Raw genomic sequence first — 57671 nt, 5'->3', positions numbered from 1 at the left:
TTCGTGTGGCGAGCGTTAATCGTAGCAAGCAAAAGGTGGTACCGTGCTATTTGAGCGCCCTTGGATTTATTTCCAGGCGCTCTTTTTATTTATCAAATTTAATTATAAAAAGGGTGTAGTTAATGAAGGTACAAAAGCCAAAAGGTACAGTTGATATTTTGCCTGATGTTTCAGGTAATTGGGAAAAAGTTGAACAAATTGCACGTGACTTTTTCAAACAAGCAAACTATCGTGAAATCAGAACTCCTAGCTTTGAAAGCTACGAAGTCTTCTCACGCTCATCTGGTGAGACTAGTGACGTGGTTGAAAAAGAAATGTACGACTTTAACGACAAAGGTGGTCGTCACATTGCCTTGCGTCCTGAAGGAACTGCTGGTGTAGTTCGTTCATACGTTGAAAACAAAATGTATGGTCCTGATGTAGTTAAGCCATTTAATGTTTACTACATTGAATCAATGTTTAGATATGAACGTCCACAAGCTGGTCGTCAACGTGAATTCCACCAAATTGGTTGCGAAAGCTTTGGTTCAAACAATCCATTAGCTGATATTGAAACCATCATGATGGGAAATGACTTATTAAATAAGCTTGGTGTAAAGAATTTTGAACTTCACATTAACTCATTAGGTAATGAAGTAGTTCGTAAGGCCTACCACGATGCCTTGATTAATTACTTTACCCCAGTTAAAGATCAATTATCTGAAGATTCACAAAGAAGATTGATGAAGAATCCATTGAGAATTCTTGATTCAAAAGAAGAACAAGATAAGCAATTCTTGCCAGATGCACCAAGAATTGTCGATTACTTAGATGATGAATCAAAAGCGAACTTTAAGTTCATCACCGATGCATTAGATAAGCTTGGAATTAAGTATGTTTTAGATGATGATTTAGTTCGTGGGCTTGACTATTACACTGGCGTTATTTTTGAATTTATGGTAGCTGATACAGATTTATGGGCTTCACCAACAACTGTTTTAGGTGGTGGTAGATACAACCACTTAGTTGAAGAATTCGGTGGCCCAGAAACACCAGCTGTTGGTTTTGGGATTGGTGAAGAACGCTTGATGCTTGTTCTTGAAAAGCAAAATCCAGAATTATTTGCGGATAGTGGAATTGACTTCTTTATCACTAATATTGGTGAAGGTACAGCTTTAAAAAGTGTTGAACTTGCTCGTAAGTTGCGTGCTCAAGGTCAAAGAGTTCAATATGACGTTGACCAAAAGAAGCTTAAGAACCAATTCAAGAAGGCTGATCGTGTTCATGCTGAATTTGTTATCACTTTAGGTGAAAAAGAACTTGCCGAAGGAAATGTTTCAATCAAGCGTTTAGCCGACGGCAAGCAAATCAAGCTTAGCTGGGATGAAATGAATAATATTAGCGAAGCTATGAAAAATTTTTAGGGAGATAAATACTAACGATGGACAAGAGAACTGATTATTGTGGTAATATTACCAGCCAATATTTAGATCAAGAAGTAACTTTGTACGGCTGGGTACAAAGAGTTCGTAACTTGGGTAACCTAATCTTTATCGATTTACGTGACCGTGAAGGTATCGTTCAAGTTGTGGTTAACCATGAATCTGGTAAAGATTTAATGGATAAAGCTGACAGCTTAGGTAATGAATACGTTATCGAAGTTAAGGGTAAGGTTGTTAAGAGAAGCAGTGTTAACCCTGAAATGAAGACTGGTGAAGTTGAAGTTGATGCAACTACTATTACTGTTTTAAATGAAGCAAAGAACCCTCCATTTGAAATCAAGGATGACTTAAACGCTAACGAACAAACTAAGCTTAAGTACCGTTATCTTGACTTACGTCGTTCAACTTTACAAAGAGCTTTAATTACTCGTTCAAAGATTACTACTGCTGTGCACGAATTCTTTGATAGTGAAGGTTTCATTGATATTGAAACTCCTGACTTAGGTAAGTCAACTCCAGAAGGTGCACGTGACTACTTAGTTCCATCACGTGTTTACCCAGGTAGTTTTTATGCATTACCACAATCACCTCAATTGTTTAAGCAATTATTAATGGGTGCTGGCTTTGACAAATACTACCAAATTGCTCGTTGTTTCCGTGACGAAGACTTACGTGGAGACCGTCAACCAGAATTTACTCAAATCGATATGGAAACTTCATTCCTTGATGAAAAGGGTGTTCAAGACATTACTGAACGTCTTTTACAAAAGGTTATGCACGATGTTAAAGGCGTAGATATCAAGTTGCCACTTCCAAGAATTACTTGGAACGATGCTATGAACTACTATGGTAGCGACAAACCTGATATGCGTTTTGATATGAAGATTCAAGACTTAAATGAAGTCTTCAAAGATTCTGACTTTAAGGTCTTCTCAGGGGCTATTGCTGATGGAGGCTTTGTTAAGGCAATCGCTGTTGAAGGCGGAGCAAAGGCATACAGCCGTAAGAAGATTGAAGAAAAGCAAGAATACATCAAGCGTTTCCACGCTAAGGGCTTGGCTTGGGCTAAGTTTGAAGATGGTGAATTCTCAGGTCCAGTTAGCCGCTTTATTACTGACAGTGAAGCTGAACAACTTAAGAAGATTTATAACTTGAAGGGTGGAGAATTATTACTCTTCGTTGCTGACAAGTGGAAGGTATGTTGTGATGCTTTAGGTTACTTAAGACGTTCAATTGCAATTGAACTTAACATGGTATCTAAGGATGATTACCACTTTGAATGGGTAGTTGATTGGCCATTATTTGAATATGATGAAGGTGACGACCAATGGATTGCAGCTCACCACCCATTCACTATGCCAGATGATGAAGGTATTAAGCTTCTTGAAACTGAACCTCACAAGGCTCACGCAAGAAGTTACGACATTATCTTAAACGGTTACGAACTTGGTGGTGGTTCAATCCGTATCCACAAGAAGGATATTCAACTTAAGATGCTTAAGGCTCTTGGCTTTACTAAGGAAAAGGCCTATGAACAATTTGGCTTCTTACTTGATGCTTTAGACATGGGGTTCCCACCACATGCAGGTTTAGCAATTGGTCTTGATAGATTTGCAATGCTCTTAACTGGTAAGGATAACATTCGTGACGTTATTGCCTTCCCTAAGACTGCAAGTGCAAGTGAACCAATGATGAAGGCTCCATCTCCAGTTTCAGATGAACAAATGGCTGAACTTGGTATTGAAGTTACTGCTTCTGCAAGAAGTGTTCGTGACGATAACCAAAAGGAACTTGAAAAAGAAGCTGAAGCTGACATCAAGGATCATGAATAATTAAGAAAATAGTCTAGTTCGAAATAGAACTAGGCTATTTTTTATATCTTTTTGAAAATGTTTAGAATTGAGTTCAAACTTTTAGAAAAAATGCCTAAAGTTTAAAGTTGAGTTCAAACTTTCGGTGAAATATCGAAAAATTTGAAATTGAGTTAAAACTTTTTTAGAATCAAGCTATTTTCTTTGTATGAATAGGATTTGAGATAGTAAAATTTAAGTAGGGATGCATGTAAAAAAAGGGGGTAGTATGAATACTTCATTGAAATATGCACCAAAGTGGAAGTTGTTTCTATATACATTCTTAGCAATTATTAGTTCTCTTGGTAATGTTGTTATAGCTTACGTAACAAAAGTTATGTTAAATTCAGCTCAAAATCATCAAGGATCAGTGCAATTACTTGTTGTGACAGCTACAATTGGTTCACTTACATTAATTGCAATTATGTTTATCAACTTCGGATTTCGGTATTTAAAAAACGATATTGTTCAAGATATCAATCTGAATTTAAAGAAGCATATTGTGACTTATTTGATTTATAATCAAAAAGATTCTCAAAAAGATGGCATGAGTTTGCTGACGAATAACATGAAGCAAGTGGAAACTGCGAAAATTCAAAATGAATTATTAGTTATTTATCAAGGGATAACTTTCATCATTGCTGTTTCTGTTGGCTTAATAAATTCTTGGCTTTTGACTTTAATTTTCATGGTTACCACCTTAATTCCAGGTTTCATTCAGAAGTTCTTTACTAAGAATATTCAAGAAAAATCAAAAATCTGGGAAGATAATAATGCTATTTACACACAAAAGGTAAGCGATGGTTTAAACGGTGCTAAAACTGTTGCTCTTTATGATGTACAACCAGTTTTGATTAAGAAAATTATTAATAGTGCGTCCAATATGGAAGTTGCTCTCAAAAAATTTAATTATACGCAAGGAGCAGTAGGTGAACTAATTTTAGCTATTGCTAATGTTTTCAGCTTTATTATTCCATTTTTGATTGGGGCTATTTTGATGTTCAATAATCAAATTGGTGCTGGCACATTGGTAATGATAATTCAACTTTCAAATGACTTTATCAATCCTGTAGTTGATATTTTTCAAAGGTATAACGCTATTAAATCAACTGATTCTATTTGGAGTAAAGTCAGTGAAGCACTTAACTTTAAGATCGATGACAGTGTAAATGAAGCAATATCAGATTTCAATTCATTGAAAGTATCAAACCTTTCTTATGAAGTGCCAAATAAACAATTGTTTGACAATGTTAATTTTGACGTTAAACCTAAAGATAAAGTTTTGTTAATGGCTCCAAGTGGTTGGGGAAAGACAACATTACTGAGTATCCTGTTAGGCAGAATTGCACCAAGTTCAGGTAAAGTTGAAATTAATCAAGTAGATGAGACTGGAAACTGGAAAAAGTTACATTCGTACTTTTCATATATTAACCAAAAACCATTTATTTTTGATGATAGCTTAGAATACAACATTACATTGGGGAGAAAGGTTAGCTCAGAAAAATTAAACTATGTGATTAATCAAGCTGGCTTAAAAGACCTGATTGAAGAAAAAGGCTTAAATTATCAAGTGGGGGAAAAGGGTAATAAGTTATCAGGTGGACAAATTCAGAGAATTGAAATTGCGAGAGCTTTATTAGCTGAAAGACCAATCATTTTAGCTGACGAAGCTACCAGTTCACTTGACCCAGAATTATCTTTAGCAATTCACAAGACAATTTTAGAGCAAAATCAATCTGCTGTAATTGAAGTTGCGCATAAGGTTACTGACGAAGAACGAGCAATGTTTACGAAGATTGTTAAATTCAGCAAATAAAATACCAAAGATCAAGATGAGCAAAATCTTGGTCTTTTTTGTTCCTTTTGAGTATCCTACTATATAAAAGGAAGTGTTCTTATGGATTTAAATGAAAAACAAGCTGCATTGAAAAAGCTAAGTAAAGAGCAATATGAAGTTACGCAACATGCTGCTACAGAATATCCATTCTCTGGTAAATATGATGATTTCTTTGAAGAAGGAATCTATGTAGATGTTGTTAGCGGTGAGCCACTTTTTTCTAGTTTAGATAAGTATAATTCTGGTTGTGGCTGGCCCGCATTCACTAAGCCAATTGAAAAGGTAGTGTACAAACGCGACAGTAGCCACAACATGGAGCGAACTGAGGTAAGAAGTAAAGATGCTGATTCTCACTTAGGGCATGTGTTTAATGATGGTCCAATTGATCAAGGTGGAATGCGTTACTGCATTAATTCGGCTGCTTTGCGTTTTATCCCTAAGGCTGACTTAGAAAAAGAAGGTTACGGCAAGTATTTAGCTTTATTTGAAGGAGCAAAATAATGGCAGAATATAAGAAAGCAATTTTTGCAGGTGGTTGTTTTTGGTGCATGGTTCAACCATTTGACACTTTACCTGGAGTTAAGAGTGTAATTTCTGGTTATACTGGTGGCCATAAAGAAAATCCAACTTATGAAGAAGTATGTAGCCACACAACTGGTCACTTAGAGACAGTTGAGATTACTTATGACCCAGATAAGATGTCCTATGAAAAGCTCTTATCATATTATTGGCAGGTAGTTGACCCTACTGATGAAATGGGCCAATTCCAAGATCGTGGTGAAACTTATCGTCCAGTAATTTACTATAATGATGAAACTGAAAAAGCTTTAGCTGAAAAGTCTAAACAAGAATTAGCTGATTCTGGAAAATTTGATAAGCCAATTGTTGTCGCAATTGAACCAGTGCAAAAGTTCTGGCCAGCAGAAGATTATCACCAATACTTCTACCAAAAGAATCCACTTCGATACATGATGGAAGAAGCTGGTGGTAGAGCAGACTTCATTGAAAAGCACTGGTCAAAAAATAATTAATAAAATATATAAATAACAAACAAAATCCTTCTAAATTTGGTAAACTAGTTGTGTTACTAATTTAAGAAGGATTTTTTATGGAATCACTAGAAGGACTCTCACGACGTTATAATTTACTATCAAAAATTTCTGCGGCATTTTTATATGCAATAGCTGTTGCAGTGGCTTTGAATTTTTTTTGGCAGCCAGGTCATATGTATTCTTCAGGAGTAACAGGATTTGCTCAGCTAATTAATACCTTATCAGAGAGGTATTTACCATTTACTTTGACTACTTCAACTCTGTATTTTGCTTTGAATGTACCATTATTTATTTTGGGCTGGTTTAAGATTGGTAAGAAGTTTACCATTTTTACGATTATTGCAGTATTTCTAGCTTCGATTATGATGCATAATTTACCTGCTCCAGAATGGAAGTTAGATCCGCTTGTTTGTGCTATTTTTGGTGGCGTAATCAATGGTGTTGGTACTGGACTAGCATTGAAGAGTGGTATCTCAACTGGTGGATTAGATATCGTAGGGATTATCTTGCGTAAGAAGACAGGTCAAAGTTTTGGTTCAATTAATATCGCTATCAATCTTTTAATTGTGATTGCAGCTGGTTTTGTCTTTGGCTGGACTCGGTCACTTTATACAGCTTTGAACATTTTTATCAACGGCCGGGTAATTGATGCTGTTTATACCCAGCATCAAAAGATGCAAGTCATGATTGTAACTGAACATCCTAAGAAAATTATTGATGGTATTCAAGAAAAGATGCATCGTGGGATTACGATTATTCATGATGTTGAAGGAGCTTATGGTCATACGGAAAAGACCATCTTGTTTACGATTATTGACCGTTATGATATGTATGATATACATAATATTATTGTTGCTTGCGATCCGTATGCCTTTGTTAGTGTAAGTGAAGTGGCTAAGGTTTATGGCCGATTTAAGGAACAGGAACTAGTTTAGATGAATAAAATAAAATCGCACCTCAAAGGAGATGCGATTTTTAATTTTTACATTTCATCTTCAATTCCCAAATGACGTAAAATCAATGCTGCAGTTTCTTCAATTGAACGGTGAGCAACATTAACAACATAGCAACCTAACTTAGTAAAGAGCGCTTGTGCGGAAGCTAATTCTTTATTAATTGCGTCCATATTTGAATAAGAAGTTTCAGGATCTAGTCCATAACTCTTAAGCCGAGCTACTCTAATTTCATTTAGGACCTGAGGATCATTTGTTAAACCGATAATCTTTTTAGGATCAATTTGATAAATTTCATCAGGGATATGTGTTTGTGGTACTAGAGGAAGATTGGCGACTTTCAAATTCTTGTTAGCCAAAAATAGTGAAAGAGGAGTCTTACTTGTTCTAGAGACGCCAAGTAAAACAACATCAGCTTCCAAAAAGCCCTTAGGATCTTTACCATCATCATACATGACTGCAAATTCCATAGCTGAAATTCGGTCAAAATAGTTCTTGGTTAACTGGTGGCTAGCCCCAATTTGACCTGAAGGTTCAAGTCCTGTCATTGCATGAATATCATCAACTACACTTGAAAAAATATCGACTGGCTTTGCACCATGTTCACGGGCAAATTTAATAGTCGCTAATTGTAAATCACTATTTACAAGGGTATAGCCAATTAACATATGCTCGCAACTATCAAGTTCATCAAAAACTTTCTCTAATTTTTCCATTGTTGTGATGAATGGATAGCGACGATAGTTCACTTCTGCGTCAGGGTATTGTGCTGCCGCAGCTTTCATTAAGTTGAAGGCAGTATCACCAACACTGTCGGAAATGATTATGATATTAACAATTTTGCTTTTTTCCATAACTTTTTACCTCATTTATACTTTCAGTTCTATTATACTCTGAAATTTTTTCTAAAAGAACTATTGACGTATAAGGACCTTTTTGGCTATAATTTAACTATATTGTTATGGCAGTACTGCCAAGAAATGGAAGGAGGGATCTCACATGGCCAAGACTATTGTTCACGAAAACGAGTCAATTGATGATGCTCTTCGTCGTTTTAAGCGTTCCGTTTCTAGAAGTGGTACTTTGCAAGAATACCGCAAGCGTGAATTCTACGAAAAACCAAGCGTCCGCAGAAAGTTGAAATCTGAAGCTGCTCGCAAGCGTAGACATTATTAATTAATAGAAAGCTCTCGACGAATAGTTTTTGTCGGGAGCTTTTTTGCACCAAGAAAGAAGGATTTTTTCAAATGTCATTAATGGATCAACTCATGGCTGATATGAAGGAAGCTATGAAGGCAAAGGATAAGGAAAGATTAGCTACAATCAGAATGCTTAAGTCCGCTTTAATGTATGCCACTATTAAGGATGAAGGTAAGCTTTCTGATAATCAATTATCACGTGAACAAGAACTTGCCGTTTTAGGTAAGGAGAAGAAGCAACGTGAAGAGTCAATTGCTGACTTTAAAAAAGCTGGTCGAGATGACTTAGTAGCTGCAACTGAAAAAGAACTTGAAATTGTTGAAAGTTACATGCCAAAGCCATTTACTGAAGAAGAATTAAGTAAGTTAGTAGATGAAACAATTGCTGAAGTTGGTGCAAGTAGCAAGGCTGATTTTGGTAAAGTAATGAAAGCAATTGTACCTAAGATTACTGGCCGTGCAGATGGTAAGGAAGTTTCTAAATTAGTTGGCGCAGCACTTTCTAAATAATTTACTAAAAGGATGATTAAATGCCTCAATTTACATTTACGCCTAAAAATCCTGCTAACCTTATGAGTTTAGTGGGTATTAATGATGCTAATTTAAAATTATTGGCTGATGGATACGACATCAAGGTTAGTGATACTGGAAATGGTATTTTGATTGATTCACCAGATGAAAAGAAAGTCAAACTTGTCATTAAAGTATTAGCTGCCTTAGAAAAAGTTGTCAATTCCGGAGTAAGTATTGCAGCTCCAGATGTAGTTAGTGCTATGAAGATGGCTGAAAAAGGAACAGTTGAGTTTTTTGGCGATTTATACAATAAAGTCTTAATTAGAGATGCCAAGGGACGTCCAATTCGACCTAAGAATGCTGGTCAACAAGCCTATATTGAAGCTATCCAAAAAACTGATATTGTCTTTGGGATTGGCCCAGCTGGTACTGGTAAAACCTTCTTAGCCGTTGTAATGGCAGTTAGTGCTTTTAAAAACGGCGAAGTTTCTCGAATTATTTTGACTAGACCAGCTGTTGAAGCAGGCGAAAGTTTGGGATTTTTACCAGGTGACTTAAAAGAAAAAGTTGATCCATACTTAAGACCAATTTATGATTCTCTTTATGCAGTGCTAGGTACTGAAACGACTAATCGGTTGATGGAACGAGGAGTAATTGAAGTAGCTCCTCTTGCATATATGAGAGGTCGTACTTTAGATGAAGCATATGTAATTTTGGACGAAGCTCAAAACACCACTGATGCTCAAATGAAGATGTTTTTAACTCGGTTAGGATTTAATTCCAAAATGATTGTTAACGGGGATGTTACTCAAGTTGACTTACCTGGCAAGCAACATAGTGGTTTGCTTGATGCAATGCATATCTTAAAAGACGTTGACCAAGTTAAATTTGTTAACTTTACCTTTAATGATGTTGTTCGTCACCCAGTTGTGGCCAAGATTATTAGAGCTTATGAAGAAGAAGGACACTAATGGACGCTATTGATATTACCTATAATGATGAGACTAACTTTTTAGCTGATACCAGTCGCGATTGGCGTAAATGGATTATGGATTTACTCCTCATGGCTAAAAAAGAAATTGGCAAAGAAAATAACTTAGAAATGAGTATTAACTTTGTTGATGAAGATAAGAGCCACCAAATTAATCGTGATTATCGTGATAAGGATCGCCCAACTGACGTAATTTCTTTTGCAATTGAAGATGGCGAAGAAGGTGTTGATCTGGCAAGCTTTATTTCTGATCCAGATTTTACGGAAGACATCGGTGATTTATTCATGTGCATCAGCGTAATTAAACGTCACGCCGAAGAATATGAAACCGGATTTGATCGCGAATTTGGTTATACTTTAGTTCATGGATTTTTACACTTAAATGGCTATGACCATATTGAACCAGCTGAAGCTAAAGAAATGTTTGGTATTCAAGGCAAGGTCCTAGAAGAATATGGCTTGCCACTTTATCCAGATCAATTAGATGAAGGACGTGGAAAGTAATGAATTCAGAAGAAAAGAAACTATATGATCTTGCCGTTGAACATTTAGATACTGCGTACGCTCCATATTCTAAATTTCATGTTTCAGCTGCATTGTTAACTGAATCTGGCAAAATTACTACTGGAGTTAATATCGAAAATGCTGCTTATGGTTCAACTATTTGTGCTGAACGGGTGGCAATCTTTAACTATGTTAATCAAGGCTTAACCAATGATCCAATTAAGTGTTTATTAATCACTGGAAATACTAGCCGACCTATTTCACCTTGTGGTTCTTGTCGCCAAGTAATGGCTGAATTTATGCAAGCTGATACTAAAATCGTATTAACAAATGCAAAAGGCGATTATAAAGAAGCAACACTTGCTGATATTTTACCTTATTACTTTACAGATGGAGATTTAGTCGATGGTAGAAACAAATAAGTTTAAATCTGGCTTTGTTGCCTTAATTGGTCGTCCAAATGTTGGTAAGTCAACTTTGATGAATCATTTAATTGGTCAAAAGGTGGTTATTACCTCTAATAAACCTCAAACAACTAGAAATAAAATTTCTGGTATTTTTACAACTGATAACTTACAAGCTGTATTTGTAGATACACCTGGGATTCATAAACCTAAGAACAAGTTAGATGACTATATGGATAAGGCTAGTCTTTCATCATTAAATGATGTTGACCTAGTATTTTTTATGGTTGAACCTGAAAAAGTTGGCAAAGGTGATGAATATATTGCTGATTTACTTAGTAAAGTAAAAGCTCCCGTTTTTTTAATTATCAATAAAATTGATCAAGTGCACCCAGACGCCTTACTTCCAGTAATTGAGTCATACCAAAAATTGGGCAAGTTTGCGGAAATTGTACCGATTTCTGCAACTAATGGTAACAACATGGAAGATTTAATTTCTACTTTATACAAGTACTTACCAGAAGGGCCACAATTTTATGGTAGTGATGAAGTGACTGACCGTCCAGAATATTTCGTTGTTGCTGAATTAATCCGTGAGCAGATTTTGCGCTTAACTCAACAAGAAATTCCGCACGCAACTGCGGTTGTCGTTGACAGAATGAACGAGCGAATTAATGGTAAGTTACAAGTAGAAGCTACTATTTACGTTGAACGCGATGGTCAAAAGAAGATTATCATCGGTAGAGGTGGTAGTATGCTGAAAAAGATTGGTATTCAATCACGTAAGCAAATTGAATCTTTATTAGGTGAGAAAATTAATCTTCACTTATGGGTAAAAGTTCAAAAGAATTGGCGAACTGACCCAAGCTTTTTGAAGCAAATTGGATATGACAGCAAGGACTTGTTTTAATGGTTAAAGAAGTCGTTGAAGTAACAGGGATTGTTTTTAAACGTCAAAGGTATAAAGAAGCCGATGTCTTAGCTAAAATTATTAGTAAAGACATGGGCATTTTTACTATGCTGGTTAGAGGGGCTTTGCGGCCAAAGTCAAAACTAAGTGCGAGTGTTTTAGCTTTTTCTTTTGGAAAATATCAAGTCTTAACTAGTCAAAAGGGACTTAGTACTTTAAAAACGTATAAAGATGTTAAGCAATTTACTAACTTATACAGTGATTTAACTCTAAACAGTTACGCATGCTATTTGTGTGATTTGCTTGATCATGCCTTTATTGAATATCAATCTTTAGGTAATTTTTATAAGTTGATATTAGTAGCTTTGGACAAATTAAATGCAGGAGTAGATCCGGAAATTATTTGTCAGTTAGTTGAATTACAAATGTTAGCAGTCTATGGAGTTAGACCACAATTGAAGCAGTGTGCTATTTGTGGGGAAACACATGGCCCATTTGATTATTCAATTAGTGCCGGTGGAATCATTTGCCAAAAGCATTTCAATCAAATAGCGCGAATGCATTTAAATGATAAACAAGTTGCAATGATTAGAACATTGGGTTTAATTAAAATAGAACGTTTGGGACAAATCAATGTTAAATCTGATACTAAGAAAGTAATTAGAAAAGCAATTGACCGAATTTATTTTCAAACAGTTGATATAAATTTGAAGACTAAAAAATTTTTAGATGAGATGCGGAGACTTAATATTTAGTTGCACAATTTTGACAAAAATATGGTAAAATGTCATAGTATATTGACAAAGATGAGGATAAGAAAAGTACTAGTTAAGCGAGTGCTGTTTGATGAGAGAGCACCTAGGAAAAGGCACCTCTAGTCGACTTAATTAAGCGCAGGAAACGATAGCTTCCTGAATTAGGGTGGAACCGCGATTAATTCGTCCCTATGCAAAATTTTGCATAGGCTTTTTTTATGCCTTTGCACAGGAGGAAATTAGATGACAAATAAGAAATTAAATGTCCAAGATATGATTTTTAAATTAGAACAATTTTGGGCTTCTAAAGGTTGCATGATTATGCCTTCTTACGATGTTGAAAAAGGGGCAGGGACTATGAGCCCTTATACTTTTTTACGTGCAGTAGGTCCAGAACCTTGGGCAGCATGTTATGTTGAACCATCAAGAAGACCTGCTGATGGTAGATACGGTGACAACCCTAATCGGTTATTCCAACACCACCAATTCCAAGCAGTTATTAAGCCTGCTCCAATTGACATTCAACAATACTATTTAGATAGTCTTCGTGTTTTGGGGATTGAACCACTTGAACATGATATTCGTTTCGTTGAAGATAACTGGGAAAACCCATCAATGGGTTGTGCCGGTGTTGGTTGGGAAGTTTGGCTTGATGGAATGGAAGTTTCACAATTTACTTACTTCCAAGTTGTTGGTGAATTAGATGTTAAGCCAACTATGAGTGAAATTACATACGGTGTTGAAAGATTAGCTTCATATATTCAAGATGTTAACAGTGTGTTTGACCTTGAATGGGGTAATGGAATTTTATATCGTGATATCTTTAAAGAACCAGAATATGAACATTCTAAGTATGCCTTTGAAGAAAGTAATCAAGAAGAATTATTACAATTCTTTGATACATATGAAGCAACTGCAAAAGAATTACTTGGCAAGAACTTAGTTCACCCAGCATATGACTACATTTTGAAGTGTAGTCACACATTCAACTTGCTTGATGCGCGTGGTGCTGTTTCTGTTACTGAAAGAGCTGGTTACTTAGCAAGAATTAGAAATATGGCCCATGAAGTTGCTCAATGCTTTGTTGAAGAACGTGAAAAGAGAGGATTCCCTTTACTTAAGAGCGCAGAAGTAGAAAAGGCGGAGAGTGAAAATGACTAAAGATTATTTATTTGAAATTGGCACTGAAGAAATGCCAGCTCATGTTGTTTCTAGAAGTGTAAAGCAATTAGCAGATCGTACTAGCAAGTTCTTGAAGGATAATGGCTTGGAATTTAAGGCAATTAAGACTTTTTCAACTCCTCGTCGTTTGACAATTTTGGTTCAAGACTTAGCTGAAAAGCAAGCAGATATTGATGAAGTTAAAAAAGGTCCTGCAAAGAAGATTGCCTTAGATAGTGAAGGTAATTTTACTAAAGCAGCACAAGGCTTCGTCCGTGGCCAAGGTATGACTACTGATGATATCTACTTTGAAGACTTAAAGGGCACTGAATATGCTTATGTTCATGTTCAAAAAGCTGGTAAGCTTGCAACAGATATCTTATTAGGGATGAGCGATATTATTAAGGCCATGACTTTCCCTACAAAGATGCGTTGGGGCAGCAATGACTTTGAATTTGTTCGTCCAATTCACTGGTTAGTGTCATTATTTGGCAGTGAAGTTGTTCCTGTTAAAATTTTAGATATTACTGCTGGTCGTAAGACTATGGGCCACCGCTTCTTAGGTGACAGCGTTATTTTGGCAAACAGTGATGATTATGAAGAAGCTTTGAAGAGCCAATTTGTTATTGCTGATGCAGCAGAACGTAAGACAATGATAGTCAACCAAATCGACCAATTAGTTGCTGAAAATAATTGGAAGGTTAAGTTAGATGCTAGCTTACTAGAGGAAGTTACTAACTTGGTTGAATATCCAACTGTATTTGCTGGTAGTTTTGATGAAAGTTATCTAAATATTCCAGATGAAGTTTTGATTACATCAATGAAAGATAATCAAAGATACTTCGAAGTTTATGATCAAGATGGCAAGTTGATTAACCACTTTATCTCAGTTCGTAATGGTAATAAGGAATTTCTTGAAAATGTTATCAGTGGAAATGAAAAGGTATTAGTTGCACGTTTAGATGATGCAAAATTCTTCTATGACGAAGATAAGAAATATCCTCTTAGTCACTTCGTTTCAAGACTTGATAAAGTTTCATTCCACGATAAAATTGGCTCAATGGCTGAAAAACTTATTCGTGTTCGCATTATTGGTGAATACCTTGCAAAGAAATTTGGCCTAAGTGATGAAGTAATTAAAAACTTTGATCGTGCTAGTGAACTTTACAAGTTTGACTTAGTTACTCAAATGGTTGGTGAATTTGCTGAACTTCAAGGTGTAATGGGAATGCATTATGCTGAACTTGCTGGTGAAAATAAAGATGTTGCTCTTGCAATTAAAGAGCATTACATGCCACTCACAGCTGAAGGAGAATTACCAACTAGTGAAGTAGGAGCATTATTGTCAGTTGCAGATAAATTTGATAATATTATTACTTTCTTTGCTGCTGGTATGATTCCAACTTCTTCAAATGACCCATATGCACTTAGAAGATACGCATATGGAATTGTAAGAATTTTACTTAACGAAAATTGGTCACTAGCAATTGATAAGGCTTTACCAAAAATGGTTGAACTTCTTGATGGTAAAACAAAGGCTAAAATGCCTAAGACTAGTCAAGAAGATGAAGAAATTTCACTCTTTATTCGTGATCGAATTAAGCAATTCTTACAAACTAATAATTACAAGTATGATGTAATTGATGCTGTTCTTCACTCAAGTCAAAAAGATCCTAGTCGAATTTTAGCTGCAGCTAAAGTTTTGCAAGCTCATCATGATTCACCTGAATTTAAGCCAGTTGTCGAAAGTTTAATTAGAATTGAAAATATTTTGAAGAAGGCAAAATATAAGGGTGATAGTGTAGTTAAGAGTGACTTATTTGAAGATAATTCTGAAAATGAATTATATTTAGCTAGTCAAAACTTACAAGCAATTGATAACTTAACTGAATTATATGAAGCATTTGTTTCAATGCAAAAAGTAATTGATCGCTACTTTGAAGTTAATATGATTATGGCCAAAGATGAAGCAGTTAAGAATAACCGCTTGGCTCAATTGAGTCAAATCAATGAATTAGCTACTCGCTTAGGTGCATTGAGTAAGTTGGTTATTAAGTAAATTGATTTTGTTATAAAATAAAGACAAGTCTAGTGAAAGAGGTGATACAATTGGCTGGACGAATCCCAGAAGATTTTATCAATGAGGTACGAAATGGCATCAATATAGTTGATGTAATAAGTCAATATGTGTCACTAGAAAAAAGGGGCAAAGACTATGTAGGCCTTTGTCCTTTTCACCAAGAAAAGACTCCTTCATTTACTGTTAGTGAAGATAAGCAATTTTTCAAGTGTTTTGGTTGTGGTAAAGGTGGTAATGTCTTTAGTTTTATGCAATATAAGGAAAGCTTAAGCTTTCCGGAGGCTGTTGCTGAAGTAGCAAAAATGGCTAACTTAGCAATGCCAAGTAGCTACCAATCAGAGGCGAAACCTTTAAGCCCTTTAAAGAAAGTTCACCAAGATGCTTGCGAGTTTTTCCATCAAGTTTTGTTAACTAGTAAGGCTGGTGAACGGGCTCTCAATTATGCAAAAGAGCGCGAGTTATCTGAAGACTTACTTGAACATTTCCAAATTGGGTATGCACCAAATAGTGATCATTTATTGTTAACTTTCTTACGTGGTAAAGGATACGATGATACAGTGCTCGCTAAAAGTGGGCTCTTTTCTCAAAATGAAAGCGGACAGCTTTTTGACCGTTTTCGTGATCGTTTAATGTTTCCTTTAGCAGATGAAGTAGGATATATTGTTGGCTTTTCAGGTCGAAGAATTTCCAATAATAAAGAATTAGCCAAATATTTAAATAGTCCAGAAACAGAGATTTTTAATAAATCTAAAGTCCTATTTCATTTAAAAGAAGCGAAAAAAGCCGTTCGGACCGAAAAGCACCTTGTCTTATATGAAGGATACATGGATGTAATTGCAGCCTATAAGGCTGGAATTAAGACAGGGATTGCATCGATGGGAACTAGTTTAACAGATGATCAGGTGTATTTACTTAAGCGAATCAGTCGCAATATTATAATTAATTACGATGGTGATGAACCTGGACAACACGCAATTGAGAGAGCAAGTCATATGTTTGAAACAATTGGTGGCTTTCAAGTTGGTGTAGTTTCATTACCAGAAGGGCTTGACCCTGATGAGTATGTAAAGAAATATGGCCCTGAGCGTTATCAAGATGAAGTTAAAGGGGCAATTACTCCAACTGACTTTTTCTTAAAACGATTGGAATTAAAGTATAATTTTTCAAATGACCGTGAAAAATTAGCTTATTTGGATGAGGCGATTAAGCTAATAGCTCCACTAACTAATCCCGTTGAACGAGACCTTTATGTGACGAAACTTGCCAAAAAAGTAGGAGTTTCTGAAGACTCGTTGAAGGTTAGCTTGCTGCGAGAAGGGCGAAGACTTCGTGTAGCTGAAAGAAGAAAAAAACAATATAATTTTGAACCAGAAGAACAAAGTAAGACCCAAGTGGCAACTCTGCATAATACTAATCCAGCACTTGTACGTTTGTTGTATTTATTTGTTCATTCTGAAAAAGTTAGAAATTATTTATTAGGCTTACACTTCCTTTTTCCAGACGAAAATTATGCTAAGTTAGCAGAATCTTGGCTTGATTTTGAAGAAACACATGATAATGCTACAATTAACAGTTTCTATGATTTTATTCCTGATGATTTAAAGGGTATAATAGATAACATGGAAATGATGACAATGCCAGAAGACTTTTCTAAAGAAGAAGTTGATGGTTTATTGGCATCACTTAAGAGACTTGATAATCAGCGGAAAATTAGCAACTTACAAATGCAGTTGCAAGATGCACAACGCAGACAAGATGAAGATCAGGTTCTTAAGACTTTAGAGATGATCATTAATGCAAAACGCAATAACAATTAGGGAGGCTAATTAATGGCAGACATGACTTTAGACAAAAAAGTTAAAGAACTTGTCAAAGAAGTCAAAAAGAGTAAAGAGATTACTGAAACCGACTTTACTGAAAAGTTAATCAAGCCATACAAGCTTGAAGGCAAGGCTGTTGACCAACTGGTTCAAGAATTTGAAGATAATGGAATCAGTATCGTTGATGCAAACGGTGACCCATCAAACTTAGCCTTAAAGAAACAAAAAGATGTTGAAAAAGAAGAACTCAAAGATTTATCTGCACCTGCAAGTGTTCGGATGAATGACCCAGTTAGAATGTACTTAAAAGAAATTGGTCGAGTTCCTCTTTTGAATGCTGATGAAGAAATTACTCTTGCTAAGCGAATTCAAGATGGTGATGAAGAAGCCAAGCAAGAACTTGCTGAAGCCAACTTGAGATTGGTTGTTTCAATTGCAAAACGTTATGTAGGACGTGGAATGCAATTCCTTGACTTGATTCAAGAAGGAAATATGGGGTTGATGAAGGCCGTTGATAAGTTTAACTATAAACTTGGTTTTAAGTTTTCTACTTATGCAACTTGGTGGATTCGTCAAGCAATTACTCGTGCAATTGCTGACCAAGCAAGAACAATCAGAATTCCAGTTCACATGGTTGAAACTATCAACAAGTTAATTAGAATTCAACGTCAACTTTTACAAGATTTAGGACGTGAACCAACGCCAGAAGAAATTGGTGCTGAAATGGATATGGGAACTGATAAGGTTCGTGACATCTTGAAGATTGCTCAAGAACCTGTCTCACTTGAAACACCAATTGGTGAAGAAGATGATTCACACTTAGGTGACTTTATCGAAGATAAAGACGCTACTAGTCCTGAACAACATGCATCATATGAAATGCTTAAGGAACAACTTGAAGAAGTTTTAGATACTTTGACTGATCGTGAAGAAAATGTGCTTCGTTTACGTTTTGGACTTGATGATGGTCGAACTAGAACTTTGGAAGAAGTTGGTAAAGTATTTGGTGTTACTCGTGAACGTATTCGTCAGATTGAAGCAAAAGCTTTACGTAAACTACGTCACCCAAGTAGATCAAACCAATTAAAAGATTTCTTAGACTAAGCGAAATAAAAAGCCCCTTATCGGGGCTTTTTTGATACAATCAATAAATAGGAGGGAATGCCATGCTTGAAACAAGACTTGCCCATTTAGCGGCAATGGTAGACGAAAATACACGTTTAGCTGATATTGGTACAGATCATGCATATTTGCCAATTGATTTAGTTAAATCAGGAAAGATCCAATTTGCGATTGCTTCAGATGTTGCCAAAGGGCCTTTAGACAATGCCAAAACAGACATTCTTGAAGCAGGATTAAGCAACCAAATTCAAACTCGTCTTGGTAGTGGCTTAGAAACAATTAAGCCTGAAGATAAAATTGAAACAGTTGTAATTGCAGGTATGGGTGGTAAGTTAATGACCGACTTACTTGAAGCTGCTAAAGAAAAAGATGAACTTTATCCTACTTTAATCCTCGAACCTAATATCGGCGAGCCAGGCGTTAGAAAGTGGTTAATGGAGCATAATTATCAGATTATTCAAGAAGAAATTATTGATACTGCTGGTCATATTTATGAACTAATTAAGGCTATTTTGACTGACAAGATGCATCAGTTATCTGATAAAGAAATTTTATTTGGACCATTTTTATTAAAAGAGAAGAATTCAGTCTTTATCAAAAAGTGGACTAACCAACTTGCCTACCAAAAGCAGCTTTTGGTTAATCTTAATAAGGCTAAAAATAAAGATATGACTCGTATTTCTGAAGTAGAGCAAAGAATTAAGTTTATTGAAGGAGAGCTAACAAATGACTAAAGTTAAAGACATTATTGCAAAATTGAATGAACGTTTTCCTGAAAATATTGCAAGTAGTGGTGACCCAGTTGGGCTTCAAATTGGCTCAGTTTATGCAGAAGTTACTAAAATTATGACTACACTTGATGTGCGTCCAAATGTAGTAGATGAGGCAGTTGAAAAGGGTGTTGACTTAATCATTTCTCACCACCCAGTAATGTTCAGACCTGCTAGAAATTTAGACTTCAGTGACCCCCAAAATGCGATGTATGGCAAAATTATTGCAAATGGAATTACTGTTTATTCAATTCATACCAATTCTGATAAAGCTGAAAATGGTTCTAGTGACTGGCAAGCTGAAGAATTAGGCTTGACTGATGTTGAACCATTTGCAATTGATGATGACGGAATTGCTGTTGGACGTAAGGGTAAGTTACCCAAGCCTTTGAAGGCAATTGATTTTGCTTATTACGTCAAAAAGCAAATGAATGTTGATTTTGTTCGCTTAATCACAGCAAGTAATGATAAAATGATATCAACAGTTGGTTTTGTGTGTGGTGATGGTGGTAAGTTCTGGCGTGATGCACTCAAGGATAACTTGGATGCATATATTACTGGAGATGTTTACTACCATGTTGGCCATGATATGATTTCAAGTGGCTTAACTGTTGTAGATCCAGGCCATTACACAGAGAGTCTGTTTAAGACCAAATGTGCTGAAATTTTAAATGATTTTAAGGCTGATGAAAAGTGGCCAGTTGAAATTATTGTCTCACAAGAATCAACTGATCCATTCCAAGATTTAATGTAAGAAAGAAGAAATAATTATGGAATATCCAACTTTACTACCTCGTTTTTTGAAATACGTTAAAATTAACTCACGCTCTGATGAGCATGCTGATCGTTTCCCATCTACTCAACGTGAAGTTGATTTCCAAATGATTATTAAGAAGGACTTAGAAGAATTAGGGCTTTCGGACATTCACTACAATGAAAAAGCTGGCGTTTTAATTGCTGAAATCCCATCAAATGTCGACTATGACATGCCAGTAATGGGCTTTTTGGCACACTGCGATACTGCGGACTTTAATAGTGAAAATATTAAGCCACAAATTGTAGAAAACTATGATGGTGAAAGTAAAATTCAACTAGGTGACAGTGAATTTTACTTAGATCCTGCTGTTTTCCCTAATATGAAGAAATATAAGGGTCAAACCATTATTTCTGCTTCAGGTGATACGTTACTTGGTGGGGATGACAAGTGTGGTGTCAGCGAATTAGTAACCTTTGCAGAATACTTACTAGCCCATCCTGAAATTAAGCATGGCCGTATTCGTTTAGGCTTTACTCCGGATGAAGAAATTGGTACTGGTGCTGGACATTTCGACGTTGAAGACTTTGGAGCTGATTTTGCTTATACTGTTGATGGTGAAGCTCCTGGTAAGCTTGACTGGGGAACTTTCTCTGCAGCTCAATTTGGCCTTGATATTCAAGGTGTTAATGTTCACCCAGCTGTTGCCAAGGGTCAAATGATTAACGCAATTCAAGTGGGTATCAATTTCCAAAATGCGCTTCCAAAAAATGAAGTTCCTGAACAAACTGAGGGTAGAGAAGGCTTCTACCACTTAATGAACTTCCAAGGAACAGTTGATCATGCTCATCTTGACTACATTATTCGTGACTTTGAACGTGATGGTCTAGAAGCTCGTAAGAACTTGGTAAAATCAATCGTTAAAAAGATGAATGATGAATTCGGGGAAGAAAGACTTAAACTTAAGATGTGGGACCAATACTACAACATGGCCGACGAACTTAAAAAGCACATGGAAGTTGTAGATTTAGCTCGTGACGCATATAAGGCTGAAGGTTTGACAATTAACGAAGATCCAGTTCGTGGTGGTACAGATGGTTCACAATTAACTTACATGGGCCTTCCATGTCCAAACTTGTTTGCTGGTGAAGAAAACATGCACGGTCGTTTTGAATACACAGTGCTTGAATCAATGTGGAAAGCTGTTGATGTTATGATTAAAATGGCGCAACTTCATGCAGAAAGAAGCAAGTAGTGAAACAAAAATAATATAAATTATTTTACTTCGTTTTAATAATTGATTTGTTAGTATTGGTATATAGGGCTTTTTTGATAATGAAAAATTAAAGAAAAGTTATTCACTAATACTAATTTACAAAAAATATAGCTGATAAATACTGATATATAGGTATTTATTAGCTTATTTTTTTAGAAAAAGTTGATTAATAACAATTCGTGAAACAAATAAACTATCTACTTGCAAAAAAATATAAGTTAAGATAATATAACAGTGTATTACATAGCTAGCACAATAAATGAGGTGAGAATATGGAATTTAAAGATAATGTGCCAATTTATATTCAAATTGAGCAGCATTTATATCGGCTAATAGTACAAGGAGAATTACCAGCTGGTCAAAGAATTCCATCCGTTAGACAGTTAGCTGTTGACTTAACTGTTAACGTCAATACTGTTCAACGAGCATTGCAAGAAATGAATAATCAAGGGATTTTATTTACAAAGCGTGGAGAAGGTAATTTCGTTACTGAAGATACTGCGCTTTTGGAAAAGACCAAAAAAGAGCTTCTGACACGTGAATTAGATGATTTTGTGGAAAATATGCATCGTTTAGGTGTAAAAAATGATGAACTTATTCCAACGTTATCAAACTATTTAGAGAATTTAGGAGAAAAATAATGAATAAGGCTTTAGAAATTCACAATTTGACTTATAAAAAGAACCAAAAAACAATTTTAGATAATATCAACTTGGATCTTGCCCAGGGAAAAATTGTTGCTTTATTAGGTGAAAATGGTGCCGGTAAGACTACTTTGATGCGGTGTATTGCTGGTGTTGCAAAAAACTGGTCTGGTAGCATCAAAGTTGCTGGTGAAACTGGTGAAGCAGAAAAAAAGGCTAAATTAGCTTTTACTGATAAATTAACAGGCTTTTCTGATTCAACCAAAATTAAATACGTAATCAAGTTTTATGAAATTATTTATTCTGATTTTGATTTAGAGGAATTTACTAAATTACGTGAATTTATGAAATTATCTCCCGATATGCGTTTAGGACAACTTTCACGTGGGATGCGGGAAAAGTTGGTAATTGCCTTAACATTTGCCAGAAAAGCAGACTTATATCTTTTAGATGAACCATTTTCTGGAATTGATCCAATGGCAAGAAAGAAGATTATCAATTCTATTATCTTATGGAAAGATGATAAGGCCACTATTTTGATTTCGGATCATTTTGTTAATGAAATTGCTACTCTATTAGATGAAGTAATTATCTTGAAGGATAATAGAATTTTAACTCATCAAAGCGCCGATCAAATTAGAAGTGAAAATACTAGTATTGAAGATTTCTATCAAGGCTTTTATGAGGGGGAAGAATAATGACCTCATTCAAGAACTTATTTAAAGTGATGCAGGTGCCTAAACTAAAAAATGCTAGTTTAGTGTATCTATTGCAGGTAATTGGAATGATTGCTATTGGTAGCTTTTTGTTCTTTAACGACCATCTTAGTTCTTTGGCTGAAGGATTCTTTTTAGCCGAATTTATTACGCTTTTTTTTACAGGCCTATTTTTATACTTTTATCTTCTTTATAAAGAAATTAAAAGCTATGAGAGTCAAACATGGCAATTAATGCCAATTTCTTCAGCTAAGTTTTATTTGACAAATCAATTAACTACTTATTTAGCAATTGCTTTATTTTTAGCATTGCAAGCTATCAACGGAATAATTATTTTAGGTACATATTTACTTTCTTATTCAGTAACGACATCTGAATTATCCGAAATTATTAATAGCTCAAAGTTTACATCTTTAGTCAGTGAAATTTCAGCTTATATGATTTCAATAGGAATCTTTTTAGTATTAGCTGCAATCAGTTTTGTAGTAATGATTATTCTTCTGGTTATGATATCTCAGGTAATTATTAATTTATTGCCGGGCTTTAAGAGTAAGGGATTAGTTAATATAGTCAGAATTATTATTGGAATAATTTGCTATTTAATTATAGGCAATACCTTTAGTTTTATTTTTAATTCTCTCTTGAAAATAAAAGACAATCCTTTTACAGCGACATCAAATTTTGATTTAAGTTCCTTATGGATGAGTAATGGAGTTTCCGTGTTAGTTATTTTGGTGATTACTGCAATTAACTTGTATCTTTTAAAAAGATTTTTTGAAGCAAAGGCCAATTAGAAATGGAGGATAAAATGACGAATTTTAGTACAGTATTTAAGCTGCTTCAAGCAAAAAAAGCTAAAAAGATTTTGGTGATTTACGTAATTCAATTGGCAGCGATTATGGCAATTGGAACATATTTGTATTTGGTAAATCCAAAAGAATTTGAATCAATCTTTGTTAGCTATGAAGTTATTGCTTTAACCACAAGTTTCTTTGCATTGGTAATTAGTTGGTGCATTTTATTCATTGATGAAATAAAGATGTATGAGTCACAAACCTGGCAACTTTTGCCAATTAGTTCTAAAAAATTCTTTTTGGCTAATATTTTGACAACTTATGTGACACTGTTTTATATGGCATTATTTGATTTAGGAACTTGCGTAGTCTTAATAACAGTAGCATTTGCGGCAAGTAAGCCAGAATTAAAAGATATTTCGGTAGGTAAAACCCTAGGACAGGTACCTGTTGGTGAAATTGCTCTTTATGGGTTGGGAATAGCTTTATTAATAGCTTTAGGGTTAATTAGTTTTTCTTTGATGATTAATTTTTTGAGCTTTTCTTCAAAAACAATTGTTAATTTGTTGCCAGGCTTTAAGAGTAAGAAATTAATTGGAATATTGCGTGTTATTTTTGCTGTAATTTGTTATGCAATTATTACTTACTTTATTCATATTTTCTCAAATGTATTTGGAGTTGGAATAATTGAAAAGCAAGTTGATTTATTAGCAGTATGGCTTAGTGTTGCTGAAACAGCTACTTTTGTTTTGGTTGGAATTTTTGCTGATACTTGGATTTACCAGAAGTTCTTTGAGGCTAAAGCTGTGTAAGAGGTGAGATAGTGTTAAAATTAACCAATTTCCTTTTTCAGATAAAAAAGAAACAGGCCCAAATTACCTTATTAATGTATTTTTTAATAAGTTTAATTTTAGCTGGATTTTTAATTACAGGTAGAGCTTGGAGCTCCGTAGATTTTTCACTTGTTCCTGAAGATAAAGGTCTACCATTAGTTATGAGTTTTTCATCAACACTTTATAAATTTGATTTACTCTTTTTTGTATGGTGTATATATTACTTTGCTAAAGATTTAAGAAAACAAACTTGGCACTTGGTTCCTTTATCAAGCACCAAAATATTTACTGCACAGTGGTTAAGTACATTGCTAGCTTGTGCCTATCTATTTATTGGACAATTATTGCTAACTTTTATTTCTTATGTTGTGTCTTATTTATGGGCAAGTAACCAGGTCTTAAATGGATTAAGATTACTTTTCGATGCAAAATATGAATTTCTTAATGATTTAGTGTTTTTGACCTTCTTTTGCTTTGCTTGGCTATTATTCACTGCATTAGTTGAAATCTGTAAATATGGAATTATTTCTCTATTGCCTTTTTCTGGAAACAAAATTTTTGAAAATATTATTGAAATAATTCTTGTTATAATTGGATTAATAATTGCTATTAATGGATTTGAATTTATGTTTTTACATGTTGGTACAACTGAAGCAACAGGAAATGCATTTATGGTAATTTTGTCCTTACTTCTTTGGATAGTTGTTCAGCCTCTCTTTAATCTAATTGGTGAAAGTAAAACAGAATAAAAGTATAGTCGAGAGAAATGTATTATACTAAGAACATTCACATGAAAAGGAGGAAATTTAGTGAAGATTATTTCATATTTGAAAAGAATCGCACTTTTTGTAGTTTCATTCATATTATATGAATTACTAATGACATCATATATTATTCCCAAATCATTAAATAGCCACAAAGAAGTGCTGGGAAAATATCATTTTGTACTTTATGTGGCAACAATCGCCTTGGTGATGCTGGTTTATCATATTTATAAAAAGCAATTGGAACAGGAAAATGAGTGGCATTTTAACGAAAAGCCCCATTTTAAATGGTCCAAACTAGGATATAGTGGTTTGGCGTTTGTAGTGATGATTGCTGCGCAAGTTTTGATAAATATACTTTTATCAACTTCGTCAAATTCAGCTAATCAAAAGGCAATTGATCAATTGGCGAAGGGAACTGATTGGCACTTTATTGTCTTTATTATTTTCTTGGCACCAATGTTTGAAGAAATAATTCTAAGAGGACAGTTTTTCAATATTGCTTTTACAAAAGAAACCAAGTTAAATTATTGGCTAGGGATTATCGTTAACGGCTTATTTTTTGCTTGGTTACATGATCCAACTTTCTCAATTCACATCTTTACTTATTGGGTAATGGGGGCAATTTTAGCTGCAACTTACATGAATACAAAGGATTTGCGGTATTCATTTGTAACTCATATGCTTAATAATACAATTGCTGCATTACCATTAATTCTGGGAATGCATTAAAAAAGTAGCACTTCAAACGAAGTGCTACTTTTTTCTTTGTTAATCTTGACTTTGAATGTATTCCAAGATTTGATTAATTTCTTCACTAGTAAATGAGCCATCACCAGTTTTCATAGCGTGAATCTTTTCAACTGAAAGATGGCTTGCAAAAGCTAGTTCAGTATCATTAACGTGATGTTTTACTTGATAAGTTATAATTACATCTGAAAGTTCTTCTTGGTTCATAGTTAATTAGGCTCCTTTAAAATAAATCCACTATTTATCTCAATTTCTATTGTAGTTGAAATAATGTCTTATTAAAAGGTAGACCACTTGGTTAATGGCCAATAACGGAAAATAACTTTGCCGACAATTGCCTTTCGCTTTACAAAGCCAAAGTAACGTGAATCCTTAGATACATTGCGGTGATCACCCATTACGAAATATTCACCACTAGGAACCTTATTAACACCGAATTTGCTCTTTAAACTAAAGTTTTCTGTATAAAGCTGGCCGTTTGCATAAAGCTTTTTACCTTCAGTTAAGTAAGGCTCAGAGTATTTTTTACCATTTAAATATAATTGATCATTTTTGTAAGTGATACTGTCACCAGGCATTCCCACAATACGCTTGATATATAATGCACCTGGTTCGTCAGGAGCATTTAAAATGACAATATCACCACGTTTTAAGCTAGTATGACGAACAGCTATAATTCGGTCACCATTTTCAAACGTTGGCTGCATTGAAGGGCCAGACACTGTTTCATTTGATAAAACAAAACTAAAGATTAAGTAATAAATCCCTAACAAAATTGCGGCCATGACGAAAACTTGCAGTAACCATTTGCCGAAGCTTTCATTTTCAGCTGCTTTATTCGATATATTTTTTCCCATTAAAACGTCTCCTTTATTAATCTATTTTCAATTATAACTGATTTTAAGTTGATTGAATGGTAAAATCCTATTAAGGATATAGAAAGATGACTGATTTTTTAACAAAATTAATTAAAATAGATAGTGAATTGAATATTCCCAAACTACATCAACAGGTTAGTGAGATTAGACAAGTCTGTTCAAAATTAGATAAAAAAGAATTGCCAGAATCTCAAATTAAGAAATTAGGTTTGGTTACAGAGCAGGAGAATAAAACTAAGAAAGTTCAAGTAGCCAATAATTTACTTAATAGTTTTCGACAGTATTTGTCTTTACATTATGGCTTGTGGTCTTTGCCTAATATTCAGACAGCACAAATAATCAAGGAAAAATATAATGTAACTAGTGCAGTTGAAGTTATGGCTGGCAATGCAGCTTGGTCTAAAGCTTTAAGTTTGGCAGGAATTAAAGTTAAGGCTAGTGATAATTTAGTTTGGTCAAAAACTTCAAAGACTGGTAAAAATTGCTTTTATCCGGTTGAAAATTTAGATGCTAAAACTGCAATAACTAAATATCAAGATTGTGATTTGATTATTTGCTCCTGGGCACCAAATTTTGGACATGCTGATATTGATTTAATTAATACTTGGAAAAAGTTAGAACACAAGCCTAAGTTGCTGTTTGTTGGTGAGGAGTTTGGAGTAACTAATTCTGAAGATTTTTGGCAAACAACACCATTCAGTGAAAATTCAGCATTAGTGGCAGTTAATGCTAGTTTTTCAAGTTTTGACTTTATTGAGGAAAGATTTTTTGAGATAGATGAAGATTAAAAAGACATTTTTGGGGATTTTTTTGCTTGCTTGTTTTTTAATAGCAGGAGTATTAGTTTCAAATATTCAAAGTATAAGTGCCGATCAAGTGTTAACTGCTAGCGGATTATCAAGTTATTCTAGAAATTTAAAAACTAAAAGCAAGATTGAGATTAGAACACTGTTAAAGTACATCACTGAAAAATACCCTAATGAAAAAATAACTTTAGAATTAACTAATAAGTATGATCAAGACCAAGTGTTAATTTGGTCAAATTATCAAAATGAGTTATTACCAGTTGCAAGGGGACGTTATTTTAACCCTGAAGAATTTGATGGTGTGGTGACATTTGGGATTGTATCACCGACCTCAAATATTCAGATGTTAACTACCCAAGATAATAAATACATTGTGCTGGATAATCGTTATATTTCTGTAGTCGGGACATTAAAAGAAGTTAGTGATAATATTCAAACAAAGTATTATTTGACAACAGGGCTTAACCAAGCCAATTCCAAAAATCGTCTTAATAATTTTGATATTATTATTGATTCGCCATCTAATCGAGTTATTCAAGGTATAAGTAAATATCTCAATGGTCAAGTGACTTTTTCAGAATTAGTTTCAACACATCGTAGAACGCACTTTATTCGGGCGATAGCATTCTCAATTTTGCTGGGAATTATAGTATTGTTTGCTGGACTAATAGCAGGGGCCTGTGCAATTATTAATCATACTTATAAACAAATGGATGGAATTGACCGGCCGTTAAAGAAATACTTTATTGCTACCAAATTAGGTAGATTCGCCTTCATTAATCTTATTATGGGATTCGTATCTTATATTCTTTTAACTTGGAGATTGTATTTTACTAGTTTAGATTATTTAATAATTTTGATGACATTGATGATTGTCTTAAATATTGTGATTTATATGTTGGTTGTAGTCTTTTTGAACAAAAGAAAGGAAAAAATTGGATAAATTAGTTTTACCTAAAGAATTTATAGATAAATATCAAAAACTATTAGCTACTAAGGCTAGTAGCTTTTTTACTGCTCTTGAAGCAGAGCCTAAAAAGGCGTTTCGTTTGAACCCATTAAAGGCTAATTATCAAAAAGTAAGCTATGACTTATCTGAACCGGTTAATGGAGTAGAAGATGCTTATTATGGAGAAATAAGTGGACGAGATATTGAGTGGGTTAGTGGTTATGTTTATTCACAAGACCCTTCCGCCATGTATCCAGCTGAAGCACTAGGAGTTAAACCTGGACAGAAGGTTTTGGATCTTTGTGCAGCTCCAGGCGGAAAATCAACTGCTTTATTATCCGCTTTAAAAAATGAAGGCTTATTAGTTGCCAATGAAATTTCAGCTAGTAGGGCTAAGAACCTGCGAGAAAATATTGAACGCTGGGGAGCTAGCAATTGCTTAGTTACTAATGAAGATACAAGCCAACTAGCTAAGAAGTTCCCCCACTTTTTTGATGCGATTTTAGTTGATGCACCATGTAGTGGTGAGGGGATGTTCAGGAAAAACCATGATGCAGTAACTTATTGGAGTCAAGAATATGTTCTTGAATGTAGTAGTCGCCAAAAAGAGATTTTAAATGAAGCAGTTAAGATGTTAAAAACGGGTGGCAGTCTATTATATTCAACTTGTACTTATGCTCCAGAAGAAGATGAAAAAATTTGTGCTTATTTGGTTAATAAATTAGGCTTTAAGCTAGTTAAAACTAAAGTTAATGTGGCAAGTGCTGGAGTACCCGCTTGGGGAGAAAATCTTGCTGGAATCGAATATGCAAGGAGATTTTGGCCACAAGATGAGATAGGTGAAGGGCAATTTTTAGCTAAATTTATTTTATCTAAAGCTAGTGATACTGAAGAAAATATTGATGACTTCAAGCAAAAAAATAAGAAAAGAAGAAAAAAAGCTGGCAAAAAAGTAGAAATTTTTACCAAGGCAGAGAAAGAGCTAGTAAAGGAATTATTGGCTAGCTTTAATTTACCAGTAAGCTTTGACTTTAGTAAGGCAGCTAAGAGTAATGATCATGTTTATATTCCGGCTGTAGAAGATACTTCTCAAATAAAAGTATTGAACAATGGATTAGAACTGGGAATTTTGAAAAAGGGACGTTTTCAGCCTAGTCAGCAGTTAGCGCAATATTTAGGTCAAATGCAGCAAGAAAGAGTTGTTGAATTACAAAATCAAGCTGAATTTGAAAAATACTTGCATGGCGAAACTGTTAAAACGGAAAAGAAGTTAAAGGGGTTTGTACTAGTTAGTTATCAAGGTAAAATCTTTAGTTTTGGTAAAGTAGCAGGGCAAGTAGTAAAAAACTTTTATCCTAAGGGATTGAGAGTCTGAATGTAAATAATTTAAATTATGTAAAATAATAATTTGAAAATAAAAAAGCAGGTAAATACCTGCTTTTTTTAATCATCAACTGCAATTTGAATAAATTCTTTCCATAAGCCCTTAGTTAAGGCATATTTAACCTTAGTCGCTTCATTCACTTTATTAATTCCAAAGAGGGCAAATAACCCAGCTAATTCGTCTTCGAAACGTAATACCGTTTCAACTAACCCATCTTCGCCGCCATTTTCGTAGACTTGTAAGAATAAATTGGCAATTCCAACAGATTTAGCACCTAAGACAAGACACTTCAAAATATCTAAAGCGTTCCTGATGCCTCCTGAGGCAAAGAAGTCTATACCACTATCTTGAGCGATTAGAGCAGATTTAACAGTTGAAAGTCCTAATTCATCTAGATAGGGTAAAGGATGGCTAGAGCGTCCATTTTCAATCTGGGCAAAGTTAGTACCACCAGCTCCACCAAGGTCAATAAGATGAAAATCATTTTTTTGTAATAAATCAATGCTCGACTTATCAAAGCCAAAGCCAACTTCTTTAATAATTACGGGGATATCTACTTCATCTCGGATAGCTTTTAATTTATCAAGCCAAACAAAATCGCGGTCACCTTCTGGCATTGCCAATTCTTGAACAGTATTAATATGGATTTGTAAGGCATCAGCGTTTAATTCCTTAACTATATTTTTAGCAATGCTAGCTGGGGTATTAGGGTTAACATTGGCAAAGAATAAGCCATCTGGGTTTTCTTCTCTGGCAGCATAAAAGCTAGCTAGTTGATCTTTTTCTTTAGCTAAGATACTACTTGATCCAGTAGCAAAGGGAATTTGACCAATTCGACTAGCTTTTCCAATCGCGCGATTAATTTCTTTTGATTTTTCAGAGCCACCAGTCATTGCATTAATATAAAAAGGCGCCTTGACCTTTTTACCTAAAATTTCACAAGCAATTGTGGCTGGTGAAACGCAGCTTTCCGGAAGGGCAGGGCGTACTAATTCAATACGATCAAAATCATTTTCTTTTATAGCGAAATATTTTTTAGCTAAAGCTAAATGTTCTTCTTTTCTTTTTGAGTGATTTGACATTATTTTTCCTTGGTTTGATTTAATATATGAACATGAAAATCAAGTGGTAAAATACCCGCTTTAAGCCATTCAGCTTTTAAATCAGCAATTTTACCATTGTGATTGGTAATAACAATTCCACAGTCACCATTTCCAGCACCAGAAGTTTTAGCAGCAAAGCCGAACTTCTCAGCAATTTCAATTAATTCAGTCAATCGAGGAATTTCAATCGCTATATGATTTAACTTTGCAAAGTGAGCCAATAATTTTCTGTTTACTCGAATTTGTTCCTGAATAAGACTAATATTATGCTGCTTAAAACCGGCAATCATTTTTAAAACACATTGTCGTGAATTAGTTAAGAATGCTTCATATTCTTGTTGGAAATTTTCTTTTTGGGCATTAGTTTCATCAACTAAGCGAGAAGTTGATGCAGGCTTTTGACTCCAGCCAATGACTAATTCCATTCCTTCAGGAGGAGTTAACAATTGAACTTGTAAGCCTGGCCAAGCTTCAGTGAGGACATCGCTGAGTTTTTTAGTTGCTAATTCATGTTTAAGCCAGTCTTTATCAAATGTTTGGTAAGCTAGCCAACCGCCATATACACTTGCAGCAATATCACCAGCTGAACCATTTCCTTGAACGGAATAGTGACTGATTGCGGCTAACTTGTAGACTAGGTCATGTTTTCGCTCAATTCCATAAAAGGCTAAGATTGCCTTAACAGTTGCTACAGTAACAGCAGCAGAAGACCCAAGTCCATATTTGCGTCCATCTTTACTATCTAAGTCTGAATTAACATGTAAATCATATACTTTTAGTGAAGTTCCATTCTCAAGTAAGTATTGTTCAGTAAAGCGAATTGCAGCCAAGATATATTCAAAAGGATTATCACGATTGTCAATTACCATCTTATTGCCTTGACGGCGCCAATGAATTGAATCTTGTGAGTATTGCTTTGAATGAATAATTCCAGTATTACCGACTGCAGCTGAAATAGATACACGTACAAATTGATTGAGTGCGACAATAATCGCTGGACAATTTTGTTCTAAAACAGCATATTCACCAGCAATATAAAGCTTGCCAGGTGCTTTTTCTGTAATCAAATTATCTTCCTCGAATCTTTATAAATTAATTTTTGAATTTAATATAAATAGGTGATTCCCGGTCCGAAACCAGCTTCGACTATTTTAACATTAGGTAAGATATTTTTAACATATTTTTTTATATCAGAGCAAGAATTTTTCTGACAAAGAATCTTAACATTAGGTCCAGCATCAATTGTATAGTAGCATTCAAGCCCATTATTACGAAGCTCTTGAATTAGTTTAATAATTTCTAAAGTTTCATTTGCAAAATATGTAAAACCCGGTTGAGCGGCTAAGTTTATCGCATGCATTTCACTGGCACTAAGTTCGGCTAGTTGGCCTAATTTAGTGAAATCATTATTTTTAATTGCAGTTTCCATTTGCTCTATTTCTTCGTCATTGCGGGCAATCCAAGGCTTGAAGAAAGGAGAGGTCTGCGCTAATTTCATCCCTTCAGTTGATGAAAGTTTTTTTTCAGCTACATTCACTTCAACAGCCAGTAAGCGTAAATCCATTTGTGGTTTTTCTTCGATCACCTCAGCAAATGAGTTGGAACTATTAGTGCCTTTGTTCCACTTAACAAAGCCTCCATACACTGATCTAGTAGCACTCCCTGATCCTAATCGAGCTAAAATTGAAAGTCCTTTTGTAGAAATAGATAAATTATATGCTTTTACAAAGCTAGCTGCTAATGCCGCAAAGGCTGAACTTGAAGAAGCAAGGCCAGCTGCAGTAGGTACATGGTTATCACTGATAACGTGAAAATTACCAGAAACATTAAAGAGCTTTTGCAAGCGTTCAACATAAGCAAAAACTCTGTTAGCAGCTTGGCCTGTAACTTCTTGCCCATTTAAAATAAATTTTTTATCTTCTGTATCAATTATTAAACTAGTGTCAGTGTAAAAAGCGTCTAAAGTCATTGAGATGCTTGACATTAAAGGTAGACGTAAGTCCGCATCTTTTTTTCCCCAATATTTAATTAAAGCGATATTTGTATGCGCACGTGCAGTATTTTTCATTAAATTTCCTCAATCCAGTAATTACTAATTAACTTATGACTTTTGTTGGCGATAGCTTGAGCTAATTCTTGATTAGAGCATAGAGCAATAACAATACCACCTAAACCACCACCAGATAATTTAGTACCATAAGCCCCAGTATCAAGAGCTATTTGACACAAATGGTCAATTTTAGGAGTTGAAACTTTTAGCTTTGCAAGATATTTCTGAGCTTGTGTAAATGCATTGCCAACACATTCTGCATCCTGATTTAGCCAGGCTTTTTTAACTTGAACAGTTAAGTTACCTAAATTTGTTAGATTTTCGGCTTGCTTTGGCGAGTTAGTAACTTCATTTTTAACCAATTCAACTGCTTCTTTAGTATTGCCTAAATCACCAGTGTCCATTATTAATAATGTCGCATTTAATTTTTGCTTTAGTATTTCAACGCCTGTTTTTTTGTTGAAAAAGACTAAATAATCTGAATTAACAGTAGCGCTATCAAGACCTGAAGCTTTACCATGATTAATAGTTTCGGCATGATTAGTAATTGCCATAATTTCTTGTTCACTTAAGTTTAACTGGAAGAAGTCATTTAAGGCCTTAGTTGTTCCTAACGATACAGTAGCGCTTGAACCTAATCCTCTTTCAATTGGAATTAAACCACGATAACTAATTTTTAAGTAGGGGCTATTAGGCTTAAGTGTCAAAAAATGTTGCAAAATATATTTAAGACCGGCATATTCAGATGGCGCTTTAAAAAAATCTCCATGATAGCGATCTGTATCCATATAATGACAGGGATTGTTGTTTTCACTTACAGTAGTTTTAATATTTAAACTTTGTATAGGCATGCTTAGAGCATCATAACCGTAAACAACAGAATGTTCACCAATCAAAATTACTTTACCATGGGCTAAATAACTTGTTTGCAAAAAAATTCCTCCAATAATGCTTATGGTAAAATTAAGACCATAAGGAGTTTGAACAATGCTAAAAATTTTAACTGGGCGTCAAAGTGACCCATTACATGAAAAAATTCTGGCTGAAGCTGTAGAAAATTACGAGCAAAATCCAGAACTGGAAACTTTTATTATCGTTCCTAATCATATTAAGTTTACCACAGAAATTGAAGCAATAACTAAATTAGCCGGATTACGGCGTAAATCTGAAGCTTCAGTTAAGAATTTGCACATTCTATCATTTTCTCGTCTGGCCTGGTTCTTTTTACAAGATCGTCCAGAAGTATTGAAGCCAGTTATTGATGAAGCAGCAAGTAGCATGCTTTTAGAAAAAATAGTAACAGAGAAAAAGAATGAATTAATTTTATTTAATCAATTTTCTCAAAATTCAGGTTTGATTAAACAAATCTACCAGTCTATTAATGAAGTAAGTAATAGCGATTTTGATTTAATTGAAGCACAAAATCAAGTTACTGATGAAGAAACTAAAAACAAATTACATGATTTAGCTATTATCAAAACAGCTTTTGATGATGCTATTGCTGAACGATTTATCACTAAGCAAGATTTTTTGAATGAGATGAATATTTTTCTTGCCGGTAATAATCGACTTAAGAACTGTAGCTTTTATTTTGTTGATTTTTCTCAATTTAATGGAACTGAACAAGTAGCTGTTGAACTCTTTAGCAAACAAGCCCAAAAAGTTGTACTTGCTTTTGCTACTGAAGATGGAAAAATCAAAACTGCACCTGAAGCTGGCGATTATGATTATGTTGTTCAAAAGACTATAAAGAAATTACAAAGGCGGATAATTTTTTCTCATGAACAATATGAAAGTCCAGTCAAGGATTTAACGGCTAAGCAGCTATTAGACCATTATTGGACAGGTGATTTAGAGAGTAATGAGCAGACAAAGCCAAATGTACAATTAATTAAGGCTGATTCTCGCTATGATGAAGCATATTTTGTAGCTCGGACAATATATCAACAAGTAAGCTTGAATAAGTTTAGATATCAAGACTTTTTAGTTTTGGCACCTAATTTACATGAATATGAAACTTATTTAACTCCTATCTTGCGTCAAAATGGAATTCCATTCTTTAATGATTTACAAAAAGAAATGAAATACCACCCACTGGTTATTTTTATTGAAAGTTTACAAACTATTCTGGAAACTGGTTTTGAGTCAGCAAGTTTATTTGCTTTGCTCAAGACAAGATTATTTATTCCGGCTTTTTATCATGATGAAGCAGCATTTTTGCGTGATGTAGATGAATTAGAGAATTTTGTTTTGGCACATGGAATCAACTATTATTTATGGAATCGTCCATTAACTAGCTTTGTAAAGATCAAACGACCAGTTATTACTCTTGATAAAAGAGCTACTGAAATTGAACGCTTAGAAAAGCTACGTCAAGTTATCATTAAAGAGTTGAGTCATTTTATTGAACAATTTAAAAAGACAAGTGAAGTTAAGGCTGGAGTTAAGTTCTTTTTTGATTTTTTAGTAAAAATAGGGCTTACTAAGCGGTTGGAAACATGGAGAAAGCAGGCAATTGACAAAAATGATTTACAAGCAAGTCAAGAACCTAAGCAAATTTGGGATTTGCTACTTAATTTATTAAATGACTTTTTATTAATAAATAAACCTGAAGAAGAATTTTCAGCTAGTGATTTTTTGAGAATTTTAATTTCTGGATTTAAAGAAGCTAATTTTGCCCAAATTCCAGCCAGTCTTGATGCAGTGTCATTATCTGAAATGGGAATGGTGCAAGCCAAGAATTATAAAAATGTTTTCATAATTGGAGCAAGTAGCAGCAATTTACCCCAAATTAGTAATACTCCCGGCTTTTTGACGAGCGAGAACTTAGCCCAGATTAGTAGCGCAGATACTGATAATGCATTAGAGGATCGGCAAGAACTAGCCAATCTTGATCAAGATTATCAATTTGGCGCTTGTTTAACTTTGGCAAGTAATTGGGTATATGTTTCATATCCATTTTTAAATACAGCTAATGAATCGATTCAGCCTTCTACTTATTACACTAAATTGCAAGAATTAGGGGCTAGAGAGTTAGAACAGGCTGATTTACCTAAAGAAGATGCTAGTGATATTTTAAGCTTTACAACTAATGCAAAGGCTAGCTTAGGATATTTAACTAATCTTTCACCAGCTTATCAAAATACGCTCCTAGATTTAGCTAAAAACTATGCGCCACAAAAATATTCTCAACTAGTTAAAGGACGCAATTATAATAATCAACCCGTTAATTTGGGTGAACAACTAGCTAGGGAATTATATGGGGTGAAGTTGACTTCATCAGTATCACAACTTGAAACTTACTATCAAAATTCATTGGAATATTTCTTTAATTATGGTTTGCGTTTAAGACCTAGAGCAGAAAACGAACTTGACGTAATTCAAGCAGGTAATTATTTCCACCAAACTTTTGATTATTTGGTTAAATATGCGCATGCTCAGCAAATAGATTTAGCTACTTTATCTAATGATCAGATTTTAGCTGCATTAACTGAAGTTAGAAAGCAGATTCATCAAGAAGGTAGCTATGAACAATTATTATCTGAGCCATTTAATCAATATTTATTTACTAGTTTAGATAAAACAGTCAATGCAGTGGCCTTTAATTGGAAAAAACGCATGGCCCAAACTCCATTTAGACCAGCGTATTCTGAATTAGCTTTTGGTAGTGGAAACAAGCTAGCAGGATTGAAATTTAAACTTGATCAGTTAAGAGAAATAGATTTACGAGGAAAAATTGACCGTGTTGATTTAGCCCCTTATAAAAATGAACTACTAGGTCAAGTTATTGACTATAAGTCTTCCAGCAAAAACTTTGATTTAGCATTATTCGCAAGTGGAATTAGCCTACAAATGGTTTCATATCTTGATGTTTTAGCAAAAAATGCGAGTTTCTTCGGAAATGAATCACTTGATTTATTGGGGGCCTTTTACCAAACAATTACTAAACAAGTTGAACGATTAAATAAGGCTGATCAACTTGATAGCAATTTCTTACCTAAAAAGGCTTTAGAGCAAGCTAAGCAACGTTTAGTTTATTCAGGTTTACTTGTAAATAATGAAGATTATATTTTGACAGCTGATCCAGAACTAAAAGAGCCTAAGGTTAGCTCCAAGCTGTATAAATCTGTACGTTCAAAAGCTCGTGGTGGGTTAACTTTACCAAGAGATCGTCATTTTACGGAAGATGAGTTGAAGTTAGTTTTACGCTATAACGAATATTTAATTAGGAAAGCTGGAAGGGCAATTTTAACAGGTGATTTAGCTCTTAATCCATATCAATATGGACAAGAAAATGGCCTGAAATATTCTAGCTACCAAGATATTTTCTTTTTTGATGCCAAACTTGCTGAAAATAGCTATCGAAAGATTAATAGCTTAGATAAGGCCAGTTTTATGCAATACATTAAGGAAATTCTAGAAAAGGAAGAAGATAATGGTTAATTATACAAAAGAGCAAGAAGCGGCCATTAATACACGAGAAAAAGACATTCTAGTTTCAGCATCAGCTGGTTCAGGAAAAACAATGGTATTAGCTGAACGAGTAATTAAGTTAATTAAAGATGGTACTAGTTTAGACAATCTATTGGTTATTACTTTTACCAAAGCGGCTGCAAACGAAATGAAGGAACGGATTAAGCGTGTTTTAAATGAGGAAATTGCTCAAAATAATAGTCGTGAGCTAAAGAGAGAACTTTTGCGAGCTGAAGTTGCAAATATTTCGACAATTGATTCATTTTGTTTAGATGTTGTTCACCGCTTTTATTATGTAATTGGACTTGACCCCAGTTTTTCAGTTTTAACAGACGAAACGCAAGCCGCATTATTAAAAGAAAAAGCCTTGCGTGAACTTGAAAAAAAGGCCTTTTCTAATCAGGATAATCCATACCGAATCTTCTATGATAATTTTGCTGGAGATCGGGATGCTAATGGGGCTAGAGAATTACTACTTGATTTGTATAATTATGCGATGGCACGTCCAGATTATGACTTATGGCTTGATAGTTTAGCTAAAGATTATGAACTAGCCGATGATTTGAGTCAGGCACCTTTCTTTGTAAAGGTTATAAAGCCGTATCTATCTAAAATCTTAATTGAAATGACAGACAAAGTTGATAAGATTTTGGCTGATCCGTTTAATGAAGCGACTGAACTTGAAAAAATCATGAAAGACTTTTTGAGCTTTAGTAAGAGATTGGCTCAAGCTGAAACTAGTTTGGAAAATGGAAGTTTTGATCAGATAAGGGCTAGTTTACAAGATTGTCAATTTACTGAAAATCCTCGTAAAAGTCCCAAATGGGATGAAGATATTCTTGATAGATATGCTAGTTTAAGTCAAGTTAGAACAGAATTACGAGAACAAGTTAAGTCATTGTTTGCGGCCTTTTTTGTAGTTGATAATGAAGAACAAACTGCAGTAATGAAGCAGTCCAGTATGATTATTAAGGCAGTATGTCTAGCAGAAAAAGAGCTGATTGCTACTTTTAATTCATTAAAGCGTAAACAAAATTTACTTGACTATAGCGATATGGAACAGTTGGCATATCAAATTTTGACAAGTGATACAACAGCTGGTCACTTAGCAAGACAGTTTTATCAGAATAAATTTACTGAAATTTTAGTTGATGAATATCAAGATATTAATAAGTTACAAGAGCGTATCATTCAATTAATGAAGTGTGAGCATAACAACTTATTTATGGTGGGGGATGTTAAGCAGTCAATTTATGGCTTTCGACAAGCAGATCCTAGTTTGTTTCTTAATAAATATCAGAAGTTTGCGGAAGATTCATCCTCAAAGCGGATAGTCTTAGCTGATAATTTTCGTTCAACTAAACCGGTTACCAAAATAGTTAACAAGCTATTTAATCCACTTTTAACGCCCGATTTTGGTGGGATTGATTATCAAAATGAAGGTCAGCTAAAGTTTGGAGCAAGTTATTATCCAGATAATTTGCCAGCAGCAAGTGAATTGCTCTTCTATGATAAAAGTGAAGCTAGTGATGAAAGTAATCAAATACAGCTTGTCATTAACCGAATTAAGCAGTTGATAGATGAAGGGTTTGAAGTATTTGATGTAAAAACTGGTCTTAAGCGGCCAATCGAATTTTCTGATATTGCAATTTTAACTCGAAGTCGCAGCCAAAATCTTGATTTGCTTAAGCAGTTTGCCCAAAATAATATTCCATTATTTGTTTCAGATGTAGCTAACTATTTTCAAACTTTTGAATTAACCATCATTATGAGCTATTTGAAGATAGTTGATAATCCTGATCAAGATATTCCACTAGTTGCAGTTCTTCGTTCACCAATTTTCAACTTTAAGGAACCTGATCTTGCTAAGATTAGAATTAAGTCACCAAATATGAGTTTTTATTCAGCACTCACTAACTATGTTTCTGAAAATGATGAACTAAGTAAAAGAATTAAGGACTTTTTGAATCAGCTTGCTGATTTACGTGATTTTGCACTTAATCATCGAATTAGTGAAACTATTTGGAGTATTTATGCTCGAACAAGTTTATTGGAAATTGTGACAAGTTTACCAAATGGTAAGCAGAGAAGAATTAACCTTGAAAACCTTTATGAAAGAGCTAATTCTTATGAAAGTGCGGGATTTAAAGGATTGTATCAATTCATTAATTTTATAAATCGTATGCGCAAAAATCAAAAAGATTTAGCACAACCGTTACTTAGTAAAGAAGCAGAGAATAGCGTCCAATTAATGACTATTCATGCTTCAAAGGGGTTGGAATTTCCAGTTGTCTTTTATTTGGGATTAGAGCACCAGTTCCAAAAGAGCGACTTGTCTGGCAATTATATAATTAGTGGTGATAGTTGTGGGATTACTGTTGTTCGTTCAGATTGGCGAATTGATTCTTTAGTTAAAGCAATGGGCAATGTTACAAAGCAAAAGCAATTGCTTGAAGAAGAAGCTAGAATTATGTACGTGGCAGTAACTAGAGCCAGACAAAAATTAATTTTGGTAACTAATTTCAAAGACTTTGCAAAAGATACAGACAATCTAAAAGCTAGCCTGGCTAATAACGGTTCATTAACATTAACTAGTGAATTAGCAGCGCAAAAACCGGCAGATTTGCTTTTACCGCAGCTTGACTTAGCGCATCACTTTATTAATCAAATTACTGATTTACAACCAGAAGTAGAAAGTAAACAAGACTTCTTAGTGGTAACAGGGGATGCGACAGTTGTTGAATTAGCTAAAGAGACAAATATGGACGAAAAAGGTGAGGTAAGTGAATTTATTGTCAAAAATGTAAAAAAACTGTACGAAGCTACTTATCCATTTAAAGATGCAACAACAACAACTGCTTACCAATCTGTTAGTGAACTGAAGAAAGCTTTTAATGATCCAATTGATGATGAATTAGCAAATTCACGATTTATCAAATCAGCTAATCGCTATTTGCAAGACATTGATACTAGACCAGGCTTTTTATTTGAAGATGGTTTTACTGGTGCAGAGATTGGAACGGCTATGCACTTAATTTTGCAGTTCTTTGATTATCAAGGAAATACTAGTGTTGAAGCTGAAATAGAAAGATTAGTTCAGTCTGGAAAATTAAATTCCAAAATTGTCCCTCATTTGCCAATAGCTGAAATCACTTGGTTTGTAAATAGTGATTTTGCCAAGAAGTTTTGGAATGAGCCAGGTAAGTTAAAGAGGGAAGTTTCATTTTCGAGTTTATTGCCAGCTGCAGATATTTTTACGCCTTTTTCAGATCCTAATGCAAAAATTTTAGTCCATGGAACAGTTGATGGATATTATCTTGATGATGATGGAATTATTTTATTTGACTATAAAACAGATTATGTAAATAAAAATCAATTAGCACAATCAATAAATAAAATAAAAGATAAATATACTGGTCAATTGCGACTTTATGAACGGGCCTTAAATCAACTAGGTCAGGAAAAAGTTAAAAGTAAATATTTGATTTTGCTTGATGCTCAGAAGATTGTAGAAGTTAAGTAGATTTAATGGTGTATTAAAAGCGATAAATGGTAAGATAAGTAAGTAGATTTTTGATCAAATTTAATGAAAGGAGTCGATGTGGGTGAATCAGGCACTTTCTGATCAGGTCTTTGCTGTTGTGGATTTAGAAACAACTGGAACAAGACGTGGTCAAGATCGTATTATTCAATTTGGCTGTGCGATTATTAAAAATCGGCAAATAATTAAGACTTATTCATTCTTGATTAACCCTGAAGCTGATATTCCACAAGCTGTCCAAAATCTGACTGGTATTAAACCTACTGATGTTATCAATCAACCAGTTTTCAAAAAATATGCAGCTCAGATTGAAGACATTTTGCAAGATACAGTTTTTGTCGCACACAATATCAATTTTGATTTACCGTTTTTGAATGCGGAATTAGCCGCAAATAGCTTTCCTAAGCTCCATAACCGGGCGATTGATACAGTTGAGTTATCAAAAATAGCTTTTCCAACATTGCCTTCATATCGGCTAAGTGATTTAACTCATTCTCTTAATTTAAAGCATACTAATCCTCATCAAGCTGATTCTGATGCCTATGCGACTGCGAGTTTATTATTGAAGATTTTTGATAAACTTGAAACTTTACCACAGTCGACTTTGAATACTTTAACTAGTTTAAGTAAGGGTTTGCTGCGAGATACACAGTTTATTTTTAAAGAAATTAGTGAATTTACTAGACAAGAGAAAAGACCCTTGCCTAAAAAGTACCGGCAAGTTCATTCCTTAGTATTAAAAAAGCAAGACCAAGTACTACATTCAGATAATGCCAAAAAAGCGATTTTTCCTAAATCTGATGAAGATAAGAAGCAACTATTCAAGGGAAAGTTAGAATTTAGACCAGCTCAAGTTAATCTAATTAACAAATTACATGCCTTCTTCAATAATGAGCGTAAAGCAATTTTAGTTGAAGCGCCAAGTGGGACTGGAAAGTCTTTTAGTTATTTATTTAGTTGTCTTTATAATCTTTATCGTGGCCAAAAGTTAGTAATTGCTACACCAACTATGATTTTACAGAATCAACTAATTGAAAAAGACTTGCCACTTGCTTTACAAGTTTCGGGGTTAGATTTAAGTAGTCAAGTTGTTAAGGCATCTAGACACTATCTTGATTTAGACGGCTTTGAACAGAGCTTAAAGAAGAAAACTGAAAATCAAGAAACTTTAATTTTAAAAATGAAAATCTTAATCTGGCTAACTGAAACTAGTACAGGTGATTTGGATGAGTTGCATACAACGAACTTTGCTGCACCATATTTTGCACAAGTTCAACATCCGGGAGATGCTCGGGTAGGGACTGTTTTTTCACCATACGATTTTTGGAATTTAGCACGTTATCGACAAGAACAAGCTGATATCTTAATTACCAATCAAGCTTATTTAGCAAATCACTATCAAGATTCAATTTGGGGGCAAAATCCTTATTTAATCGTCGATGAAGCCCATCGTTTTAGTGATATTGTTATGAATTCTAGAAATAACAGCTTACAATTTGAGTCTTTTTGGGGGATGCTTAGTCATTTAAGAAATATTATTTTATTTGGTGAAGATAATATTGCCCAAGATTATAAAAATAGCCCGGTTATTGCTAATCTTGCTGATAAAGCAGATAGTACGATTGGGGATGTAATTCATGCAATAAATGACTTACAAACTTACTTGTACAATAAAAAAGATACAGCCATTGCTCGAAAAATTCTTCCTAACGGTCATCTCCAAGTGGCAGTTGAGTCGGAAGCATTTACCGATTTAGATAAATTTCTCCAATTATTAGCTAGCTTGCAGAATAAAATAGAAGAAATCCGGACAATTGTTAATCAGTTACTCGGAATTTTATATCAAATTAGTGACAGCTTCTTACCAAGAGAAGAAGCTAGATTAAATGAATTATCTGAGCAGGTTGATTTACTGGATTATTATTCTGAGCAGGCTTATTTATTGAGTGATTTACTAAATGATCATGAGCAGTTTAGCAATTGTGGCTTGGTACTTGATGTAACAAATCCAGCTGATCCACTAGCTACTAATTTGAATTGGATGTTACTTGATCCACGCTTTGAGCTTGAAAAAATCTATGCTTGCTTTAAAAAGATTGTCTTTATTTCTGCAACTTTATCGAATAATGGCGACTTTTCATTTAGTAAGAAAAATCTAAGTTTGACTAAGCTTGATTGCGCCGAATTTTATAGTAACTATAATTTTAAGTTGGAGCAGCAAGTATTAGCGTTATCATTAGTGGATTCAAAAGCTCCCCTATATCCATCAGATGATTTGTATAGAGATTTTGTGGCACCACTTTTACTAAATTCAATTAAAAAACAAGATAAGGTCTTAGTCTTATTTACTAACTTAGAAGCAATTGCAGACGTGTATTCAGCTATTGTTACGCGTCCTGAGTTTAAAGATTTTGAGTTATTGGCTCAAGGTGTGACTGGTTCAAATGAAAAGATTGTTAAGCGATTTAATGTGGCTAAAAGAGCAATCATTTTAGGGGCTAACAGTTTTTGGGAAGGTGTTGACTTTGGTCAGACTAAGGTTAACTTGGTAATTGCGACGAAGTTGCCATTTGAATCTCCAGATCAAGTTGAAGTTAAATTGAGACAAACTAACTTAAGCAGACAAGGAATCGATGTTTTTAGTGAAGATAGTTTACCACGAGCAATTTTACGTTTGAAGCAGGGGATGGGACGGTTAATTCGTAGTCCAAAGGATAGCGGGATTTTTGCTTTGCTAGATCAGAGAATTTGGACAAGTAATTATGGTCCTGAATTTTTAGATAGTTTGCCGGGTCGCCCCGTGCAAGTCAACTTAGATGAATTAGAAAAAAATATCAGAAAAGGATACGATAAGGATAATGTATCTGGGAAATAGAATTTGGAAATATGTTTTTGCAGTCGTAGCAGCAATAGTAGTTTTGATAATTGGTTTTTATACAGTTTTTGGATTAGCAGCACATGGCCAAGCAGCTGGAAAAATTCAAGCAGCTAATCGTGCAGTTAGATATACTGCGATAAAAAAAGTGACAGCTTACTACCATTTAAATCGTGGTGTGAATTCTTACGCTGTCAAAGGTCAAACCTCTAAAGGGAAGACTGCTTATTATATTTATTTAACCAAACAAAATAAAGGTCATTATCTTTTAGCTAAAAAAGGCTATAGCGCAAACCAAGTAACTAAAAGATTTAGTATGTTACATTCAGATACGAAAGCAAATGGCCTAAATTTAGGTTGGTATAATAATGAAGCTGTTTGGGAAATTGCATATCGTAAGTATAATGGTAAATATGGCTATGCAATTTATTCATTTAGGACAGGAAAAGAGTTATCTTTTATCGATAACGTATAATATTGTTAATAATATAGATAAATCATTAAAGCTTTGGTATGATTTACTTAGTACAATTCTAAGGTGGGGTTAATTTTATGACAGATTTAATTTCAATTAAACAAGCGCCTGAATATGTTGGTAAAGAAGTCAAAATGCATGTTTGGCTTACTGACAAGCGTTCAAGCGGTAAAATTATGTTCTTGCAATTACGTGATGGTACTGCATTTTTCCAAGGCGTACTTTTAAAGAAAGACGTTAGCGAAGAAAAATTTGATTTAGCTAAGTCATTACGTCAAGAAGCAAGCTTTTACATTACCGGTGTGATTAATGAAGATGAACGTTCACACTTTGGTTATGAAATCAAGATTAGTGATCTTGAATTAGTATCAAATACTGAAGATTACCCAATTGGTAACAAGGAACACGGAATTGATTTCTTACTTGATCACCGTCACTTATGGTTAAGAAGTCGTCGCCCATTTGCAATTATGCAAATCCGTAACGAAATGATTAACGCTACCTATGACTTCTTCAAAAAGGAAGGTTTCATCAAGTTTGATGCACCTATTTTAATGAATTCAGCTCCAGAAGGAACTACTGAATTATTCCATATTGAATACTTCGACAATGATGCATACCTTTCACAATCAGGTCAATTATATGCTGAAGTTGGTGCTGAAGCATTCGGTAAGGTATTTACTTTTGGTCCAACATTTAGAGCAGAAAAATCAAAGACGCGTCGTCACTTAACTGAATTTTGGATGATTGAACCAGAAATGGCTTGGACTCACCAAGATGAATCTTTAGATGTTCAAGAAAGATACATCTCATACCTTGTTAAGCGTGTAATTGACAATTGCGAATACGAACTTAACATTTTAGGCCGTGACGTTGAAAAATTACGTCCAGCTGCAGAAGGTAACTATACTCGTCTTAAATATGATGATGCAGTTAAGATGTTGCAAGATGCTGGTCGTGACTTCAAGTGGGGCGATGACTTTGGCGCACCTGATGAAGCTTACATTTCAGAACAATTTGATCGTCCGGTCTTTATCATGAATTACCCAACTTCAATTAAGCCATTCTACATGAAGAAAGATCCTGAAAATCCTAAGGAATACTTATGTGCAGATATGCTTGCACCTGAAGGTTATGGTGAAATTGTTGGTGGTAGTGAACGTGAAGAAAACTTTGATGTTCTTAAAGCTCAAATCGAAGAAGCTGGTTTGAACCTTGAAAACTACGAATGGTACTTAGACTTACGTAGATATGGTAGTGTTCCTCACTCAGGATTTGGTTTAGGTTTTGAAAGAGCTATCACTTGGATTTGTCACTTAGACCACTTACGTGAAGCAATTCCATTCCCAAGAATGATTAACAGAATGGAACCTTAATATTACATAAAAAAGTTGAACTAAATAGTTCAACTTTTTTTAGCTAGTTATGAAAGTAGGATGTAATGAAGTCATTTTTTAATTATCGATCTTTTGGCTTTACAACTTTAACTAATGCGTTGCTGGCATCATATTCAAAATTAGGTTTATCAGATAGTGCATTTTTAGTCATAATTCAGCTAGAAAGCTTTGCTCAAGATAAAAATCTATTGCCAAGTGAAAATGAAATTGCTGCCCGAACCAATATGACCCCAGGAGCAGTTTCAACTCTTTTGCAGAATTTGCTTGAAAATGATTATCTTGAGTTAGTCCAAAATCGTGATGAACAAGGCCTAATAAATAATGAGTACAGCCTTGAGCCACTTTATATAAAATTAGATCAGTATTTACAAGACCACTATATTGAGACAAAAACGAATAGCGGTAAGCAAGAAATTGATACTTCTACTAATCCAGTTAATGAATTGGCACGGCAATTCGAGATTGAATTTGGAAGATTGTTAAGTCCAATTGAGCGTGAAGAGATTTCTGCATGGCTAACTGTTGATCATTATGATCCAGAAGTTATTAAATTAGCTCTTAGAGAAGCAATTTTAAGCCAAGTATATAATTTTAAGTATGTTGATCGAATATTATTAAACTGGCAGAAGATGGGCCTAAAAACCCCTAATGATGTAACTACATATTTGGGAGATAGATGATGACGACTGTGAAAAATAACAATGAACAACTTTTAAATGATGAAGAAGCATTAAAAGTGCTAAATCAAATTTTAGCAATGTATCCTGACGCAAAGGGTGAGTTAAATTGGGATACTGTTTTTCATTTAGTTTGCGCAGTAGCAATTAGCGCGCAAACAACAGATAAGATGGTAAATCGAGTTACTCCCAAACTATTTAGCGATTATCCTACGCCAGCGGCTATGGCCAAGGCTGACATTAAAGATTTAGAAGCTGATATCAGTAAAATCGGCCTATTTCGTTCAAAGGCTAAACACCTAAAAGAAATGGCTCAAATGCTGGTTGAGAATTTTGGTGGGGAAGTTCCTAAAGATAAAAAGCTTTTAATGACTTTACCTGGAGTAGGTGAAAAAACGGCTAACGTCGTTTTAGCTGAAGCATATGGGGTGCCAGCAATTGCAGTAGATACTCATGTTGCACGGATATCTAAAAAATTCAAGATTGTCCCTGAAAATGCTAAGCCACATGAAATTGAAAAAAGGTTAGAAGAAATTTTGCCTAAAGAGCAATGGATAAAAACTCATCATGCAATGATTTTCTTTGGTAGATATACAATGCCGGCACGGGCAAAAGATCCTAATCCTTATAATTATTTGAAATAGTAAAAGGCAAAATATGACTGAAAAAATTATTGATACTGTTACCAGTATGAAGGATATAAAAAATATGCTTATACCACACGTAGCAAAAACTGATAGTTGCATTGTGCATACATCTTTAAGTGCTTTTGGATATATTCCAGGTGGTGAACGAACAATCGTTAAGGCACTGAAGGATATATTTTCTGAAGGAAATATTGTGATGGCTGCCCAAACTGCAGATTTGAGTGATCCTGCTGAATGGGGAGAACCACCAGCTACAGAACAAGCACAAATGATAATTAAGGAAAATATGGTGCCATTTGATAAGAATGAAACGCCAATTCATTATATTGGCAAAACACCGGAGTACTTTAGAACTAGTGATGGTGTTAAGAGAACTAATCATCCTTTATATTCGATGTGTGCTTGGGGCAGGGATGCAGACCATATTTGTCGCAATCGCAAATATGACATGCCTTTTGATTGGGATAGTCCACTCGGTGATTTGTACAAGTTAGATGCCAAAGTAATCATGCTGGGTACAGATTATGAAAGTTGTACTGCTTTGCATTTGGCAGATTCTACGATTGATCGTCCACTGTTAGAAGAAACTGCCCCTGTTAAGAACGAAAAAGGCGAGAGAGAATGGATAACTTTTAAAAATGTAGATGAGCTTGATAAATATGATGACTTCAATGAATTTGGAACTTATTTTGAAGAACATTATCCAGAAGCAATCGTTAAAATCCCAATTTATAAAGGTTTTGTGCGAATTATTCAAATGCGTCAATTAGTTGACAGCGCACAAATTTATTATCGAAAAAAAGATTTACAAAATAAATAATAATATGAACCTCGAAATTCTAACACGAACTTCGGGTTTTTTTATGTCTAAATTATCAAAACAGGATAAAATTAATATCTATATATAACGTTGAAAGAATGAAGACAAAACAAAAAGGATTAACTCCGATTCAATATCGGAATTAATCCTTAGTGTCTTTTATTATGATGAATAATATCAAGACTTAATTATTACCGCCGCCATTGTTTTGGCCAGTATTATTGTTGTTATTCGTTTGATTATTAGTAGTTGTTCCTTGATTGTTGTTAGGACTGCCACCACTGCTTGATTGACTACTACTTGAGTTAGAAGTTGAGCCATCTTCATGTCCTTCACTAGATGAAGAACTTGAAGAACTGCTGCTCTTATTAGTTACTACTTCGTTATCTTTAGAAGAACTTGAAGAATTTGATGATGAAGAACTTTCATCAGAATCCTCGTTTGAGCCATCTGGTGTGTGACCACGTAGGAACAACTCAGAGGTTGAATTTTTCTTTGAGGAAGTAACTTCAAGTGGGTCAGAACCTTTAACAATTCGTTTTCTAACAACATTGCTTGGCTTAGTCCAATTGCTGTTTTCCTTATCACTCATTAAGTACTTCATCATATACTTATAAAGATATTGGGAAGCATATTGGCCTTGACCACTAATTGTACCATCGCTTAAATTGTCATAACCGGTCCAAATCCCAATTGAATATTTCTTAGTATAACCAACGAACCATGCATCTTTTGGAGTGTTTGCGTATGAAGGATATTTTACTAATTCATCATCAGAATATTTAACAGTACCAGTTTTACCAGCTTCATAAAGACCAGTTCTCGCATTAGTACCAGAACCTTCAGTTAGAACACCTTTAAGCATATCAGTAATCATGTAGGCAGTTGATTTCTTCATAACTCGTGTTCCAGTTGCTGAGTAGGAGTGAACCACACCGTCAGCTGTTTCAATTTGAGATACAAATTGTGGCTTGTAGTAAACACCTTCATTTGCAAAGGCGGCATATGCACCAGCCATTTGAAGGGAAGAAGCATTTGCACCGATGGCTACTGAAAGACCTTGATTTGAACCAACTGAAATGTTCATCTTTTTAGCAAATAGTGAAGCTTTCTTCATACCTACTTTAGCTAAGGTTTTAACAGCTGGAACATTTCTTGATTGTTCAAGGGCATAGCGCATCGTCATTTTACCCATATATTTGTTATCCCAGTCATAAAGCTGGATGCTTGTACCAGGGTATACATATTTAGTATCTTCAAGGTAGTGTGCTGTTGACCAGTTCAAATATTCAATTGCGGGTGCATAATCTAAAACTGGTTTAATAGATGAACCAGTTGAGCGGCCAGTTTGTACTGCCCGGTCAAGTCCCAATTGAACAGATGGTAAATTACGTCCACCAATTATTGCTACAACGTGACCGTTGCTTGGATTAATGATGGTTGCACCAACTTGCATTTTACTTGATGAAAATGGAATACTTGAACCATTTGCAAGTTCATAAAGTTTGTTTTGAGCATCTTGATCGATGTTCAAAGTAATCTTTAAGTTATCATTATAAGGATCATAACCCTTGGATTTAACTTCTGAAATTGCTTCCTTAATATAAGGATCATCAATCTTTCTAATTGAAGATTCTGAACTATTTTGTTGGGTTTTAAGGCCTTGTGTAATTGATTCAGCCTTGGCTGCCTTTAATTGAGCCTTACTGATCTTACCATTAGCATACATTGCATTTAAAACAATATCACGACGATATTTAGCTGCCTTTGGGTAAGTATAAGGATCATAAGCAACTGGGGCATTAGGCATCCCAGCAATTAATGCCGTTTGTGCTAAGTCAAGATCTTTTAGTGACTTGCCGTAGTAGTAATCGGCAGCTGTTCCCATGCCATATACACCATAGTTCATGTAAACCTTATTAATGTAGTATTCCAAAATTTGATTTTTGGTGTAGTCATGCTCAACTCTAATTGCCAGCCAAGCTTCTTGAGCCTTTCTCTTTAGAGTTCTTTGCGAAGCAGCGGTAGAGAAAACAGTTAACTTAACTAATTGCTGGGTGATACTTGAACCACCAGCTGCAATACCACTTGACTTGGCATTTGAGACGATTGAACCAACAATTCTGATTGGGTCAATCCCTAAATTTTCTTGATAAAATCTTTTATCTTCTACAGATACTACTGCATCTTTCAAAGTTTGAGGAATATCAGAATTCTTAACATAAGTTCTTTTTTCTGAACCTAATGAAAGAAGGAATTTACCATCACTAGTATAGAAACTACTTGAACCACCACTTTGTAGTTGATCTTGACTAATTGATGGAGCGTCTTTGGCGTAATAAGCAAATAAACCGACGCCAGAAACGAGTATCAGCAAAATACCAATTGAAAACCACTTAAGAATTTGTAGCCAGAGGCGTCTCTTGGGTTGACCACTATCATGATGCAAGTTGGCCATTCGAGAATTCTTAGGTGCAGTATTACTTGCTGAACGATGATTATTCTCTGCCATTTAGCTTTTGCTCCTATCTGCAATAAATTTATCTACGGCTTCCAAATAAGGGAGAGTAGGGCGAAAGCCAGATTGGATTTCATAGGAAACAGTTTCTATTTCTTGTAAAGTGATACTACTTTTAGTTGGATCTTTATAGGCGTTGATTACAAAACTAGCTGGAACAATAAAATACCGTCCCAAACTTGAAAAACGGATAATTGTAAAACAAATACCATTTTGTTTAAGACAACGCGAAAGATGAATTATTTGGTGGTCATGAAAATTCTTCAAAGGAAAAGAACGATGGTTTTTCGTTTCTTTTGCTTCAAAATCTAAATAGTAGCCCTTGTATACGCCATTATAGTCTGTAGTGGAAGCTTGTCTAAAATAAGCTTCACGAATTACAGCTTTGGAACGCTTGGGATAATCAACTTTTACAATTTGGATCGGGGTTGGCTTTTTATGAACAACACAAAGATCTTTTTCAAGATAGTATTTATTTGATTCGTTGATTTGTTCTTCTAAAGTCATTCCTCGATCAGAGAAACTGATTTCTTTTTTGGCCCGCTTTGTCTGCTTCGGTCGGTGGAAGTCCTGACCAGTTAGTCGAGCAGAAGAGCCAGAAGGATAATTTACCAACTTTTCTTCACTCCCTGAATATGATTATAGCAAAAAGAATGCTATAAAGTGGAAACTAGTATATTTAAATAACTATTTATCTATAAAATAACGCTTTCCAATAGCCCAAAATTATCAAAGTGAGATATATTATTTTTAGAAAGGTGAGTTGATATGAAACGGGTTTGGGTAACTGGTTATCGAAGTTATGAGTTAGGAGTATTTAATAAGAAAGATCCAAAAATCAAAGTTATTAAGTATTGTTTAAAAAATCATTTGCAAGCGTTGCTGGAAAATGATGAACTTGATTGGGTGATTTCTGGTGCACAATTAGGCGTTGAACAGTGGGCCTTGGAAGCAGCACTTGATTTGCAGCAGGATTATCCTGTTAATGTATCAATGATGGTTCCATATCAAGAATTTGCCAATCGCTGGAATGAAGATAATCAAAATCATTATTTAACATTGAAAGAGCAGGTTGATTTTTTTGGAGCAACTTCTAATTCTCCATATCAAAGTCCGGTCCAATTACGAAACTATCAAAACTTCATGATTCAACATACTGATAGTGCCATTATGATTTATGATCCGGAACATCCTGGTAAGCCAAAGTATGATTTTGAATTGATTCAAAAATATCAGGAGGAAAAAGATTACGATTTAGATTTAATTGATTTCTATTCGTTAGAAGATGCGGCAAACGAGTATGCTGAAGCTCATCGACCTGATTATTTTGGCTAAAAAGGCTAAATATTAAAAATAAGCTAAGTAAGACAAGATAGATTTTTCTAATCTTGTTTTTTTTGCTAAAATAAAACAAGATAAAGGAGTTATCAGAAAATGGCAGATTTAAAAGATATTAAACTTTCATCACAAGATATTCTTAAGAAGCAATTTGCTCATAAGATGAAGGGATATGATCAAGAAGAAGTTGATAAATTCTTGGATCAAATTATTTCTGATTATGAAACATACAATAGTATTATTGAAGACTTGTATGGTAAGATTGGCAAGCTTCAAAGAGAATTGCTTGAAAGTCAACGGACAGCCAAAGAAAGTGCTGAACCAGCTACTCCTGTTTCAGCACCAGTTGATGATGTGAAAACATACACACCTAAGACTAGACCTGTCCAAACTCAAGTCCCAACTAATGAAATTAGTACCAACATGGAGCTTATTCAACGCGTTTCTACATTAGAACGTAAAGTATATAATTTGGAACAACGCGTATTTGGTATGCAAAATCAATAAGCTTTTGGTATAATAAAATTCGATGCAAATTTTGAGCAATCGCGGTTAACTTCGGTTAGCTGAGGAAAGTCCACGCCCGCACGAGCTGCGATGCTTGTAGTGATCGTATTCAGCCCAATAAGCTGGAGGATAATATATTAGATATTATTATGGCGGAAAAAGCACTAAGGTCATTTGACTATGTGTGAATATCCTTGAAAGTGCCACAGTGACGTAGCAAGCTGGGAAACCAGCTTGGTGGAACGAGGTAAACCCTGCGAGCGGGCAACCCAAATTTGGTAGGGGCGTCTTCGTCTAAGAAATTGAACTAAAGGCGAGATCATGGAGACATGAAGATAGATGGTTGCTGAAGGTAATAGTTTGGCTAACTATTGCTGGAACAGAACGTGGCTTATAGAAGTTTGCAAAGCTAGTTGAGTCTTTAGGGACTCAACTTTTTTTATTGAAAAAATTAAGAATTAGAAAGATACTATGACAGAAAAATATACTCTCTATGCAACAATGGGTGCTGGCTTTGAAAGCACCGTAAGTAAAGAATTACAAAAATTAGGCTATCAAACACGTACAGAAAATGGTCGGGTCTTTTTTGAAGGTGGACAAGAAGACATCGTTAAGACTAATCTCTGGTTAAGAAGTGCAGACCGTGTAAAAATTTTACTGAAAGAATTTAAGGCGGTAAGCTTTGAACAACTTTATGATCAAGTTTTTGATTATGATTGGGCCCTTCTTTTGCCAGTTGATGCAGCTTTCCCTGTTCAAGGTCGAGCTGTAAGAAGCAAGTTACATTCAGAACCTGATGTTCAATCAATTGTAAAAAAAGCAATTGTTGACAAGATGGTAAAGCAGTATCACCGTCGTGGTTTTTTACCAGAAACTGGGAATGCATTTCCACTTGATATTCATATCTATAAAGATGTTGCTCGCTTATCTCTTGATACAACAGGTGCGAGCTTGTTTAAGAGAGGTTATCGTGTTGAACATGGTGGAGCACCATTAAAGGAAACATTTGCAGCAGGACTGCTAGAATTAACGCCATTTAATGGTACGCACCCTTTAATTGATCCAATGTGTGGTTCTGGAACCCTGCCAATTGAAGCAGCTTTACTTGCTAAAAACATTGCCCCAGGGATGAAGCGTGAGTTTAGTTTTGACGGCTTTGACTGGTTTGATAAAAGTTTGCACCAAGCAGGAGTAGAGCAGGCTCAAGCGCAAATTAAGCCACTTGAAAGCACAATCTGGGCCAGTGATATCGATCAAAGTGTGCTTGAATATGCCAAGCTAAATGCCCATAATGCTGGTGTTTTACAAGATATTAAGTTTAAACAAGTTGCAGTAAAGGACTTTAAGACTGACCTTGAAAACGGTATTATTATTTCAAACCCTCCATATGGTAAACGACTGAAAGACCGAGATGGGGCACACAAGTTATACGAAGAAATGGGCCAAGTTTTGGGAAGTTACAAAGACTTTAGCCAATATTACTTAACTAGTGACCCTGAGTTTGAAAAATATTTTGGTCAAAAAGCTACTAAAAAACGCAAGTTATTTAATGGTAACTTACGAGTTGATTTCTACCAATTTTGGGCAAATAAACGATAAGAATGAAGTGTGATGGGAAATGCTAAAGAATCTTCTGACGCAAAAAGAAAATCCTAAAATCTGGGTAATTAGTGATACACATTTGATTGCTAATGAACTCCATGATAAGGGCTGGGCTTTTCAAAAAATGCAGAATACAAGTGTAGGTAAAGACTTACATTATCAACAAAAAGCATTGCTTGCTTTTACTAGAAAGGTTCTTAAAGAAAAGCCAGATGTTGTGGTGGTAACTGGCGATATTACTTTTAATGGTGAGCGTCTTTCGATGCAACGTTTTGCGGAGATTTTTGCTCCGTTAAAACGGCATGGAATAAAATTATTAGTTTTGCCGGGTAATCATGATATTTATGATGGTTGGGCACGAAAATTTAAAGATGATGTTCAATATCGGACTGACCAGGTTAGTCCTCAAGATTTTAAGGAAATTTTTTATGATAGTAGTTATCGCTATGCTGCTAGGGAAGATGGTAGTTCTTTAGCATATAGCGTTAACTTGAGTCCGCGTTATCGGTTGATTTTAGCAGATTCGAATATTTATCCGATGGAGTATTCTTTAACTCATCCACATACTCATGGTCAAATTGACGATGAAGAATTAGCTTTTATTGAAAGTCAAATCATTGAAGCAGAATCTAATCACCAACATGTGCTGTTTTTCATGCACCATAATTTATACAGGCACAATGCAGTCATTTATCACAATTTTGTTTTAGATAATGCGAGTCAGGTGAAGCGCTTGTTTAATAAATACAATGTACAGGCTGTCTTTTCGGGGCATATTCATGCGCAAAGTATAAAAAAAGAAGCTGATTGCTCAGCTTATGAAGTAGTTACTTCTTGTTTTAGTTCAACAGATCAAGGCTACGGAGAGATTAGCTTGAATGACGAACAGTTATGCTATACAAGACATAGTTTTAATATGGACGATTATTTAGCGCCTGCTGAAAAGCATGGTCATTTAAATAATTATCGCCAATATCTTTGGGACTTATTTGAACAAAATAATCGCTATCACTTAAGGTATTTAGATAATATGGAATTAGTCGATGAAGAAAAGGCAAAAATAGCTAGATTCTTAGGAGATATGCACTGGGATTATTTTGTTGGTAAAGGTGGAATGACTAAAGAGCAGATTATCAATTCTGAAGAATATCGTCGTTCAATTGAGGTAAGACCTAAGTTAAAAGGCTATATTGATTCATTGATTGTTGATAGTGATAATTGGAATTTGAAGATTAATTGGAAGAATAAATGGCTAGAATAGCAGTTTACTTAACCGGTGGTATTGCGGTATATAAGGCAGTATCAGTTGTCAGAAATTTACAAAAACGTGGGCATCAAGTTCGAGTAGTGATGACCCAAAATGCTGAGAAATTTGTTACCAGCCAAACTTTAGCAGCATTAACCAAAGAAGAAGTGCTTGATGATTTGTGGGGAAAGGAAAATGAAGCTAGAATTCCGCACATTGAATTAGCTGATTGGAGTGAATTAGCGCTTGTGGTACCAGCTACGGCTAACTTTTTAGCGAAGATGGCTTGGGGATTAGCTGATGATGCAGCTAGTACAACCATTTTAGCAAGTAGCTGTCCTAAAATTGTGGTGCCAGCTATGAATAATCATATGTTGGCTAATCCGGCAGTAGCGCGGAATTTAGCGCAACTTAAAGCTGACGGTGTAATGGTTTTAGAGCCTAAGGTGGGGATGTTAGCTGAAGGCTATCAAGGTAAAGGTAGAATGCCAGAACCTGATGAAATAACTGACTATGTCTGTGAAAAATTATCTCCGCAAAACACCTTGCGCGGCAAACGAGTAATTGTTACAGCTGGTGGTACACGTGAGGCAGTTGATCCAGTCCGCTACTTGGGAAATCGATCTAGTGGCAAGATGGGGATTGCGATTGCAGACGAATTCGCCAAAGCTGGAGCACAAGTTGACTTAGTCATTGGGAATATTGATATAGCTATTCCTAATAATGAGTTAATCAAGGTTTATCAAGTGACCTCAACTGAAGATATGCTTGCCCAAGTTGAAAAGTTATTTTCTGCTAGTGATTGTTTGGTAATGGCGGCCGCTCCAGCTGACTTTAAGCTTAAAAATAGTATTAATCAAAAAATTAAGAAAAAACCTGGTCAAACAGATTTGGTACTTGAACTGACGCAAACTCCAGATATCTTGAAAACGATGGGGAAACGGAAGGATCAGCAAATTGTAGTAGGCTTTGCTGCAGAAACTGAGAATTTATTGGTTAATGCCCAAGCAAAGCTAGAACGCAAGCATGCTGATATGATTGTAGCTAATGATGTAAGTTCTGGTGTTTTTGGGAGTGATAAAAATCAAGTTTACATCTTACAAAAAGGCCTTGAACCCGTTAGTTGGCCGGAAATGACTAAAAAAGGAATTGCAAAAAGGCTAGTAAACTTAATTGGTAAAAAGATGTAAAAATAGTCGTATTACTATATGCATAGTGGAGGAGAAAATGAATCATAATTTTGATAGCTTAAGCAAAGAAATAAAAAAACTTGAGTTTGGCAAAGATATTATTAAAAAAGCTTTATCTGATGTTGAAGTAAAGGATGTTAATAGATTAGAGTTTGAGTTGGGTGATGAAGTTACCACATATTCTATTCTAGAAAGTAATGGGAATGAAACTACAGTTATAATCAGTACTGAGAATTGTAGTGATTTGGGAAGAAAAAGTAGAGAATATTTAGCTGGATTAGACGCAGAGATTATTGATAATGGCGGAATTCCAATGGATTTGAAAAAGACCTATATTATCTTTTTGAGTAAAAATGATCCATTTAACCAAGGTCGGAGTAAGTATGTATTTAGACCCAGAAGTGATGAAGACAAGTCAATCGTATTGCCGTGGGGCCCAGTCATAGTTGTTATGACATATGATGAACTGAAAAAGAATTAGAGATTTTTATAAAAATAATTTGTTTAAAATCACCTATAAAATATAAAAGGGAAGGTAACTATATAGTTATCCTCCCTTTTTACTTAAAAATAATTTTAGAACGATTTTAAATTTATACTTGAAAAAAATATTGGGGGGGTAAAATAGGGATTTATAGACAGTTTATTTATTTTGGAGGAAATATCAATGAATAACAAAGAAGCTGCTAAATTAGTAGCCTCGGCAATGGGGGCAGCAATTTTAGCTGGTGTTATTGGATCAAATAATACAAATCAAAAAGTAGAAGCTGCAACTAATAATCAACAAGTTCGTGGAGTTCTTAGAGTTAAATACAATGGCTTAGGTGGGGTCAATTTATTAGACAATAACGGCCATTTTCAAGATAAATATGTTTATAACAATTCTGCATTCAAAGTTTGGGAAAAAGCTACAATCAATGATCAAACTATGTACAGAATTGGTACACAAAAGCAATGGATTCCTGCTCAATACACTAATTGGGACGATGGATCTTCTAGAAAACAAAACGTTAATGCTGTAACAATTAAATACGTTCCAGGTTACGGCATTAACTTATGGAAGACACCCGCAAGTAAAGAATGGACTGGTAGAAGATTACCTCATAATTCTTCATGGAAAGTGTTTGGTACAGCAGTAGGTGATGATGGTTATGTTTGGTATAACTTAGGAGGGGATCAATGGATTCCATCACGTTATACTAATAAACCTATTAAAGCTGCTGCTAGTGATTCAAATGTAGTGACAATTAAATATGTTCCAGGTTACGGCATTAACTTATGGAAAACACCAGCAAGTAAAGAATGGACTGGTAGAAGATTAG

General features: G+C 34.7%; 53 protein-coding genes and 1 other RNA gene. 45 read left to right on the top strand and 9 right to left on the bottom strand.

Annotation, left to right across the window (positions count from 1 at the left end; translation table 11 throughout):
- Positions 1-122: 122 nt before the first annotated feature.
- The 6 genes from hisS to FC45_RS02450 all read left to right on the top strand — a co-directional run bounded on the left by hisS (position 123) and on the right by FC45_RS02450 (position 7095).
- Positions 123-1403, top strand: a complete 1281-nt coding sequence (gene hisS / locus FC45_RS02475) for a histidine--tRNA ligase (protein WP_006584817.1) — start codon at positions 123-125, stop codon at positions 1401-1403.
- Positions 1404-1420: 17 nt separating this feature from the next.
- Positions 1421-3253 (top strand): aspartate--tRNA ligase, encoded by a 1833-nt coding sequence (aspS, locus tag FC45_RS02470; RefSeq protein WP_006584816.1) that lies wholly within the window; start codon positions 1421-1423, stop codon positions 3251-3253.
- Positions 3254-3500: 247 nt separating this feature from the next.
- Positions 3501-5087 (top strand): ATP-binding cassette domain-containing protein, encoded by a 1587-nt coding sequence (locus FC45_RS02465; protein WP_006587872.1) that lies wholly within the window; start codon positions 3501-3503, stop codon positions 5085-5087.
- An 81-nt stretch (positions 5088-5168) separates the two neighbouring features.
- The gene (msrB, locus tag FC45_RS02460) at positions 5169-5609 is read left to right on the top strand and encodes a peptide-methionine (R)-S-oxide reductase MsrB (protein WP_006584814.1); all 441 of its coding nucleotides are present in this window, start codon (positions 5169-5171) and stop codon (positions 5607-5609) included.
- The gene (gene msrA, locus FC45_RS02455; RefSeq protein ID WP_006584813.1) at positions 5609-6139 is read left to right on the top strand and encodes a peptide-methionine (S)-S-oxide reductase MsrA; all 531 of its coding nucleotides are present in this window, start codon (positions 5609-5611) and stop codon (positions 6137-6139) included. The genes msrB and msrA overlap by 1 nt, the downstream gene beginning before the upstream one ends.
- Positions 6140-6216: 77 nt before the next feature.
- Positions 6217-7095, top strand: coding sequence for a YitT family protein (locus FC45_RS02450; protein WP_006587871.1), 879 nt, complete (start codon positions 6217-6219; stop codon positions 7093-7095).
- 47 nt (positions 7096-7142) lie between these two features.
- On the opposite strand, the gene FC45_RS02445 is transcribed toward FC45_RS02450, so the two are convergent.
- Positions 7143-7967: a pyruvate, water dikinase regulatory protein gene (locus FC45_RS02445; RefSeq protein ID WP_006584812.1), complete on the bottom strand. Its 825-nt coding sequence runs from the start codon at positions 7965-7967 to the stop codon at positions 7143-7145.
- A 145-nt stretch (positions 7968-8112) separates the two neighbouring features.
- Between FC45_RS02445 and rpsU the strand changes: the two genes are divergently transcribed.
- From rpsU to FC45_RS02345, 20 genes are all read left to right on the top strand, one after another.
- On the top strand, positions 8113-8289 hold the full coding sequence (rpsU, locus tag FC45_RS02440) for a 30S ribosomal protein S21 (RefSeq protein ID WP_002880182.1): 177 nt from the start codon (positions 8113-8115) through the stop codon (positions 8287-8289).
- Between the two features lie 71 nt (positions 8290-8360).
- Positions 8361-8822: a GatB/YqeY domain-containing protein gene (locus tag FC45_RS02435; protein ID WP_006584811.1), complete on the top strand. Its 462-nt coding sequence runs from the start codon at positions 8361-8363 to the stop codon at positions 8820-8822.
- Positions 8823-8842: 20 nt separating this feature from the next.
- Positions 8843-9796, top strand: a complete 954-nt coding sequence (locus FC45_RS02430) for a PhoH family protein (RefSeq protein WP_006584810.1) — start codon at positions 8843-8845, stop codon at positions 9794-9796.
- The gene (ybeY, locus tag FC45_RS02425; RefSeq protein ID WP_006584809.1) at positions 9796-10320 is read left to right on the top strand and encodes an rRNA maturation RNase YbeY; all 525 of its coding nucleotides are present in this window, start codon (positions 9796-9798) and stop codon (positions 10318-10320) included. Before FC45_RS02430 ends, ybeY begins: the two co-directional genes overlap by 1 nt.
- Complete coding sequence (gene cdd, locus FC45_RS02420; protein WP_006584808.1) at positions 10320-10742, top strand: cytidine deaminase; 423 nt, start codon at positions 10320-10322, stop codon at positions 10740-10742. The genes ybeY and cdd overlap by 1 nt, the downstream gene beginning before the upstream one ends.
- Complete coding sequence (gene era / locus FC45_RS02415) at positions 10726-11634, top strand: GTPase Era (protein ID WP_006584807.1); 909 nt, start codon at positions 10726-10728, stop codon at positions 11632-11634. Before cdd ends, era begins: the two co-directional genes overlap by 17 nt.
- The gene (recO, locus tag FC45_RS02410) at positions 11634-12389 is read left to right on the top strand and encodes a DNA repair protein RecO (RefSeq protein WP_006584806.1); all 756 of its coding nucleotides are present in this window, start codon (positions 11634-11636) and stop codon (positions 12387-12389) included. The genes era and recO overlap by 1 nt, the downstream gene beginning before the upstream one ends.
- 243 nt (positions 12390-12632) lie before the next feature.
- On the top strand, positions 12633-13550 hold the full coding sequence (gene glyQ, locus FC45_RS02405) for a glycine--tRNA ligase subunit alpha (RefSeq protein ID WP_006584805.1): 918 nt from the start codon (positions 12633-12635) through the stop codon (positions 13548-13550).
- A complete protein-coding gene (gene glyS / locus FC45_RS02400; protein ID WP_006584804.1) occupies positions 13543-15609 on the top strand; it encodes a glycine--tRNA ligase subunit beta in 2067 nt (688 codons plus the stop codon). Before glyQ ends, glyS begins: the two co-directional genes overlap by 8 nt.
- 50 nt (positions 15610-15659) lie before the next feature.
- Complete coding sequence (dnaG, locus tag FC45_RS02395; RefSeq protein WP_006587870.1) at positions 15660-17447, top strand: DNA primase; 1788 nt, start codon at positions 15660-15662, stop codon at positions 17445-17447.
- A 12-nt stretch (positions 17448-17459) separates the two neighbouring features.
- Positions 17460-18554 (top strand): RNA polymerase sigma factor RpoD, encoded by a 1095-nt coding sequence (gene rpoD / locus FC45_RS02390; RefSeq protein WP_006587869.1) that lies wholly within the window; start codon positions 17460-17462, stop codon positions 18552-18554.
- Between the two features lie 62 nt (positions 18555-18616).
- Complete coding sequence (locus tag FC45_RS02385; protein WP_006587868.1) at positions 18617-19306, top strand: tRNA (adenine(22)-N(1))-methyltransferase; 690 nt, start codon at positions 18617-18619, stop codon at positions 19304-19306.
- Positions 19299-20096, top strand: coding sequence for a Nif3-like dinuclear metal center hexameric protein (locus FC45_RS02380; RefSeq protein WP_006584803.1), 798 nt, complete (start codon positions 19299-19301; stop codon positions 20094-20096). Before FC45_RS02385 ends, FC45_RS02380 begins: the two co-directional genes overlap by 8 nt.
- 16 nt (positions 20097-20112) lie before the next feature.
- Entirely contained in the window at positions 20113-21351 is a 1239-nt protein-coding gene (gene pepT, locus FC45_RS02375; protein WP_006584802.1) for a peptidase T, read from the top strand.
- Positions 21352-21644: 293 nt separating this feature from the next.
- Positions 21645-22013: a GntR family transcriptional regulator gene (locus FC45_RS02370; RefSeq protein WP_006584801.1), complete on the top strand. Its 369-nt coding sequence runs from the start codon at positions 21645-21647 to the stop codon at positions 22011-22013.
- Positions 22013-22714 (top strand): ABC transporter ATP-binding protein, encoded by a 702-nt coding sequence (locus FC45_RS02365; RefSeq protein WP_006584800.1) that lies wholly within the window; start codon positions 22013-22015, stop codon positions 22712-22714. Before FC45_RS02370 ends, FC45_RS02365 begins: the two co-directional genes overlap by 1 nt.
- On the top strand, positions 22714-23526 hold the full coding sequence (locus tag FC45_RS02360) for a hypothetical protein (protein WP_006584799.1): 813 nt from the start codon (positions 22714-22716) through the stop codon (positions 23524-23526). The genes FC45_RS02365 and FC45_RS02360 overlap by 1 nt, the downstream gene beginning before the upstream one ends.
- A 14-nt stretch (positions 23527-23540) precedes the next feature.
- A complete protein-coding gene (locus tag FC45_RS02355; protein WP_006587867.1) occupies positions 23541-24338 on the top strand; it encodes a hypothetical protein in 798 nt (265 codons plus the stop codon).
- A gap of 11 nt (positions 24339-24349) precedes the next feature.
- The gene (locus tag FC45_RS02350) at positions 24350-25108 is read left to right on the top strand and encodes a hypothetical protein (protein ID WP_006584797.1); all 759 of its coding nucleotides are present in this window, start codon (positions 24350-24352) and stop codon (positions 25106-25108) included.
- A gap of 60 nt (positions 25109-25168) precedes the next feature.
- Positions 25169-25855, top strand: coding sequence for a CPBP family intramembrane glutamic endopeptidase (locus FC45_RS02345; protein WP_006584796.1), 687 nt, complete (start codon positions 25169-25171; stop codon positions 25853-25855).
- A 39-nt stretch (positions 25856-25894) separates the two neighbouring features.
- Here the strand turns inward: FC45_RS02345 and FC45_RS02340 are convergent, their stop codons facing one another.
- Together FC45_RS02340 and lepB are read right to left on the bottom strand one after the other, a co-directional pair.
- Positions 25895-26080 (bottom strand): LBP_cg2779 family protein, encoded by a 186-nt coding sequence (locus FC45_RS02340; RefSeq protein ID WP_006584795.1) that lies wholly within the window; start codon positions 26078-26080, stop codon positions 25895-25897.
- Positions 26081-26151: 71 nt separating this feature from the next.
- Positions 26152-26730, bottom strand: coding sequence for a signal peptidase I (lepB, locus tag FC45_RS02335; RefSeq protein ID WP_006587866.1), 579 nt, complete (start codon positions 26728-26730; stop codon positions 26152-26154).
- Positions 26731-26816: 86 nt separating this feature from the next.
- On the opposite strand from lepB, the gene FC45_RS02330 reads away from it, so the two are divergent.
- The 3 genes from FC45_RS02330 to FC45_RS02320 are packed head-to-tail and all read left to right on the top strand — an operon-like array spanning position 26817 to position 29881.
- On the top strand, positions 26817-27539 hold the full coding sequence (locus tag FC45_RS02330) for a hypothetical protein (protein WP_006584794.1): 723 nt from the start codon (positions 26817-26819) through the stop codon (positions 27537-27539).
- On the top strand, positions 27529-28500 hold the full coding sequence (locus tag FC45_RS02325) for a hypothetical protein (protein WP_006584793.1): 972 nt from the start codon (positions 27529-27531) through the stop codon (positions 28498-28500). The genes FC45_RS02330 and FC45_RS02325 overlap by 11 nt, the downstream gene beginning before the upstream one ends.
- Complete coding sequence (locus FC45_RS02320; RefSeq protein WP_048588131.1) at positions 28493-29881, top strand: RsmB/NOP family class I SAM-dependent RNA methyltransferase; 1389 nt, start codon at positions 28493-28495, stop codon at positions 29879-29881. Before FC45_RS02325 ends, FC45_RS02320 begins: the two co-directional genes overlap by 8 nt.
- 68 nt (positions 29882-29949) lie before the next feature.
- On the opposite strand, the gene fni is transcribed toward FC45_RS02320, so the two are convergent.
- Genes fni through mvk form a run of 4 tightly spaced genes read right to left on the bottom strand, consistent with a single transcriptional unit; the run spans position 29950 to position 33975 of the window.
- On the bottom strand, positions 29950-30972 hold the full coding sequence (fni, locus tag FC45_RS02315) for a type 2 isopentenyl-diphosphate Delta-isomerase (RefSeq protein ID WP_006587865.1): 1023 nt from the start codon (positions 30970-30972) through the stop codon (positions 29950-29952).
- Complete coding sequence (locus FC45_RS02310) at positions 30972-32060, bottom strand: phosphomevalonate kinase (protein WP_006584791.1); 1089 nt, start codon at positions 32058-32060, stop codon at positions 30972-30974. Before FC45_RS02310 ends, fni begins: the two co-directional genes overlap by 1 nt.
- A 38-nt stretch (positions 32061-32098) precedes the next feature.
- Complete coding sequence (mvaD, locus tag FC45_RS02305; RefSeq protein WP_006584790.1) at positions 32099-33061, bottom strand: diphosphomevalonate decarboxylase; 963 nt, start codon at positions 33059-33061, stop codon at positions 32099-32101.
- Positions 33061-33975, bottom strand: coding sequence for a mevalonate kinase (mvk, locus tag FC45_RS02300; RefSeq protein ID WP_006587864.1), 915 nt, complete (start codon positions 33973-33975; stop codon positions 33061-33063). The genes mvaD and mvk overlap by 1 nt, the downstream gene beginning before the upstream one ends.
- A gap of 55 nt (positions 33976-34030) precedes the next feature.
- Here mvk and FC45_RS02295 point away from each other — a divergent pair, with 55 nt between their 5' ends.
- From FC45_RS02295 to FC45_RS02260, 8 genes are all read left to right on the top strand, one after another.
- On the top strand, positions 34031-37486 hold the full coding sequence (locus FC45_RS02295; protein WP_006587863.1) for a PD-(D/E)XK nuclease family protein: 3456 nt from the start codon (positions 34031-34033) through the stop codon (positions 37484-37486).
- Positions 37479-41039 carry a helicase-exonuclease AddAB subunit AddA gene (gene addA / locus FC45_RS02290; protein ID WP_006587862.1) on the top strand — a complete coding sequence of 1187 codons (3561 nt, stop codon included), beginning with the start codon at positions 37479-37481 and terminating at the stop codon, positions 41037-41039. The genes FC45_RS02295 and addA overlap by 8 nt, the downstream gene beginning before the upstream one ends.
- 82 nt (positions 41040-41121) lie before the next feature.
- Positions 41122-43932: a helicase C-terminal domain-containing protein gene (locus FC45_RS02285; protein WP_006587861.1), complete on the top strand. Its 2811-nt coding sequence runs from the start codon at positions 41122-41124 to the stop codon at positions 43930-43932.
- Entirely contained in the window at positions 43916-44407 is a 492-nt protein-coding gene (locus FC45_RS02280) for a hypothetical protein (protein ID WP_006584788.1), read from the top strand. Before FC45_RS02285 ends, FC45_RS02280 begins: the two co-directional genes overlap by 17 nt.
- Before the next feature lie 77 nt (positions 44408-44484).
- Positions 44485-45783: an asparagine--tRNA ligase gene (gene asnS, locus FC45_RS02275; protein ID WP_006584787.1), complete on the top strand. Its 1299-nt coding sequence runs from the start codon at positions 44485-44487 to the stop codon at positions 45781-45783.
- 65 nt (positions 45784-45848) lie between these two features.
- A complete protein-coding gene (locus tag FC45_RS02270; RefSeq protein ID WP_006584786.1) occupies positions 45849-46484 on the top strand; it encodes a DnaD domain protein in 636 nt (211 codons plus the stop codon).
- Complete coding sequence (gene nth / locus FC45_RS02265) at positions 46484-47125, top strand: endonuclease III (RefSeq protein WP_006587860.1); 642 nt, start codon at positions 46484-46486, stop codon at positions 47123-47125. The genes FC45_RS02270 and nth overlap by 1 nt, the downstream gene beginning before the upstream one ends.
- 13 nt (positions 47126-47138) lie before the next feature.
- Positions 47139-47948: an AAC(3) family N-acetyltransferase gene (locus FC45_RS02260; protein WP_006584784.1), complete on the top strand. Its 810-nt coding sequence runs from the start codon at positions 47139-47141 to the stop codon at positions 47946-47948.
- 184 nt (positions 47949-48132) lie between these two features.
- Here FC45_RS02260 and FC45_RS02255 read toward each other — a convergent pair whose 3' ends face one another.
- Both FC45_RS02255 and recU read right to left on the bottom strand, forming a co-directional pair.
- A complete protein-coding gene (locus FC45_RS02255; RefSeq protein WP_006584783.1) occupies positions 48133-50460 on the bottom strand; it encodes a transglycosylase domain-containing protein in 2328 nt (775 codons plus the stop codon).
- On the bottom strand, positions 50461-51081 hold the full coding sequence (gene recU / locus FC45_RS02250; protein ID WP_006584782.1) for a Holliday junction resolvase RecU: 621 nt from the start codon (positions 51079-51081) through the stop codon (positions 50461-50463).
- Positions 51082-51234: 153 nt separating this feature from the next.
- On the opposite strand from recU, the gene FC45_RS02245 reads away from it, so the two are divergent.
- The 8 genes from FC45_RS02245 to FC45_RS07855 form a co-directional block, all read left to right on the top strand.
- A complete protein-coding gene (locus tag FC45_RS02245; RefSeq protein ID WP_006584781.1) occupies positions 51235-51801 on the top strand; it encodes an SLOG family protein in 567 nt (188 codons plus the stop codon).
- A gap of 99 nt (positions 51802-51900) precedes the next feature.
- Positions 51901-52311, top strand: coding sequence for a cell division regulator GpsB (locus FC45_RS02240; RefSeq protein WP_006584780.1), 411 nt, complete (start codon positions 51901-51903; stop codon positions 52309-52311).
- A 27-nt stretch (positions 52312-52338) separates the two neighbouring features.
- An RNA gene (rnpB, locus tag FC45_RS07660) (RNase P RNA component class B) lies at positions 52339-52710 on the top strand.
- A 72-nt stretch (positions 52711-52782) separates the two neighbouring features.
- Positions 52783-53910, top strand: coding sequence for a THUMP domain-containing class I SAM-dependent RNA methyltransferase (locus FC45_RS02235; RefSeq protein WP_006584779.1), 1128 nt, complete (start codon positions 52783-52785; stop codon positions 53908-53910).
- A gap of 19 nt (positions 53911-53929) precedes the next feature.
- Positions 53930-55174, top strand: coding sequence for a metallophosphoesterase (locus FC45_RS02230; RefSeq protein WP_006588580.1), 1245 nt, complete (start codon positions 53930-53932; stop codon positions 55172-55174).
- Positions 55162-56349: a bifunctional phosphopantothenoylcysteine decarboxylase/phosphopantothenate--cysteine ligase CoaBC gene (gene coaBC / locus FC45_RS02225; protein ID WP_006584776.1), complete on the top strand. Its 1188-nt coding sequence runs from the start codon at positions 55162-55164 to the stop codon at positions 56347-56349. Before FC45_RS02230 ends, coaBC begins: the two co-directional genes overlap by 13 nt.
- Before the next feature lie 37 nt (positions 56350-56386).
- Positions 56387-56830, top strand: a complete 444-nt coding sequence (locus FC45_RS02220; protein ID WP_006587858.1) for a hypothetical protein — start codon at positions 56387-56389, stop codon at positions 56828-56830.
- Between the two features lie 186 nt (positions 56831-57016).
- Positions 57017-57671, top strand: a 655-nt coding sequence (locus tag FC45_RS07855; RefSeq protein ID WP_236694509.1) for a hypothetical protein, incomplete at its 3' end; no start/stop codon positions are given.

It is taken from the genome of Lactobacillus jensenii DSM 20557, from assembly GCF_001436455.1.
GTDB lineage: Bacteria > Bacillota > Bacilli > Lactobacillales > Lactobacillaceae > Lactobacillus > Lactobacillus jensenii.
The sequence above is the reverse complement of the archived record's forward strand: the minus strand, read 5'-3'. Positions and strand labels throughout refer to the sequence as shown.

What these genes read in the sequence shown, in the direction of transcription:
- hisS (WP_006584817.1), top strand. Translation starts at nt 123, where the DNA reads ATGAAGGTACAAAAGCCAAAAGGTACAGTTGATATTTTGCCTGATGTT.
- aspS (WP_006584816.1), top strand. Translation starts at nt 1,421, where the DNA reads ATGGACAAGAGAACTGATTATTGTGGTAATATTACCAGCCAATATTTA.
- FC45_RS02465 (WP_006587872.1), top strand. Translation starts at nt 3,501, where the DNA reads ATGAATACTTCATTGAAATATGCACCAAAGTGGAAGTTGTTTCTATAT.
- msrB (WP_006584814.1), top strand. Translation starts at nt 5,169, where the DNA reads ATGGATTTAAATGAAAAACAAGCTGCATTGAAAAAGCTAAGTAAAGAG.
- msrA (WP_006584813.1), top strand. Translation starts at nt 5,609, where the DNA reads ATGGCAGAATATAAGAAAGCAATTTTTGCAGGTGGTTGTTTTTGGTGC.
- FC45_RS02450 (WP_006587871.1), top strand. Translation starts at nt 6,217, where the DNA reads ATGGAATCACTAGAAGGACTCTCACGACGTTATAATTTACTATCAAAA.
- FC45_RS02445 (WP_006584812.1), bottom strand. Translation starts at nt 7,967, where the DNA reads ATGGAAAAAAGCAAAATTGTTAATATCATAATCATTTCCGACAGTGTT.
- rpsU (WP_002880182.1), top strand. Translation starts at nt 8,113, where the DNA reads ATGGCCAAGACTATTGTTCACGAAAACGAGTCAATTGATGATGCTCTT.
- FC45_RS02435 (WP_006584811.1), top strand. Translation starts at nt 8,361, where the DNA reads ATGTCATTAATGGATCAACTCATGGCTGATATGAAGGAAGCTATGAAG.
- FC45_RS02430 (WP_006584810.1), top strand. Translation starts at nt 8,843, where the DNA reads ATGCCTCAATTTACATTTACGCCTAAAAATCCTGCTAACCTTATGAGT.
- ybeY (WP_006584809.1), top strand. Translation starts at nt 9,796, where the DNA reads ATGGACGCTATTGATATTACCTATAATGATGAGACTAACTTTTTAGCT.
- cdd (WP_006584808.1), top strand. Translation starts at nt 10,320, where the DNA reads ATGAATTCAGAAGAAAAGAAACTATATGATCTTGCCGTTGAACATTTA.
- era (WP_006584807.1), top strand. Translation starts at nt 10,726, where the DNA reads ATGGTAGAAACAAATAAGTTTAAATCTGGCTTTGTTGCCTTAATTGGT.
- recO (WP_006584806.1), top strand. Translation starts at nt 11,634, where the DNA reads ATGGTTAAAGAAGTCGTTGAAGTAACAGGGATTGTTTTTAAACGTCAA.
- glyQ (WP_006584805.1), top strand. Translation starts at nt 12,633, where the DNA reads ATGACAAATAAGAAATTAAATGTCCAAGATATGATTTTTAAATTAGAA.
- glyS (WP_006584804.1), top strand. Translation starts at nt 13,543, where the DNA reads ATGACTAAAGATTATTTATTTGAAATTGGCACTGAAGAAATGCCAGCT.
- rpoD (WP_006587869.1), top strand. Translation starts at nt 17,460, where the DNA reads ATGGCAGACATGACTTTAGACAAAAAAGTTAAAGAACTTGTCAAAGAA.
- FC45_RS02385 (WP_006587868.1), top strand. Translation starts at nt 18,617, where the DNA reads ATGCTTGAAACAAGACTTGCCCATTTAGCGGCAATGGTAGACGAAAAT.
- FC45_RS02380 (WP_006584803.1), top strand. Translation starts at nt 19,299, where the DNA reads ATGACTAAAGTTAAAGACATTATTGCAAAATTGAATGAACGTTTTCCT.
- pepT (WP_006584802.1), top strand. Translation starts at nt 20,113, where the DNA reads ATGGAATATCCAACTTTACTACCTCGTTTTTTGAAATACGTTAAAATT.
- FC45_RS02370 (WP_006584801.1), top strand. Translation starts at nt 21,645, where the DNA reads ATGGAATTTAAAGATAATGTGCCAATTTATATTCAAATTGAGCAGCAT.
- FC45_RS02365 (WP_006584800.1), top strand. Translation starts at nt 22,013, where the DNA reads ATGAATAAGGCTTTAGAAATTCACAATTTGACTTATAAAAAGAACCAA.
- FC45_RS02360 (WP_006584799.1), top strand. Translation starts at nt 22,714, where the DNA reads ATGACCTCATTCAAGAACTTATTTAAAGTGATGCAGGTGCCTAAACTA.
- FC45_RS02355 (WP_006587867.1), top strand. Translation starts at nt 23,541, where the DNA reads ATGACGAATTTTAGTACAGTATTTAAGCTGCTTCAAGCAAAAAAAGCT.
- FC45_RS02340 (WP_006584795.1), bottom strand. Translation starts at nt 26,080, where the DNA reads ATGAACCAAGAAGAACTTTCAGATGTAATTATAACTTATCAAGTAAAA.
- lepB (WP_006587866.1), bottom strand. Translation starts at nt 26,730, where the DNA reads ATGGGAAAAAATATATCGAATAAAGCAGCTGAAAATGAAAGCTTCGGC.
- FC45_RS02330 (WP_006584794.1), top strand. Translation starts at nt 26,817, where the DNA reads ATGACTGATTTTTTAACAAAATTAATTAAAATAGATAGTGAATTGAAT.
- FC45_RS02325 (WP_006584793.1), top strand. Translation starts at nt 27,529, where the DNA reads ATGAAGATTAAAAAGACATTTTTGGGGATTTTTTTGCTTGCTTGTTTT.
- fni (WP_006587865.1), bottom strand. Translation starts at nt 30,972, where the DNA reads ATGTCAAATCACTCAAAAAGAAAAGAAGAACATTTAGCTTTAGCTAAA.
- mvaD (WP_006584790.1), bottom strand. Translation starts at nt 33,061, where the DNA reads ATGAAAAATACTGCACGTGCGCATACAAATATCGCTTTAATTAAATAT.
- FC45_RS02295 (WP_006587863.1), top strand. Translation starts at nt 34,031, where the DNA reads ATGCTAAAAATTTTAACTGGGCGTCAAAGTGACCCATTACATGAAAAA.
- addA (WP_006587862.1), top strand. Translation starts at nt 37,479, where the DNA reads ATGGTTAATTATACAAAAGAGCAAGAAGCGGCCATTAATACACGAGAA.
- FC45_RS02280 (WP_006584788.1), top strand. Translation starts at nt 43,916, where the DNA reads ATGTATCTGGGAAATAGAATTTGGAAATATGTTTTTGCAGTCGTAGCA.
- asnS (WP_006584787.1), top strand. Translation starts at nt 44,485, where the DNA reads ATGACAGATTTAATTTCAATTAAACAAGCGCCTGAATATGTTGGTAAA.
- FC45_RS02270 (WP_006584786.1), top strand. Translation starts at nt 45,849, where the DNA reads ATGAAGTCATTTTTTAATTATCGATCTTTTGGCTTTACAACTTTAACT.
- nth (WP_006587860.1), top strand. Translation starts at nt 46,484, where the DNA reads ATGACGACTGTGAAAAATAACAATGAACAACTTTTAAATGATGAAGAA.
- FC45_RS02260 (WP_006584784.1), top strand. Translation starts at nt 47,139, where the DNA reads ATGACTGAAAAAATTATTGATACTGTTACCAGTATGAAGGATATAAAA.
- FC45_RS02255 (WP_006584783.1), bottom strand. Translation starts at nt 50,460, where the DNA reads ATGGCAGAGAATAATCATCGTTCAGCAAGTAATACTGCACCTAAGAAT.
- FC45_RS02245 (WP_006584781.1), top strand. Translation starts at nt 51,235, where the DNA reads ATGAAACGGGTTTGGGTAACTGGTTATCGAAGTTATGAGTTAGGAGTA.
- FC45_RS02240 (WP_006584780.1), top strand. Translation starts at nt 51,901, where the DNA reads ATGGCAGATTTAAAAGATATTAAACTTTCATCACAAGATATTCTTAAG.
- FC45_RS02235 (WP_006584779.1), top strand. Translation starts at nt 52,783, where the DNA reads ATGACAGAAAAATATACTCTCTATGCAACAATGGGTGCTGGCTTTGAA.
- FC45_RS02230 (WP_006588580.1), top strand. Translation starts at nt 53,930, where the DNA reads ATGCTAAAGAATCTTCTGACGCAAAAAGAAAATCCTAAAATCTGGGTA.
- coaBC (WP_006584776.1), top strand. Translation starts at nt 55,162, where the DNA reads ATGGCTAGAATAGCAGTTTACTTAACCGGTGGTATTGCGGTATATAAG.
- FC45_RS02220 (WP_006587858.1), top strand. Translation starts at nt 56,387, where the DNA reads ATGAATCATAATTTTGATAGCTTAAGCAAAGAAATAAAAAAACTTGAG.